The sequence below is a fragment of the uncultured Roseobacter sp. genome, from assembly GCF_947496515.1.
GTDB lineage: Bacteria > Pseudomonadota > Alphaproteobacteria > Rhodobacterales > Rhodobacteraceae > Roseobacter.
Genome location: NZ_CANMDB010000004.1, coordinates 284613 through 342283, shown reverse-complemented (window position 1 = coordinate 342283; position 57671 = coordinate 284613). Strand labels below are relative to the sequence as shown.

Here is a 57671-nt window from a genome sequence, read left to right as displayed (position 1 = left end):
GTGAATGACGATGAGAATTTCAGGACAGAACCACTATGTTGAGTTGAACGAACGTGGGTTTTTTAGGTTCTCTTTCCCTGACATCACAGATGGCAGGAGCTTGATGGCTCAAATCTCTCGGGAATTCCAATGCGACGTCTTCTCGAAGTGGCACTCATTATCGCCTCTAAAGGAAGACTCGGCCTCTCCCGTTTCCTACAGTGGCATCTACGGTCTTTCAGATTTCCCAATGCATACCGACATGGCGAATTGGAAGTTGCCCCCTCGTTATTTGGCGCTTTGGGCCGAGACTGGGTCACCAGATGTATCAACGCCAATTCTTGACTGTCGCGAAATTTTTGACGTTTCTGAACGCAAGGTTTTGGCGCGCGCGCTAGTCAAGCCACGTCGGCCTGTTAAAGGGCGCTTACCAATAATGAGGCTAATCGAGAATTCTGGCGAGACAGACTACTTCTTTCGATGGGACGCCGTTTTTCTCAAACCTGCTAGTCCTGCAGGGGAGGATGGGGTGAATCTTATATCGTCAAAACTTGAACGCACACGGCCCAATGACCTATGCCTCTCACGGCCTGGTGATGGTGTAATTATTGATAATTGGCGAATGCTTCACGGTAGATCATCCGTCAGGGAGAAAGATATGAAGAGAAGGCTTCGAAGAGCATATTTCGGGAGTGCACAATGACAGAATCTAAAACAGATTCTTGGGACTCCGACGCGCTTCTCGCGAAGGCCCAGCAATATGCCGAAGTAATGAACGGATTTTCGAAAGATGACTGGCAATATGGATTATGGTCAAGCTTATGTCTTGAGCTCCTGGCACGTGCAGCTCTAGCAAAGGTTAGTCCTACGCTCCTGGCTGATCTTGGAAACTGGCACAATATCTACTATTCGCTAGGGAAGATACCAAACGCAAAAAAATTTGTGCCCAAATCAGTGGGAATATCAGAGGTCATCAGACGGCAAAGCGAAATAGACTCACACTTTGATACAGAACTTAAGGATTTCTGTTTACTTCATGTCGAGCGTAGGAATGCAGAATTGCATTCTAGTGAACCTGCTTTTGATGGACTAAAGCCATCAGCATGGCTTCCAACATTCTTTAGAGCATGTAATGTACTGTTGGATTCACTTTCGGTTTTGCCGGAGGAATTCTGGGGAGCAGATGAGGCAAAGCTCGCCCAAGAAATGATAGACGCCGCGAAAGATGAAACAGCAAAGGCGGTCCTCAAACTTGTAGCAGCACACAACACTACTTGGAATGGGAAAGACGAGACTGAGCAAAAGACGTTGCTCGCTCAGGCAGAAGTCTGGGCTACTCGCCAAGCGGGCCATCGAGTGGCTTGCCCCGCATGCGGGACTACGGCACTAGTCAATGGCGACCCTGTATCTGCGCCTCAGCAATCTATGGGTGAAGATTTGATAGTTGAAAAGCAGGACTATCTTCCATCGAAATTTGAGTGCATAGCATGTGGCCTAAAGATTGCGGGGTTGTCGCATCTCAGTGCAGCTGGCGTCGGTGACATATATGTTCAGACTTCTCACTACACGCCGTCAGAGTTTTATGAATTGGAAGATCCCATGGATTATTGGGAAGATGACAATAATGAACCCATATAGTGTTGCTTAAGGGCAAAAAGTGCGGCTGGCCGATTGGCCAGCCGCTAAGCGCCTACGGCGCTAGAGAGCGCTTGGAAAGCTCGTTCTCGACAACTCGCATCGTTGCGAGAGCAGCTCGCAAAGCTCGCTGGTTATGCTTTTGCGAAGCGATAACATCGAAAGCCTCTCGACGCGTGCGGTGCAATTGAGCACTGCTGAGAGCAGCCGCTTCAAAGCGTGAAATGAGTTTCATCTTATCCTCCTAAGTTTTTAGGAGGCCCCGAACCGCTCAGGGCCTTTCGGCCCCGTCCACATCATTATTGGCCATTGATGGCCCTGAGGTGGTTCCGGCGGATTTCTGGAAACTGTGGGTAAGATGACGTGTCACGATGCTTAAGGCGGCTGCTTAGCAGGTCGGCGCAGGCTCAAAGATCGAGATTTCGGCGATGGCGGCGGCTTCTCCGCTTGCGCATTTGTTCGTCGCGGTCACGTTTGTGCTGATCGCGCTCCTGTTCGAATATCTGATAGTTGGCAACATCTTTGCGCAAGTCCATGAGGTCTTGGCTGGCATGGTCTCGCTGTTGTTTGATGTCCTGTTGTAGGGCATGGCGTTCATCGAGTTGAGCCCATGCCAGCGCATCGCGCTCTTCGCGATCACGCTGCCACGCGAGAAGGGTTTCACGTTCGTTAAGCGCTTTGATTTTCTTGAAGTCACCTGTCAAACGATGCCAGATGCCGGATAGGCCACGCGGCAATCGCGCAGCTCTTTCCTTACTTTCAGCGTCCCAACGTGCGTCCTGTCGTGCCTTCAGGGTCTCTCGCTCAGTTCTGTGTTGAGTGACCATCTCGGCCCGCCGCTTTTCGACCATCTCAAGACGGCGGGCAGCGTCCCGCTCTGCATCCTGGATAAAGGCTTCGAGTTTCGGCGTGATCGCATTTGCGATCTGAGTGCGAACTTCAGCTACGAGAGAAAGCGCGTCGCGATTACCCAGCCGTCCTTCAAGCTCCTTGCTCTTCACGCCCCCATAGCGGGAGAGGGAATAAACCTCGCCGCGATAATCGAGTGCGACGACACCGCGCCGATCTCCCTTCGCCAGCCAGAAGCCACGTTCTTTCAACGCCTGTTCAAACGACGCGCGATTATCGGATGCCTGCCAGCATTGCTGAAGTGCTGATTTGATCTCGCGCGGATCAACACCGACACGCTTCGATTGTTGCCACTCTTCGCGGGTGAAGGAGAGCGGATTACGAAAGCGTTTGTCTTGTAGGCCCCGTGGCATCTCCCAATCATGCTCAAGGAAGAGCTCTCGGGATACATCCCGCAGCTTGGTCTTGTAGTGGGGCATATTGATTGCCCGCATGCGTTCGATATCGATGCGCGACCAGACAACATGTGCATGCCGTCTGCCATCTTTTTCGTGAAAGACGATGGCGCGGGGTTGTTGCTCCAAGCCAAGTTTCTTTGCGATCCGCTCAGCGGCTTTCTCGAAATCTTCGATTGAGACCTTGGCCCCGTCAGGCGGGTTGAGGCTCATCGAGAAGAGATGGTTTTTGCAGCGCGTTCCTCGGGCGATGGCATCGGCCTCATGAAACGCTTCGAGCAGGTCATCACTGGCGAAGCCAGAAACCTCGTGCAGAGCCACATGATCGTTGTCGCGCATCGACAAAAGATATCGAGCCAGTTGGGGCGCATCGCCGCGTTCTTTCGCTTTCAAGATCATGGATGCGGCTCCGACATCTTCCCCAAGGCGCGCATCAGATCGGAGCGAAGGGCCTTTACTTCCGCACATGCTTCTTGCAGTTCTTCTTCTGTCTCCGGTGTCACGGGCAGCGTGCCCAGATGCACGGCCTTCGCCAGTTGGTTCAGGTTCGAGGAGAGACGAGAGGCTCCCAAAGCGCCAAGAACGCGCGCCAAAGCTTCCGCATGCACAATGGGGCTGTTTCCTGGCTTCTTGCGCGGTGCAGCATCCTCGCCAAATAAGCGTTCTCTAATGTACGCAGCCAAAGATTGACGACCACGCAGCGCATCAAGGTGGGCGCGTTCTTCAAAAGTGAAGCGGATCGAGAATGGCGGCGGGTATTTTGAGCCTTGATCCTTGCTCTCAACTCGCCTTTCGGCTATCTTATTGAAATTAAGGTCTAAAGTGTTCATCAAAACACCTCAGACTTTCGCTATCGAGTGCAGAAAACTGGCGTTCCCAAGCTTCTAATTCTTCAAAGAGGGAGTTCCAACTTTCTCTCTCCAGCAGCACCATATTGTTTCTCACCCCTGCAAATGCCTAAATAGTTGAATGAGAACGGGGAAACCGAAGTTCCACGAACCGGGGTCGGGCGCACCCAATCAGCGCTCGACATGCGACCATCGCAAGCTTGTCAAAACATCCGTAAATAGTTCTGCAACAGTGCAGAACCGTCGTCCCGTCAGGAGCGGCTTTCGTTGTTGTGGCTCATAACAACATCTTGAGTGGTTCATATTTGGTTCCCACATGATATAGTAGAATATAGCGTAGCTGGGAAAGAAGCATGCAAGGATTTTACGCGGTTTAATACACTGGTCTAGCAAGCTTCGGCCATGCCGTTCTGGCAATCAATGACGGTATAGTAACCGGTGCAGATGCAACTGTTGGCGTCTATGGCGGAAGCTATACGCTCGGAGACAAAGATGAAGTTGAGATTTACGTCACTCTAACAGTTCCGGCTAGCGCGACGCTCGTAACAGGACAATCGCTCTCTGAGGACTTTAGTCAAACAATTCCAGCAAAGCTTTGTTCTGGATTTGCCGACGGTCAACCCATCCCTGTTCAAACTCCAATGGGACCAGTCAATGCCATCTTCAAGAAGCTGCGGGGCATACCATGACTGATGGAGTAACTATCTTAGGTGTCGCGACTGCTGGCGCGGCAGTCATTGGCCCTGCCGTTGCGGTTTGGATCACAAGAATGTCCCATGATCGGAAGGAAGTTCGCGCCCGGCGAATGGATATCTTCCGAACTTTGATGCGAACAAGAAAAATGCCCATTCACTTCGATCATGTTGGTGCATTAAATTTGATTGAAATTGAGTTTGTGAATGATCACGAGGTTATTTCTACCTGGAAGAATTACCTGAGAAACCTTGGCGAAAGGTTGCCGCCCGATGCGGACAAAGATGATGAAATCACATTCTCCAAAACCAGAGAGAATTTGCTCACGAAGTTGACCTACGAAATCTCGAAGGTGTTGAAGTTCAAAGTAGAACAGCTTGATATTCTTGAAGGTAATTACATTCCTCAAGGTTGGAATGATGACGATTGGGAGCAGAAGTTGGTCCGCAAGGCGTTAATTGACGTGTTGAGCGGCCGTCGTCCAATACTTTTCCAGCCATTGAATCCAAGCGTTAACAATGGCCCTTATCCGCCCGCCCCTAGAAGGCCCAGGTCAAATGACTAAGCTTGGGCATCACCATCGGTGCTAATATATCGAAGCAACCGCAAGACATCTGTTTGTAGGTCAGTAGCAGAAGATCAAAGCCCGGTATTTTCTCAATAAAATGAAGGCTAAGTGGCGGGGCGCAAGGGACATAGTTCAAACCTTGGGCGCTCTCGTTGCATCTGCGAAGCAACTGCCGCTCAGGTCTTCGATCTGAAGGGAACTAGCGTTTCTGTTCCAGAAAAGCCTGTGGCGGAGAGACAGGGATTCGAACCCTGGGTGGGCTTGCACCCACAACGGTTTTCGAGACCGCCCCGTTCGACCACTCCGGCACCTCTCCTGCGTGGGCGGTCTAAGGCTTTCGCGTTGGCATCGCAAGCGAATTTCTCGACCTCCGGTACATCTGACGCACCCTGCCTTCGCCGGCACCTCAGGGCGTGATGGCCATCCCGTCGTGGGCGATCTCCCAGCCCGCTGTCTGGACCGCCGCGCGTTCGGGGCTATCCGGCTGGAGAACGGGGTTGGTATTGTTGATATGGACCAGCACCTTGCGTGCGGGCAAATCCGCAAATCCCGCCAGCGACCCGCCAGCGCCATTCAGCGCCACATGCCCCATACGCGCCCCGGTTTTCTGACCCGTCCCGCTGCGGGGCATGTCGTCGTTTTCCCAGACCGTTCCGTCAAAAAGCAACAGATCAATGCCTTCCAGCCGCTTGCGCAGCCAGTCCGGGATGGCGGCACAGCCCGGCACATAGGCAACCCGCTTGCCACCGGCCTCCAGCATCAGGCCCACAGTCTGCTCGCCCACAGCCTCCAGATCCAGCGCGTCGGCATCCTCCAAAAATAGCGCCACCTTGCCCGGTACCGCGAAAGGGGTCACGGTCAATCCGCTCACCGGCTCAAACCCCTGATCCAGATGCACCGTCTGCCGCGCGACCAAAGCGGGGTCGAGCACGTTGAAGACACTGTTGGTCTCGACGATCTCGCCACCTGCCGATGTGGTGTAGAGCGTAAACGCGGTCTTTTCGCGCAGTGTCAGCAGCCCCGCAATATGGTCGATATCCCCGTTGGTCAGAACCACCGCGGCAATCGGCGTATCGCGCAGGCTGCGAGGATGCAGCTGGGGCGTGCGCTGAAGTTGGACGCCGATATCGGGGGAGGCATTCAGGACGACCCAGGACACCCCATCCACGGACACCGCCAACGAAGACTGGGTCATGACCGGCAACCGACCGACCCTCGCATCGGCGCAATTCCGGCATCCGCAATTCCATTGGGGCAGCCCCCCACCGGCGGCTGCCCCAAGAACAATAATCTGCATTGTGTCGTCGCGCTGAGCGCTTAGATGACGTCGCGCTCGGCGCCGCGCTCGTCGTCCTCACCGGGACCGTACATGTTGATTTCCATGCCGCATTCGATCTCGCGGATGATGGGTTTCGTCCAAGCCATGTGTCTTCCTCCTCTTTCGGTACGTCTTGGTAGCACGGACGGCCATGCTCCCAAAGCACGACTTTTGGCGTAGGGCCGCTGACCCCCGACGCGGCGCGACCTAAGTCCCATGGCGAGCAACAATCCGCATCCGTAGACTGCCACCATGATGAGGGTACGATCCGCGTTTCTCGCGGCCATGTTGGCGTCAATCCTGTGGGTTTTCTGTGCCGCGGCCGCGGTCGCGGAACCCTTGCTGCGCGAGGATATCGCACCGCACATCGTACCGCCTATGTCACTGGGCGACCGCATCAGCGATACGGGCGTCTGGCAGCTGTTGAACTCCGGCGGAGCGGAGGCGGGTTTCGTGTTCGAGACGGAGCCAATGGCCCCCCTGCCCGGTTTTTCCGGCGCGCCGATCAACCTGCTGGTGGTGCTGGATCTCGACGGTCGCTTCATCGACGTCAAGCTGCTGTCCCACAATGAGCCCATCTTTGTCTCGGGCCTGGGTCAGGCGGCGTTCCACAAGTTCTTTGAGCAGTACCGCGGCCATTCCATCACCGACAGCCTGGTGGTTGGCACCCCTTATGGCAGCGGCACGGATGGCTCTGCGCTGGTCTACCTGGACGGGGTGACCAAGGCCACGGCGAGCGTACGCATCGCCCACGAGAGCGTGCTGGCAGCAACACTCCAGGTGGCGCGCGAAAAGATGAACGGGATCGCCACCGGCCCACCAGCCTACCCCGATCCCGCACATGACGAAGCACTCGGCTGGCAGGATCTGGTGGATCAGGGCATCGCGCGCCGGCTGACAGTCACCAACGCCGAGGTCGATGCGGCCTTTGCCGGAACGCTCTGGGAAGACGATGACCCCGACGCGCGCGACTACCCCGACGAGACATACCTTGACCTCTGGGTGGTCGATCTGGGCCCGCCCGCGGTCGGCCGGGCGGTCCTCTCGGACGACAGCCTGGCCGAGCTCAGGCAGTTCATGTCGATCTCCGCCATGGACGAGCCGGTGCTGGTGATCGAGACCGCCCGCCACGGGCTGATCACCGAGGATTTCGTGCGCAATACCGCGCCCGACCTGATCAGCGCCGAACAAGGTGGCTTTCCCGTGGCCTTCCGCGATGCGGATCTGAGCATCGAATTGCACGCCGATGTCCCAGAAGAGATCCGCGACGGGACCGCCCTCATCCTGCGCACCGACAGGCGGCTTGGCTTTGATCCCACCGCGGACTGGATCCTTCAGATCAAGGCGTTACGCGAACACGGGATGTTTCAGCCACAGATCGGCGCCGCCACGTTTGAGCTGCCCTACAGCGCGCCGGAGCGATTCTTTGCCCGGGCAGAGGTCGTCAAACCGTCGCCGCCCTGGGTGGACGCCTTGCGGAACCGGGTCACGGATCTGGCGGTGCTCGGCGTCTTTCTGGCGGGGCTGACGGTCCTGCTTGTGCGGGCGCAGACGTCTCTTGCCAGTCACCCGCAGTTCACACCCATCCGGCTGGGGATCCTCGCCTTCATGACTGTCTTCGTGGGGTGGTGGGGACAGGGACAGCTGTCAATCGCCACGGTCTTGGCCGTCCTGCGTACCGGAGTCGATGGCGGCAGTTTCGCCTTCCTGCTCTACGATCCCTTTTCGCTGATGGTCTGGGCGGCAGCCATACTGGGCTTCGTCCTCTGGGGGCGAGGGTTTTTCTGCGGCTGGCTTTGCCCCTTCGGCGCGCTGCAAGAGTTCGCCAACCATCTGGGCCGTTTGCTGCGCGTCCCGCAGATCACCCCGTCGCCCGTCTGGGACGCACGATTGAAGTGGCTGAAATACGCGGTGCTCGCCGGGTTGGTAGTGGTTGCCTTCACCGCCCCCGCGCGGCTCGACAAGGCGATCGAGGTCGAACCCTTCAAGACCGCCATCACCACCTTCTTTATCCGCGAATGGTATTACGTCGCCTATGCCGCAGGGCTTTTGCTGCTCTCCATGGTGCTGTTCAAGGGCTTCTGCCGATACCTCTGCCCCCTCGGTGCGGTGATGGCGATCGGCGGCCAGATCAGGGGCCGCGACTGGATCGCCCGGCGCGCGGCCTGCGGGTCGCCCTGCCAGCTCTGCCGGGTCAAATGCAGCTACGGTGCCATTGCCAAGACCGGAGAGATCCAGTATTCCGAATGCTTCCAATGCCTTGACTGCGTCTCCATTCACGAGGACAAGGCGCGCTGCGTGCCATTGGTCCTGGCAGCCCGCGGTCGCGGCATCCACAAGGTGGCTGCGGAATGAGACTGTCGCGCCGCCGTTTCATCGCCATCTCGGCGGGCTTTGCCTGCGTTCCTGCTACAGCCCAGGCCAGTACGTGGCGCGGACGCGCATTCGGCGCAGACGTCGCCATCACGCTAAATGGGCCCCGTGCGCAGACCGAAGCCGCATTAACCGACGCCCGGCGCGCGCTGCGCGAGATCGAAGCACTCTTCAGCCTCTATGACCCTGGCTCGGCCCTGTCCCAGCTCAACCGGACGGGACAGCTTCACCAGCCCGACCCGCGATTTTTCGCGCTGATGCAGGCGTCAGACACAGCGTATCACCTGACGGACGGCCTCTTTGATCCCACCGTTCAACCCCTCTGGCAGGCATCGGCAACCGGTGGCAATGCAAATGCAGCGCGCGCGCGGGTCGGCTGGGAACGGGTGACCTTCACCCCGGAAGCGGTCACGCTGGAGCGGGGCCAAGCCATCACCTTCAACGGGATCGCACAAGGCTTCGCCACCGATGCGGTGGCCTCGGGACTGCAGCGCCGCGGTTTCCGCGAGGCCCTCATCAACATCGGCGAATTCCGCGCCTTGGCCGGGCCTTGGCGGTTGGGCCTCAGCGATCCCCGATGGGGTCATCTGGGCAACCGCACCCTGCAGGACCATGCCATCGCCACCTCCAGCCCCGGCGCCCTGCACCTGGGCCATGAGGCCCATATCCTGCACCCTGCCGCCCGCCCCCACTGGTCGAGCGTCTCGGTCGAAGCCGCCACCGCCACGCTCGCCGACAGCCTCTCGACAGCGCTGGTGCTGACGCCGCTCGCGCAGATCAGATCAATCAAGGACGCACGCCCGGGTCTGGGCCGCATCACGCTCGTCTCACCGGATGGAGACCTTAGCACAGTCTGAGCGCCGAAAGACGACAAAAAGGCCCGCGTGATGCGGGCCTCCCGATCCTCAGAGCGACCAGAGGCACGGCATCACCCGCGCCCCTCCTGTGTGTCACGCGGCGTTGGCCACTGCGCGTTTGGTCATCACGCCAACCAGATGCGCCCGATAGGCCGCGGAGCCATGAAGATCGGAAATCATCCCGTCCGCAGGTACGCTCAACCCATCCACAGCGTTCTCGGAGAAAGCCTGAGACAACGCAGCCTCAGCCTCAGCCCAGCGGAACACACCGTCCTCGGAGGCGCCCGTCACAGCAACCCGCACACCTTCGCTGAACCGGGCGACAAATACCCCGACGAGCGCAAAGCGCGAAGCCGGCTGCACGAACTTTTCGTAGCGCGACACCTCCGGTACAGGAAAGCGCACCTCCGTGATGATCTCGCCCTCTTCCAGCGCCGTGTCGAACATTCCCTGAAAATAGTCATCCGCCGCGATCTCGCGGGAATTGGTGACAATTGTCGCACCACAGCCCAGGGCCGCCGCGGGATAGCAGGCCGACGGATCATTGTTGGCCAGCGACCCGCCGATCGTGCCGCGCGCCCGGACAGCCGGATCGCCGATGCGCGATGCCAGCCCCGCGAGCCCGGCAAACCCGTCCTTCGCCACAGCCGCATGCACCGTCGCACCGCCAATACAAAGCGCGCCGTCCTCGCCGGTGCAAACACCCTTCATCTCGGAAATCTTGCTCAGGCTCACCAGAACCGACGGGCTCGCCAACCGTTGCTTGAGCGTGGGGATCAACGTCTGCCCCCCGCCAAGCGCCTGCGCTTCCTCCCGCCCCATGGCACTGACCGCATCCGCGACTGAGCCCGGCATCTCAACATCGAAATTATACATATCCTGTCTCCTCTCCCGGCAAGCCGCAGCCCCGCAAGGCTCTCTCATCTTGCCAGATAAACTCCGGGGGGTGAGGCCGGCCCGCGCCAGCGGCAAACTGTCCAAAGGACCGTTTGAGGCCGAACGGGGCAGAGCCCCTGACACCGGCCGGCATCACTCCCCAATCTCTCACCCGTGGATCGCCGACCAGACGCGGCTTGGCGTCGCCGGCATGTCGATGTGATCAACCTTGTGACCACCCGATTGCAGCGCGTCAATGATCGCATTGATCACTGTCGGCGGCGACCCGATTGCCCCGGCCTCCCCACAGCCCTTTACACCCAACGGATTGTGCGTGCAGGGCGTCTGACAAGAGTGATCCACCACATAGTGATCCATCGGCGGCAGGTTGTCCGCCCGCGGCATGGTGTAGTCCATGTAGGATGCAGACAGCAGCTGCCCGTTCTCGTCGTAGGCACAGTTCTCCAGCAGCGCCTGACCGATACCCTGGGCAATCCCGCCATGCACCTGACCTTCGACGATCATCGGGTTGATCACATTGCCAAAGTCATCAGCACTCGCGAACCGCTCGATGGTCACCTCACCCGTGGCCGGGTCGACTTCCACTTCGCAGCTGTACGCCCCCGCCGGATAGGTGAAGTTCGACGGATCATAGAACGCCGTCTCCTCCAGCCCCGGCTCGATGTCCTCCAGCGGATAGTTATGAGGCACATAAGCCGCCAGTGTCACATCACCCCATGCCACGGATTTATCCGTGCCCGCGACGCTGAACGCACCGTCCTTCAGCTCGATGTCACCCTCGGAGGCCTCCAGCAGGTGGCTTGCGATCTTCTTGGCCTTGGCGATGATCTTTTCCGTCGCCCGCACCATGGCCGACCCACCCACGGCGATGGAGCGCGACCCGTAGGTTCCCATGCCCATCGGTGCCGTGGCCGTATCGCCATGGACGACCTCGATCATGCTCTCATCGATGCCGATCATCTCGGCCACCACCTGGGGAAAGGCCGTCTCATGCCCCTGCCCGTGGCTGTGAGAGCCTGTCATGACAACCAGACCGCCCGTTGCGTTCACCCGTACCGTGGCGCTCTCATAAAGCCCCGCACGCGCGCCGAGCTGACCCACAAGGTTCGACGGCGCGATGCCGCAGGCCTCGATGAAGCAGTTGATGCCGAACCCGCGCAGCTTGCCCTTGGCCTCGCTCTCCGCCCGCCGCGCGGCAAACCCCTCGCGGTCGGAAATTTCCAGCACCTTGTCCATGGTGGCGTCATAGTCGCCCGTGTCGTACTCCACCGCCACGGGCGTGGCATAGGGAAACTCCCGGATGAAATTCTGTCGCCGCAACTCCACCGGATCCACATTGAGCTCCCGCGCGGCCTTGTCGATGACCCGCTCCAGCTGGAACGTCGCCTCTGGCCGACCCGCACCGCGGTAGGCATCCACGGGCACCGTGTTGGTAAACACCGCCTTGACGTTCACATAGACCAGCGGTGTCTTGTAATTCCCCGCCATCAGGGTCCCATGCAGCCACGTTGGCACGGAGGGCGCAAAGGTGCTGAGATAGGCGCCCATATTGGCAAAGGTCTCGGTGCGCACCGCGGTGAAGTTATTCTGTGCATCCAGTGCCAGCTCGATCTTGGTGACGTGATCACGACCGTGGGCATCCGACATGAAGGCCTCGGACCGCGATGAAGTCCACTTCACCGGCCGGTTGCACGCTTTCGCCGCGAAGGTCACGAAAGCCTCTTCCTGGTAGTGGAAGATCTTGGTGCCGAAACCGCCGCCCACGTCGGGTGCCACAACCCGCAGTTTATGCTCCGGGATCCCCAGCACAAAGGCACCCATCAAAAGCCGGATCACATGCGGGTTCTGGCTGGTGGTGTAGAGCGTGTGATCATCGGTCCCGCGGGCATAGTCGCCCACGGCCACGCGCGGCTCCATCGGGTTGGCCACCAGCCGGTTGTTCACCAGCTCCAGCGTCGTCACATGCGCCGCCTTCTCGAACGCGGCATCGGTTGCCGCCTTGTTCTCCTCCACGAAGCCCCAGTCATAACAAAGGTTCGAGGTCAGATCATCGTGCACCTTGACGTCGTCACTAGCCACGGCAGCCTTCATATCGACAACCGCGGGCAACTCGTCGATGTCCACGGAAATCGCCTCGGCTGCGTCGCGCGCCTGCTCCAAGGTCTCCGCGACAACCGCGGCGATCGGCTCGCCCACGTGCCGTACCTTTTCGTGCGCCAGGATCGGATGGCGGGGCTCCTGCATGGGTTGTCCATGTTTGTCGGTCACCTGCCAGCCACAGGGCATCCCGCCCACGGCCTCGAAATCCGCCCCCGTAAAGATCCGGATCACCCCGGGCATCCCCGCCGCATCGGATGTATCCACCCCCTTCAGCGCCCCATGCGCCACATCCGAGCGCAGAAAGAACACATGCGCCTGCCCCCGGATATTGATGTCGTCCGTGTAATTTCCCTCGCCGGTCAAAAACCGGACGTCCTCGCGACGCTTTGAACTTGCGCCAATGCCGCCATCTTTTGGCATGTCATTCCTCCCTGTGGAACGGGGGCCCAGGGCCCACTCAATTTATCGGTGCCATGCCTCGGACCCGAAACGCCGGGCCATCCGCATGACAGGATCTCTTTCACTTTGCCCGAAAAACTCCGGGTGAGCGCGGTCCGCAAGGACCGCGCGAGGGCAGAGCCCTGACTGGCTATTCAGCGGCAACCGGAACCACATCCTGACCGGAGGCCGCCATGATCGCCTTGACGATGTTATGATAGCCCGTGCAGCGGCAGATATTGCCTTCGAGGTAATCCCGCACTTCCGCCTCCGACGGCTTGGGATTCTCCTTCAGCAAGGCGGCCGCCGACATCACCATGCCCGGCGTGCAGAACCCGCACTGCAACCCGTGGTGGTCCTGAAACGCCTGCTGGATCACGTTGAGCGATCCGTCCGCATTGGCCATGCCCTCGATCGTGGTGATCTCGGAGCCTGCCGCCTCAGCTGCCAGCATGGTGCAGGACTTGACCGCCTGCCCGTCCACATGGACGACGCAGGCGCCGCACTGTGAGGTATCGCAGCCCACATGACACCCGGTCAGCGCCAGCTGATCCCGCAGAAACGACGACAGGACAGTGCGCCCTTCGACCTCGCCCCCGGCCTCCTTGCCGTTCACAACCATATCTATACGCATAAATCTCTTCCCCTGTTAGACCTTCGGCCCTTCAAGCACCCGCAAGGCGCTTGAACCACCCTTTCTTCTTTTCACCCGGTGCAGCAGCCTCGGCTTCGGCATCACCGGCCTCCGGCACACCGACCGCATCCTGAAAGTTCGTGAAAAACTGATCCGCCATCTTCTTGGCAAACCCGTCGATGATCCGGCTGCCCAGTTGTGCCAGCTTGCCACCCACCTTGGCCTCCACATCATACTCCAGCACCGTCTGCGCGCCCTCGGCACGCAACCGCACATCCGCCCCGCCCTTGGCAAAGCCCGCAGCGCCACCCTTGCCCTCGCCACTGATGGTCAGGCTCTCGTGCTCAACCATATCCGTGAGGCTGACGGCCCCCTTGAACGTCGCCTTCACCGGGCCGACCTTCTGGACGACCGTCGCCTCGAAGCCCTCCTCGGGCGAGCCGCTCATCTCCTGGCAGCCTGGCACGCATTCCTTGAGCACATCCGGGCTGAGCAATGCCGCCCAGACAGTGGCCACATCAGCATTGATCACTCTGCCGTCACTTAGCTGCATGTTCTCTCCTCTCGGGATGTATGACCACCCCAGTCAAACCATGTTACCCGTCCTTGGCAATCACCGGAGTAGGACAAAGGTCGCAATTACCACTCCGGCGGCTGGTAGCTCAGACCGTAGGCGGCGTAGATGGCCGGAATGCGCCCATCCTGGATCCCGTAGCGAATGGCATCATCCACTGCATAGGAAAGCGGCCGGTAGCGAAAGTTCACCGCCACCCCCAGCGTCCAGCGGCCAACGGCAAAACCGGGCAGCGGCGGCTGATGAACCTCCAGCCCCTCCGACAGCCCGTGTTCAAGCTCCGCCAGCGGACCCATCGCCGCTTTTGTCTCGCCCGCACGCAGGGCTGCCATCGCCTCCTGCATGGTAGAAAACCGGCGGATCTGGCCGCTCAGCTGCCCGCCCGCCAGAGCCGACAGATAGAAATCCGAGATCGAATCGTTCTCCACTGCCACTGTATCGAAGCGAAAGTAGGCAGGAAGCGGCTTTTCATCCGGGTAGCTCGCGGCATCATAGGCAATCGCGATGCTCTCCGTGGCGTACTGGCCGGTGAAGACCACCTGCTCGACCCGGCATTTGAACGCCGAATCGTACGGAACACGCATCATCACATTGGCAACACGCCCCCCGACGATGGGACCGCGCCAGATGTTGTTGCGCAGATCTGCGTCAAGGTTCTCGCCGGCCGCCACGAAGTTGAACCGCGCCTCGACCCCCAGATCCTCGGCAATCAGCCGGGCGATCTCCACATCGACGCCGTGCGGCTTGCCACCCTTTTCCCAACTGTAGGGCGGATAGTCCTCATAGACCGCAAAGAGCATGTGCCCCTGCTCCTGCAGAACGTCCATTTCCTGCCCCACAATATCACGGCTGGCGTTCTGGGGCCGGGGCTGCGGCACGTGATCCGCACAGGGATCCGCTGCCCAGCCGGCAGCACCGGGCAAGGACAGGCCAGCGGCCAGTAGCAGCGAAGTCAGTGTGACGCGCATGGCTACTGCGCGGCGGACAAGCCGATGGTGAGGGTTTCGGCGGCAGCGCGGTAGCGCTCCGGCGTGCCGTCGATCAGCTTGGCAGCACGGAAGGCCACGGAATCCGCCACAGGCGCGCCCGACAACGTCTCGATGCTACCCGCAATCTCATTGAGCCGCGCCTTCAGCGCATCCGGATCGGCGCCCGACTGATCGCTGGCATAGCCTGCCAGCGTGTCGCGCAAACCTTTCAGCTCGCCTGCGTATTCCTCCATCGCATCGCCGTCCGGGCGGGTCTCGATATAGGTTCGAATGGCCCAGGCAGCGTCCTGTCCCAGAAGCTCGCCGAAGGCAGGCATCTTGGTGGTACCGTTCTGGGTGTAGCCGGTGCGAAACCGCTCAACGTACCATTCATCGCCGTATTCCTCGGCCTCAAGGAACCGCAGATCGGGCGCCAGCCCACCGGAGACAACCTCCAGCCCGTGGCAGCGGGCACAGTTCTGATTATACCCCGAGGCGCCGATCTCGATTGCCGTCAGCCAGACCTCGTCGCCCACCTTGTCGGCGCGGTAGGGGTTCTCGATCAGCCATTCGTCACCTGTCTTGGGCAGACCGGCCGTATCCACCGCCTGCGGCGAGACATCGCCATGACCAAAGGCAAGTGTCGCAGCCCCCATCAGGCCCAGTGCCGCCGCGCAAAGCGTTCTCGTTTGACGTGCCATATCTCTCCTCCCGGATGGATTGTTGCGTTTGGTGTGCTTCTACGCAGCCTCCGGCGACGGGGATATGGGACTTTGGTTGGGTGCGCCGCGCTCTGCGACGGTTTTATTGTTTTAGTACAATAAGTTACACGCCAGCAAAGCACCTCTCCCCGACTAAAGTCGAATTCAAAGGCCCTGCGCCAACCCGATACTTAGGTATTGGGAGGATACCATCATGTACCGCTTTCTTGCCGTGATCGGCGTACTCTGCTGCGCACAGCCCGCGCTGTCGGATGTCACATTGGAGGCTACCTATCTGCATGTGGAGGTGCCGCTGCCGCCGACGCTGTCGAACCTCGATCCCATCCCCCACGACATCGGCCTGGCTGGTGTGAGGACTGGTCTTGCGGACAACGAGACGACCGGCAAGTTTCTGGGCCAGACCCATATCCTGACCGAGGTCATGGTGTCCGAAGGTGACGATGCGCTCGCCGCGGCGCGCACGGCACTGGCCCGGAGCCCCTATCTGATCCTGCATGCACCGGCTGATGTGCAAACGGCCATTGCCGATCTGCCCGCGGCGCAGGATGCGCTGATCTTCAATGTCTCCGAGGGCGATATCAGCCTGCGCGATGCGGACTGCCGCGCAAACCTCTTTCACACGCTGCCGTCGGACGCGATGCGCACCGACGCACTGGCGCAGTTCTTCGTGACGAAACGCTGGTCCGATCTGGTGATGATTGCCGGGACCCACCCGCAGGATCTGGCCTACGCCCGCGCCATGCGCCGCTCGCTTGAGAAGTTCGGGCTGAGCCTCTCGGCAGAGAAGACCTGGGAATTCGACGCTGACATGCGTCGCAACGCAAGCCAGGAGGTGCCCCTCTTCACCCAGGATTTCGGCGATTACGACGCGATGATCCTCGCCGATGAGCTGCATGATTTCGGCCGCTACGTGCTCTATAACACCTGGGAGGCGCGGCCCGTGACCGGCTCCGAAGGGTTGTCGGCGCTGACCTGGTCGCCGGTGATCGAGCAATGGGGTGCGGCGCAACTGCAGTCGCGCTTCTCGGAGGCACACAGCCGCGCCATGCAGTCGCCGGACTATGCCGCCTGGGCCGCCATTCGCACCTTGGGCGAGGCCGTCACCCGCACTGGCAGCGCGGAGGCCACCGATGTGCGCGCCTATATGCTGTCAACGGATTTCACGCTGGCGGGTTTCAAGGGCCGTCCCCTGACCTTCCGCCCCTGGAACGGACAGCTGCGCCAACCCATCGCGCTGGCACATCCCCGCGCGCTTGTCGCACAGGCGCCGCTGGAGGGGTTCCTGCACCACGTCAATGAACTGGACAGTCTCGGGCTCGACCAGCCCGAAAGCACATGTGAGGCCTTTCAATGATCCGTACCACGCTTGCCACCGCCCTTTTGCTCAGCACCACCGCCCATGCGGGTGAAATCTGGGTCACCAATGAGAAGGACGACACCGTCTCGGTGATCTCAACCGACACGCTGGAGGTGATCGCCACCTACGAGACCGGCGAACGCCCCCGCGGCATCATCTTTTCAAAGGATTTCTCCAAGGTCTACATCTGCGCCTCCGACAGCAATACCGTGCAGGTGATGGACCCGACCACGGGCAAGATCCTGCACGACCTGCCGTCGGGCGAGGATCCCGAGCAATTCGTGCTGCATCCCAATGACAAGCACCTCTATATCGCCAATGAGGACGATGCGATCACCACGGTAGTCGATGTGGAAAGCCGGACGGTCATCGCCCAGATCAGCGTCGGCGTAGAGCCCGAGGGCATGGCCGTCTCGCCCGATGGCAAGATCGCCATCACCACCTCCGAGACGACCAACATGGCCCATTGGATCGACACCGAAACCCAGGAACTTTTCGCCAACACGCTGGTGGACAGTCGCCCGCGTCATGCGGAGTTTGCCAAGGAGGGGACCGAAATGTGGGTCAGCTCCGAGATCGGCGGAACGCTGACGGTATTCGATACCGGCAATCAGGCGGAAAAGGCCAAGATCACCTTTGAGGTGCAGGGCGTACACCCCGACAAGGTGCAGCCCGTCGGGTTCGAATTCACTACGGGCGATACCCATGCCTTTGTCGCCCTCGGTCCCTCGAACCACGTGGCGGTTGTCAACGCGGAGACCTTTGAGGTGGAGGACTATATCCTCGTCGGTCGCCGCGTCTGGCACATGGACTTCAACGAAGATCGCTCAAAGCTCTTTACCACCAATGGTGTGTCAGGGGATGTGACGGTGATCGACGTGGCCAGCCGCGAGGCGGTCAAATCGATCAAGGTGGGCCGCTTTCCCTGGGGGGCTGCCTTCCGGCCCACCCAGTAAGTCGTGCCGGGCGACCCGCGACGAAGGCCTCTCGCGAAAAGGGCTACGCCTGACCTGAGGGGGGCGAGAAGCGACCGCCCTGCAGGCGGGTCGAGCGCTGCCCGGCGGTGCCCGCCGGGCGACCGGTTGATGCCGGCTGACCAAAACTTTCAATCGATCCGCTGCCTGTCCCCGACACCCCTACGACCATTGGCCAATAGCCCCAGCAGCGCATCGGCGGAATACTCCCCATTGACCGATCCCGCGGCCCGGCCGTTCGGATCTGTTGTCGTAAATCCATAGGGAGGAGCCCAATGAAAAGGTTCGCAATCGCTGTCACAGCGGCACTTCTGAGCACCACGGCGCTGCACGCCGAGGTGACCGAAGAGATGCTGCTCAATGACGCCGCATCCACGCAGGATGTTCTGACAAATGGCATGGGGCGGCACCTGCAGCGCTACTCCCCGCTGGACACCCTGAACAAGGAAAACGTGGAAAACCTCGTGCCCGCCTGGGCGTTCTCGCTGGGTGGTGAAAAGCAGCGCGGTCAGGAAACGCAGCCGATCGTGCACGATGGTGTGATGTATATCACCGGCTCCTACAGCCGCATGTACGCCATCGACATCAAGACCGGCAAAGAGATCTGGCAGTACGACGCGCGTTTGCCCGAGGGGATTCTGCCCTGCTGTGACGTGGTCAACCGCGGTGCGGCGATCTACGGCGACAATGTCTATTTCGGCACGCTCGATGCGCGGATCGTCGCATTGAACAAAGACACCGGCGATGTGGTCTGGAACAAGAAGATCGCTGACTACAAGGCGGGCTATAGCTACACGGCAGCACCCCTGATCGTCAAAGGGCTGGTGATCACCGGCAATTCAGGCGGTGAATTCGGGATCGTCGGCGAGATACAGGCGCGGGATGCGGAGTCCGGCGATCTGGTCTGGACCCGCCCCGTGATCGAAGGCCACATGGGCACGCTCAACGGCGAAGAAAGCACCATGACAGGCACGCTCAACGCCACGTGGCCGGGCGATATGTGGAAGACCGGCGGCGGGGCGACCTGGCTCGGCGGTTCCTATGACGCGGACACCGACACGCTGGTCTTCGGGACGGGCAACCCCGCGCCCTGGAACAGCCACCTGCGCAATGCTGGTACCCCCACGGACGGCAATTCGGGCGACAATCTTTACGCCGCCTCGCGTCTGGGCATCGATCCGTCCAACGGTGAGATCAAATGGCACTATCAGACCACACCCCGCGAAGGCTGGGACTATGACGGCGTCAACGAGGTGGTGGCCTATACCGACCGTGACGGCAACGACCGCTTTGCCACGGCGGACAGGAACGGGTTCTTCTACGTGTTGAACCGCGAAGACGGCAAATTCGTCTCTGCCGTGCCCTTCGTCAAGGACATCTCCTGGGCGAGCGGCATCGACGAGAACGGGCGTCCGATCTTCATCGAGGAGAACCGCCCCGGTGATCCGGCCAGTTCTGCCGATGGCAAGAAGGGCGATGTGGTCTTTTCTTCCCCCGGGTTCCTGGGTGGCAAGAACTGGATGCCGATGGCGTTCTCCGCCAATACCGGCAATTTCTATGTGCCCTCCAACGAATGGGGCATGGATATCTGGAACGAGCCCATCACCTACAAGAAGGGTGCGGCCTACCTCGGCTCGGGCTTTACCATCAAGCCCAACTACGAAGACCATATCGGCAGCCTGAAGGCCATCGACCCCGACACCGGTGAGGTGAAATGGGAGTACAAGGACGAGGCGCCGCTCTGGGGTGGTGTCATGGCCACCGCGGGCGGTCTGGTGTTCACCGGCACGCCATCGGGCGAGTTCATCGCCTTTGATGATGAGACAGGGGACAAGTTGTGGTCTTTCCAGACAGGCTCCGGCATCGTCGGTCAGCCCATCACATGGGAGCAGGACGGCGAGCAATACGTCACGGTGATCTCCGGCTGGGGCGGTGCTGTCCCGCTGTGGGGGGGTGAAGTGGCCAAGAAGGTCAGCTACCTCAATCAGGGCGGCATGCTCTGGACCTTCCGCCTGCCGCGGCAGTACGCCAGCAAGTAAGGCGCCGGGCCGAGAGGCCCTGTAACACCGGGCGCACCCTGCAAATGGGGTGCGTCCTTCACTATAAGACTCTTTGCTGCATGGATTTGACCGCTTTGCGACGTTAGGATGACGCCATGATGACGCAAGAAATCGCCTCGAACGACCACAAGACACCCCACGCAGGCTGGGCGCTCGTGGTGGATGATCACCCGCTATTTTGCGATGCGCTGGAACTGACCCTCAGATCGGTTGCGGCATTTTCGCACGTCCATACCGCCGATTGCATGGCACAGGCGCTGGAAAGGATCGAAGGGGCGACCCCGCCCGACCTCATCCTGCTCGATCTCAACCTGCCGGATGTCAGCGGGCTCGATGGGCTGATCCGGCTGAAACGGGCGGCAAGCAGTGCGTCCGTGATCGTCGTTTCCTCCATGACCGACAACGCCATCATCGGCGGCGCCATCGAGGCGGGTGCCTCGGGCTTTGTGCCCAAACACAGCCACCGCTCGGTCTTTCGGGAGGCTTTGGACCATATTGCAGCGGGCGGAACCTTCACACCCGCGGGCTTTGTCGAAGGCAGCGGACAGGAGAGGGGCGCCAAGACACTGTCACGGCTGTCCTCGCTCACCAACCAGCAGGCGCGCATCCTGGAGCTGATCTGCGAGGGCAAGCTGAACAAGCAGATCGCCTTTGATCTTTCCATTGCGGAGACGACCGTCAAGGCGCATGTGACAGCGATCATGCGCAAACTCGGCGTGCAAAGCCGCACCCAGGCGGTGCTGGTGGCGCAGGACGCCAAGTTTTCAAATGTCTTGCCAAGCTCATCCTAGCCATTTTATGCTCCCTGTCAGGGAGAAAATTCGAAATGAACGCCAATACTGGGTTCCGGGACCTCGCCAGTCCGGACAGCTCAGATGCATCTAGTGTTTTGCGTACAGCGCAGGTGTGCGGGTCCGATCCCGCGCCTCTCGATGTGCTGTGCAGTCAGCTGGGGCCGGGTCCGTTCAGCCTTGTCAGTCTGCTTGTCACGCCCCGCGCAGATTTCGCGTCCGTCATGGCCGATGCCGCACGCCGCTTTCCCGGCACGGATGTGGTGGGCTGCACCACGGCGGGCGAGATTACCAGCACGGGCTACGCTGACGGAACGATCGTCGCCATCGGCTTTCCTGAGGATACCTTTACCACCTCTTCCCTGATGATCGACACCATCGACCGGATGGACACCCAAACAGTCGTAGATCGCATCACCCTGGCAAGGATGGGGTTGCAACAGCGCACGCCGAAAATGACCGGCGGGTTCGGGTTCCTCGTGGTCGACGGCCTGTCGCTCAGTGAAGATACGCTCACCGCCACGATTGCCCCGGCCCTCGGCGATATGCCGGTTTTCGGCGGCTCGGCAGGCGATGGCACGGCCTTTCGCCGGACATTTGTCTCACTGGATGGACAGGTCGCCGAAAACGCAGCGGTGCTGACACTGGTGCGCACGAAACTGCGCACGCATGTCTTCAGCCTCGATCATCTGGTACCCACGGCCAACCAGATGGTCGTCACCGAAGCGGATCCCGCCAAGCGCATCGTCAAGGCCATCAACGCTGAACCCGCTGCGCGCGAGTATGCCCGGATCGTCGGCAAGGATCCCGATCAGCTGGACCAGTTCACATTTGCCGCGCACCCGGTCGTGGTACGCATCGGGGACAGCCACCACGTGCGCGCGATCCAGCAGGTCAACGCGGCGGGCGATCTGGTCTTTTTCTCCGCCATCGACGAGGGCATGGTGCTGACGGTTGCCAGACCGCAGAACATGGTGACCCACCTGAGCGACGAGTTGGACGCGCTCGGACAGGACGGCAAACCCAGCGACATCATCGGCTGTGATTGCATCCTGCGGCGGATCGAGGCCGAACAGACCCAGCAGTCCCGCGCGATTTCGGACGTGCTGGCGCAGCACAGGGTCGTGGGCTTTTCGACCTATGGCGAACAGAACGGCCCCCTGCACGTCAATCATACCATGAGCGGTGTGGCCTTTTATCCACCGGATCCGGAGGGGGACGGTGGATGTCGCTGATCAACCCCAACGACAGCCTGGAACGGCAGAACGAAAAGCTGCTGGTGATCACGCAATCGCTCATGCGCCGGGTGGAGCAGAAGAATGCGCAGGCGGGGCTGGCCTACCGTCAGTTCGAACGCGCCGCCCTGCTGGAGAACCAGGTGCGCGAACGTACCCGCGATCTGGAGCGCACGCTGGATCTGTTGCAGGATTCCAACGCACGGCTCGAAGTGGCGCGGGCGGAGACGGAGACCGCGCGTTCCGATCTGGCAGAGGCGATTGAGACCATCGAGGAAGGGTTCGCCCTGTTTGACACCAACGACACGCTGGTGCTCTTTAACAGCCGGTTTTGCAAAGACCTGCCGGATGTGATGCCGCAGCTCGCATCGGGGCTGACATTTGACCGCTACGTCACGCTGATCTCGCAAAGTGACACGCTGTCCCTGCCCAAGGATCAGACGCCCGCCGACTGGGCCAGGCGGCGCATGGCGCGGCACCTTGATCGGCATGTGGTCTTTAACGTCAGCCTGGCCGAGGATCGCTGGCTTCAGGTCAGCGAGCACCGCACCTCCGGCGGCGGTACGGTCATTCTGCAGACCGACATTTCGGACATTATCCAGCTGGAACGACAGGAACGCGCGCGGCTGCGCGACGAACAGGCGCGGATGCTGCAGGCGACGCTGGATCACCTCAATCAGGGGGTGTGCATCTTTGACAGCGACCGCACGCTGGTGGGCTGGAACAGCAAGATGGACGGTCTGCTGGCGCTACCCAAACCGCGCGTGACGCTGGGCATCCGCTTTGCCGATCTGATCGACCGGCTGCGCGACCAGCTGGTCTTCAATGACGGCTACGATGCAGAAAGCCTGCGCAACTGGGCCAACCGCAGCTCCGGCCGCTCCCCCATCGCCTTTGAGATCTGCCGCGAGGATGGCCGCACCTACAGCGTCTTTGCGCAGGAGATGCCGGATCATGGGTTCGTCATCAGCTTTACCGATGTGACCGCCGAGCGTGAAGCCGCCCGCGCGCTCTTTGAAATGAACGAAAAGCTCGAACGCCGCGTGCGCGATCGCACCCATGAGCTGGGCCTCGCGCTTGCCGAAGCGGAGCGGGCCAATGCGTCCAAATCCCGGTTCGTTGCGGCCGCCAGCCACGATCTGCTGCAACCGCTGTCGGCGGCAAAGCTCTTTGTCTCCTCGCTCAGCGACAAGGTGATACCCGGCGAAGCACAGGCGGTCATCGGCAAGACCGAAAAGGCGCTGATGGGCGCGCAGCAGATCATCGAAGCGCTGCTGGACATCTCGCGCCTTGATGCGGGCAAGGCGATCTTCAACGTTCAGGCAGTGCGTCTGTCGGACATCGTCGCCCCCTTGCGCGATGAGTTGGCGGCGAGTGCCGCGGCAAAAGGCGTTGAGCTGCACATCCTCGACAGCACCCTCAGCGTGCGCAGTGACCCGGCCTATCTGCGGCGCATTCTGCAGAACCTGCTGTCAAACGCGCTGCGCTATACCGATGCCGGGCGCGTGCTGCTGGGAGTGCGGCGCAGCGGCGGGACCGCACGTATCGAGGTGTGGGATACGGGCTGCGGCATCGCACAACAGGATCAAAAGCAGATTTTTCAGGAGTTCAGCCGCCTCGCGCCGCAAGCATCGGACGGTGGCCTTGGGCTTGGTCTCGCAATCGTCGAGCGGGCCTGCAAAGGGCTGGGCCACGACCTTGGCCTGTGGTCCGAACCGGGCAAAGGCAGCTGCTTTACCCTTGCGGTGCCCATCGACGCCGCCGCCCTGCCCCGTGATATCAATCAATCCGCCCCGGCCCGCCCGGCGCAGCACGACCTGAGCGGCCTTCTGGTGATGCTGGTGGAGAACGATCCGGCCTTTGCCGCCGCCCTCAGCCTTGTGGTGGAGGACATGGGCGGTGACGTGATCCTCGCGCAATCGGCGGAGGAAGCGCTGGAGTTGATGCACGAGATCCAGTTGATGCCCGATGCCTTCCTGATCGACTACCAACTGGGCGGCGACTGGACCGGGATCGACCTTTATCATCGGTTGACAGAGATCTACGGTCAGGTGCCCGCCGCGATCCTCTCGGCGGACCGGACCCGCGAGCTGCGTCAGCGCTGCAAGGATCTTGGCATCCCGCTCATCTCCAAACCGGTGGACCGGGACCGGCTCTGGGCGCATCTGTCGGGTCGTGGCCAGCACCTGAGTGCAGCGGAATAGCTCCGCCTTGCGCGCACCAACGACTTTCGCGCGCCCTTTCCGTGACCTATGGTGATGCTGCGGCAGGGAGGGCACATCATGACGGATCGCTACACCGCGGGAACCAGGCGGCGCAGAGAAGTTCTGGGCGATGCGCATGTGAACCGGGCGGCAGCGGCGCAAACCGAACTTGATGCCGATTTTCAACAGCTGATCACCGAAGCGGCCTGGGGCACGGTCTGGTCCTCGGATGCCATCAGCCTGCGCGAGCGCTCCATGCTGACGCTGGCACTGCTGGCTGCCTTGGGCAACTTCGACGAAATTCCCATGCACATCCGCGCCACGCTCAACACCGGGGCGAGCCAGCGCGATGTGATCGAAACCTTTCAACATGTGGCCATTTATGCCGGTGTGCCGCGCGCCAACACCGCGCTGAGGCTGGCCAAGGAAACCTTTGCCGAGATGGACCGCGACCCGTGACCGGATCGCCCGGGCCCCTGCTGCCGCGCGACTGGACACGCCAGCCGCCCGCGCTGACGCCCGACTACCGCAGCACCCGTCTGCGGGCGCCGCAGCACGCCCGTATCACCCTGCCATCCACGCCAAGCGAAGAGAGCGGACCGGTCTTTGGTCACGACCTGCTTGGTCCGCTCGACAGCGATCTGACCCGAAACTTCGCCGCCGCGGGACAACGTGCTGTCGGCCCGCAGATCATCGTGCACGGTCAGTTGAGGGATCAGAACGGTCGCGGATTGCCAGGCGCGCTCATCGAGGTATGGCAAGCCAATGCAGGCGGCCGCTACCGTCACCGCGCCGAAGGCTACCTTGCCCCGCTTGATCCGAACTTCGGCGGCTGCGGACGGGTCATCACCGACGCACACGGCCGCTACCGCCTGCGCACGGTCCAGCCGGCACCCTACCCCTGGCCCAACGATGAGAACGCCTGGAGACCCGCGCATATCCACTTTTCCGTCTTCGGAACGAGCTTTGCGCAACGGCTGATCACTCAGATGTATTTCGAAGGCGATCCGCTCATCCAGCGCTGCCCCATCGTGGCGGCGATCCCCGATCCAACGGCGATCGCGGGTCTGATCGCCCCGCTCGACATGGAGGCGAGCTTGCCCGGGGACGCGCTCGCCTACCGCTTTGACATCGTGCTGCGGGGACGGCGGGCCAGCTATTTCGAGAACCGGCCGGAGGGGATGTGAGCAAACCGTTACCCGAGACCGCATCCCAGACCGCAGGACCCTACCTGCATATCGGCTGCATGCCGAATGCTGCCGGGATCGCTGGCGTATTCCCGCAAGACCTCGGCGCGCAGATGCTGACCGACGCCATACCCGGCCCACGGATTGAGATCAGCGGCAAGATCTTCGACGGCGCGGGCGCACCCCTGCGCGACGCGATGATCGAGCTGTGGCAGGCGGATGCGTCGGGCCGCTACGGATCGCCCGGGTTCACCGGGTGGGCACGAAAGGCCACGGATGTGGAAACCGGCATCTGGCGGCTCAAAACCATTCGCCCGGGTACGGTGCGGATCGGCCAGGATACGGTGATGGCGCCCCATATCACGCTCTGGATTGTGGCACGCGGCATCAACACCGGCCTCCATACGCGCATGTATTTTCCGGAGGACGCGCGGGTGCACACGTCCGATCCCGCACTGGCGCAGGTCAGCCCGGCAGATCGGGTCCGCACGCTGATCGCATGGGCTGACGGACTGGGCAGCTATCATTTCGATATTCACTTGCAAGGACCCGATGAGACGGTTTTCTTCGATGTCTGAGCCCTGCATCCTCTGCGTTGCCATCACCGGCAGTGTGCCCACAAAGGCAGACAACCTCGCAGTCCCCATCACGGTGAGCGAGCAGATCGAAAGCACCCAGGAAGCCTTTGAGGCCGGGGCTGCCATCTGCCACGCCCATGTGCGCAACGACGACCAGACCCCCTCCTCGGACCCCGAGCGCTTTGCCGCGTTGAAAGAGGGGGTGGGGAAACACTGCCCCGGGATGATCTTTCAGGTCTCCACTGGCGGACGGTCGGGGGCTGGCCGGGCGCGTGGGGGAATGCTGTCCTTGCGGCCCGATATGGCGTCACTGTCCGTAGGCTCGAACAACTTTCCCACGCGGGTCTACGAAAACCCGCCTGACCTTGTCGAGTGGCTGGCGGGCGAGATGCGGCGCTACGAGATCACGCCGGAAGTCGAGGCGTTTGATCTGTCACATATCCTGCAGGCGATCCGGTTGCAGGAGACCGGCATGATCCCCGGCAGGCTATACGTGCAGTTCGTGATGGGCGTGAAAAACGCCATGCCCGCCGACAGGCGTGTCTTTGATTTCTACGTGGAGACGATGCGGACCCGGGCGCCCAGGGCGCAGTGGTGTGCGGCGGGCATCGGGGCGGCGCAGGTGAAGGTCAACGAATGGGCCATTGCCGCCGGTGGCCACACGCGCGCGGGGCTGGAGGACAACGTGCGGCTGGACCGCCAGACACTGGCGCCCTCCAACGCGGCGCTGATCAAGCGGGCGGTGGATCTATGCGCAAAATACGATCGCCCCGTGGCGACGACTGCGCAGGCGCGCAAAATCCTCGGACTGCGCCCTGTCGCACCGTGATCCGGCGGACGCGGGCAGCGCGCTGCCCGCGACATGATGCTTTGTCTGGCGCACCGCGGCTCCGGCAGGTCAGTCTTCGCCGCAGGTTCCCGAGCGGCGCTTGGCACGCCAAACTTGATTTGGCGTCTACCCGAGCGCGTAGCCCGCGCCGCGCACCGTGCGCAGCGGGTCAGAGCCACCGTGCTGCGTGAGCGCCTTGCGCAGCCGTCCGATATGCACGTCCACCGTTCGGGTATCGACGTAGATGTCGCGCCCCCAGACCCGGTCGAGCAATTGCTCGCGTGAGAACACACGACCCGGTTTTTCCATGAAAGTGGAGAGCAGGCGAAACTCGGTCGGGCCAAGCTTGAGCTCACTCTCGCCGCGGTTGACCCGGTGGCTGGTGGCATCCAGCACGATATCCTCATACTCCAGCCGCTCGCCCGAGGCGGCAGGGCGCACCCGGCGCAACTGGCTGCGCACCCGCGCCATCAGTTCGATCACCGAATAGGGCTTGATCACGTAGTCATCGGCGCCTGTCTCGAGCCCGCGCACGCGGTCGACCTCCTCGGACCGCGCAGAGAGCATGATGATCGGGATCGCGCGCGTCTCGGTCTTGATCTTGAGACGACGGCAGACCTCGATGCCCGACAGGTTTGGCATCATCCAGTCCAGCACGATCACGTCCGGTGCCGTCTCATCCACCAGCATCAGCGCCTCTTCACCGTTCTCGGCGCGGCTGACGGCAAAGCCTTCGGCCTCCAGATTGTAGGCCAGAACCTCGCGCTGTGCGGGCTCATCCTCGACCACCAGAACGCGGGGTTGATCGGCTGACATCACTTTGATCCTTCTGCAACCAACGATGTGCGGTCCGCCTTGGGCCGCGCGTCTTCGGGGTGCTCGCCGGTGACGAGATAGACGACCTGTTCAGCGATGGAGGTCACATGATCGCCCATCCGCTCCACATTCTTGGCGATGAAGTGCAGATGCATGCAGGCGGTGATGTTCCGTGGATCTTCCATCATGAAGGTCAGGAACTCCCGGAAAAGCGCGTTGTACATCTGATCGACCTCACGGTCGCGGTTGATCACCTCCAGCGCCCATTCCGCGTCGCGCTGGATATAGGCATCGAGCGCGTCTTTCAGCATCCGCTCCACCTCGATCGCCATGCGGCGCAGGGCACCGGTGCTGTCATCGACGGGGGCCATCTGAGACAGCACGCCGGTGCGCTTGGCCATGTTCTTGGCGTAATCACCGATCCGTTCGAGGTTGGCGCTGATCTTGATCACGCTGAGAATGAGCCGCAGATCCCGCGCGGTGGGCGCACGCAGAGCGATGACGCGGGCAGCCTCCTCGTTGATCATCTCTTCGAGCCCGTCGATGGTGCGGTCGGCGCGGCGCACCGCCTCTGCCAGCTCCTCGTCCCGGGTGTCGAGCGATCGCGCACTGTCACGGATCGCCGCCTCGACCAGCCCGCCCATCTTCATGATTTGCGCCTGAATCGCTTCGAGATCGCGGTCGAAGGCCGAGGCGATGTGTTGGTCCTGCATCTGCTTATCCAATCCGACCTGTAATGTAGCTTTCGGTGCGGCTGTCTTCGGGGTTGGTGAAAATCGTGCCGGTCTCGCCGTATTCCACGAGGTTGCCGAGGTGGAAGAACGCGGTCTTTTGACTGACCCGCGCGGCCTGCTGCATGGAGTGGGTGACGATCACCACCGAATAATTCTGCCGCAGCTCGTCGATCAGCTCTTCGACCTGCGCCGTCGCGATGGGGTCGAGCGCCGAACAGGGCTCGTCCATCAACAATACTTCTGGCTCCGTGGCGACCGCCCGTGCGATGCACAGGCGCTGCTGTTGCCCGCCAGAGAGCCCCGTGCCCGGCGCGCTCAGCCGGTCCTTGACCTCGTCCCAGATCGCCGCGCGACGCAGCGCGCTTTCCACGATGTCATCCAAGGCTGCCTTGTTCTTGGCCAGCCCGTGGATGCGCGGCCCGTAGGCCACGTTGTCATAGATCGACTTGGGGAAGGGATTGGGTTTCTGAAACACCATGCCTACCTTGGCGCGCAGCTGCACCGGATCGACGCGGCGATCATAGATGTCCTCGCCGTCGATATGGATGTTTCCCTCGACGCGGCAGATGTCGATGGTGTCGTTCATCCGGTTGAGACAGCGCAGGAAAGTGGATTTACCGCATCCCGACGGGCCGATAAAGGCGGTCACGGTCTTGTCCTGAATGTCTACATCCACATCCTTGATGGCGTGGTTGTCCCCGTAGAAAACCTGGACGCCACGCGCGGCGATCTTGATAGCGTCGGTGTCCACGTCTCTCTCCAGTACTCTCATGTCGTTCATGGCGTCTCTCCCTTACCAGCGGCGCTCAAAGCGGCGGCGCAGGATCACGGCGATGGTGTTCATCGTGATCAGAAACATCAAAAGGATGATGATACCACCCCAGGCGCGTTCGTAGAATGCCGGGTCTGACCGGCGGGCCCATTCGTAGATCTGCGCGGGCATGGCAGAGTTGGGATCAAGCAGGCCGCTGGCAATGCTGTCAGGCGCGTTGGAGGCGATGAAGCCGACCATACCGATGAGCAGGAGGGGTGCGGTTTCACCAAGCGCCTGCGCGAGACCGATGATGGTGCCGGTCAGGATGCCCGGCGCGGCCAGCGGCAGCACGTGGTGAAAGACCGACTGCATCTTGGAGGCACCAACCCCAAGGGCGGCATCGCGGATCGAGGGTGGCACCGCCTTGAGCGAGGCGCGGGTGGAGATGATGATCGTCGGCAGCGTCATCAACGTCAGCACCAGCCCGCCCACCAGCGGCGCGGAGGTCGGCAGGTGCATGTAGTTGATAAAGACCGCCAGCCCGAGGATCCCGAAAACGATGGAAGGCACGGCAGCGAGGTTGGAGATATTCACCTCGATGATGTCAGTGATCCAGTTCTTGGGCGCGAATTCCTCCAGATAGATCGAGGCTGCCACCCCGATGGGCAGCGACAACACGAGCACCACCAGCATCATGAAGAGCGAGCCCAGCATCGACACGCCCATCCCGGCGGATTCGGGCCGCGCGTCCGAGCTGTCAGCACCCGTGATAAAGGCCAGATTAAAGCGCTTTTCAACCGTGCCGCCGTCGATCAGCTGGTCCACCAGATCAAGCTGTTCGACGCTGATGTTCTTGTCGTTGGCGATGCTGTCCCGGCTGACCCGGTCCTTGAGATAGCCATCCACGCGGCCCGAGGCGAGGAACTCAAAACTGACCGTGTTGCCGATCTGATCAGGATTGGCGAGCACGAAGTCACGCATCTGGGCACGGGCACCGGCCGACAGGATATCGGCCATGTCCTTGCCATCAAGGTCGGTCTCGACCCCAAGCTCCGCAACCTTCGCCTCGAACGCGTCCCGCAACAGCGGCGCGTAGCCAAAGGTGGAGACCTTGGCCAGATCGGCAGGATCGCGGTTGCCGTTCTTGTCCAGTTTCTCCTCCAGCAGCTCGACCTCCAGCGTCACGAATGTCTGCTGAAAAGCACCCACCCCGCGGGTTATGATGTTGAACACCAGAATGAGCAGCATCAGCATACCGATGCCGATGGCGATCATCCCGTAGGCCTTGAAGCGTGCCTCCGCCGCGTTGCGCTTGCGGGTGCGCGCGTCCTGCGCCATCAGCGAGCCTTTGCCAGACACCGGCGTGATGGCGGGCATGGGGGAGGAAGTGGCGTCGGTCATTCGTATTGCTCCCGGTATTTGCGCACGATGTAGAGCGCCAGCACATTCAGCCCGAGCGTCAGGACAAAGAGTGTCAGCCCGAGCGCGAAGGCCACCAGCGTCTCGGGACTGGCGAAATCGGTATCACCCGTGAGCTGACTGACGATGCGGGTGGTGATGGTCGTCATCGCTTCCAGCGGGTTGAGCGAGAACTTGGCGATGGCCCCTGCCCCCAGAACCACGATCATGGTCTCTCCGATGGCGCGGGAGGCAGCGAGTAGTACCGCGCCCACGATCCCCGGCAGGGCCGCGGGCAGCACCACCTGGCGGATCGTCTCAGAGTGGGTGGCACCAAGGCCAAAGGAGCCGTCGCGCATCGCCTGCGGTACCGCATTGATAATGTCGTCGCTCAGCGACGAGACGAAGGGAATGAGCATGATGCCCATCACCAGCCCAGCGGTCAGCACCGCTGTGGCACCACTCATCCACTCGACGCCCAGCAGACCTTCCTCGCCGCGCCCGAAGACGCTCACCAAGGCCGGGCCAACCGTCAGCAAGGCGAAAAGCCCGTAGACGATGGTGGGGATGCCCGCGAGGATCTCCAGCAGCGGTTTGGCGGCGGAGCGGACCTTGGGCCCGGCGTATTCGCTGAGGTAGATCGCGGCGAAAAGCCCGATGGGCACAGCCACCAGCAGCGCGATGATCGAGATGTAGAGCGTGCCCCAGAGCAGTGGCAGGATCGACAGATCGCTGTTGCCGCGGAAATTCGGCGCCCAGCTGCCGCCGAAAAAGAAATCCGTCCAGGGGTGCATGCGGAAGAAGTTGAAGGTCTCAAACAGCATCGACAGCACGATGCCCACCGTTGTCAGGATGGCCAGTGACGCCGCCAGGATCAGCAGCACCAAGGCGCCCCGCTCCACGGTGTTGCGGGCGCGGAAATCAGCATTTGTCACAAACAGCGACGCCGCCGCGCCGATCAGCGCCAGCCCCAGCACGACGATGGTCATGCCAAAGGTGCCGCTTGCGGACCGGCTGCGATACTCCTGCGCAGCGTAGAGCACTTCGGCTTCCACGTTGGATCCGAGCGCAACCCCCACATCGCCGAGGATCTCGCGCACATCGCGGAATTCCGTCCGAATGCTGTTTGCCTCCTCCGCCGTCAGGGCACCGCGTTCTACCGCGATGTCCAGCCCTTCGGCGACGCGGCGCACATCGCTCATCACCAGCCCGCGGGAAGAGCCTTCGCTCACCATCTGTTCCGGGATCAGCTTGAAAACGCTGTTTTCGATCATCAGCGGTTGCGCCAGCATCCAGATCGCGAACACGCCGAGCGCGGGCACCGCCGTAAACATGGCGGCATTGTAGCCGTAGTAATTCGGCAAGGAATGCAGCAGCCGGATGTCGCCACCAGCGGAGACATTCGCTCGGCCACGGGCCATGAAAAACGCGGTCACTGTCAAAAGCAGCACCGCAACAATCACATATCCGGTCAGTCCAAGCGCCATCTGCGTCATCCTTGCGTCACGACGTCCGCTGTCGTGTCAGCCTGTTCAAAAGAAGCCGGAGGCGGACGGACCGCCTCCGGTTGCGTTAACCCCTGAGGGTTCAGGAATTGCCGCCCAGTACGGTCTCGTCGGAGACAGCCGTTTGGGTCTCTTCCAGCTTAGGGTCGGCCACCAGACCGTATTCGGCCAGCGGACCATCGGGGCCAGCGATCTCATCCGCCACGAAGAATTCGGCGAACTCCTTCAGGCCGGGGATCACGCCGATGTGCGCTTTCTTGACGTAGAAGAAGAGCGGACGCGACACGGGGTATTCACCGGTGGAAATGGTCTCAGTCGATGGCTCGACGCCGCCCATTGTCGCCACTTTCAGCTTGTCGGTGTTGTTCTCGTAGAACGCCAGACCAAAGACGCCGATACCATTGGTGTTGCTGTCGATGCGCGCCAGCGTCTCGGTGTAGTCGCCGTCGATGTCCACGGATTTGCCGTCTGTGCGCACCGCCATGCAGGCGCTTTCCGCGGCGTCCTCATCGAGCCCCATGTCCATCATGGCCTGCATCGCGCCAGTGTCCTCGCAGCCCTGCAGCAGGACCTTCTCTTCGAAGACTTCGCGGGTGCCGTGCTTGGTGCCGGGGATGAAGGCGGCGATGTCGACGTCAGGCAGATCCGCGTTCACGTCGGCCCAGGTGGCGTTGGGGTTGGCCACTATCGCACCGTCTACCGGGATTTCAGCCGCCAGAGCGGTGTACCAGTCGGATGGTTCGAATTCATTGAAGGCAGGACCGTCCTGCTGGCTGGCAAAGACGATGCCGTCATAGCCGATACGGACTTCGATAATGTCGGTGACGCCATTCTCGGCGCACGCGGCAACTTCGCGGTCACGGATCTGGCGCGAGGCATTGGCGATATCGACGGTGTTCTCACCGACGCCTTCGCAGAACCGCTTGAGACCCGCGGAGGAGCCGCCGGATTCCACGACCGGTGTCGGGAACTCGAAGTTTTCACCAAAGGCTTCGGCCACGATCGACGCGTAGGGCAGCACGGTCGACGACCCGGCGACCTGAACCTGATCGCGGGCAACGGCAGTCGTTGCGGACATGGCCGCGACGGCCAATACGGAGGTGGAGAGCTTTACGAACGACATGAAATCTCCTGTCATTGTCTAATTTCGAATCTGATCGACCTCGTGCCGATCTCGCCGCTGTTGCTAAAGACGACCGGCAATGCTTTTGTGACGGTTTGGTAACAGTTTTATGACAGCCGCCGCTAAGCGCTGGCAAAATCATTTAATTCAATGATTTTGAACCGTTCCGGGCGGGAAACACTCCGTTTCCGGGCGCTTACGGCCCGTTTCATACCGCCGATTGCGAGGGCGATGGCACAGCACTCAGCGGGAGTATGACAGTAAAACAGGTGCCTGCGCCAAGTTCGCTGTCCACCCGCAGCCGCCCGCGGTGCCGATTGATGATATGTTTGACGATGGCCAGCCCCAGCCCCGTGCCGCCGAGCGCGCGGCTGCGGTGGCTGTCGGCGCGGTAGAAGCGCTCGGTCAACCGCGGCAGGTGGACGGCATCAACGCCGGGGCCGTAGTCGATCACCCGCACGCGCACGCCCGCCGCCCGCAGCGAGGGCTCGCGCGCGACCGTCTCCGTCTCCAGACGCACCCGCTTACCAGAGGCCGCGTATTTGATGGCGTTCTCCACCAGATTGGTGAAGACCTGCATCAGTTGGTCCGCATCGCCCATCATCTTGATTGGCGCCTCGCCAAAACCCGCCTCCAGCACCACATCGGCGTCCGCCGCCAGTGGTTTGAGCGTCCGCAGCACAGAAGACAGAATCTCCGTCAGATCGACCTCATCGCGCGGACGTACGCGCTCGTCCCCCTCCACCCGGCTGAGCGAGAGCAGATCGCCCACCAGCCGGTTCATGCGGCCTGCCTCCCCTTCCATGATGTCAAGGAACCGGTCCCGGGCGGCGGCATCCTCGCGCGCGGGACCGCGCAGGGTTTCGATAAATCCCATCAGGGCCGTCAGCGGTGTCCGCAACTCGTGGCTGACGTTGGCCACGAAATCGCGGCGCATCTGGCCGGCCTGTTCCAGATGCGTCACATCCAGAAAGCACAACAGGATGACGTTCTCCGCCGCAATCACCCGCGCGCTCACCTGAAACGTGGTATCCTGCACACCGTCGTTGGCCAGATAGGCAGCTGTGCGCGGTCGGCTGTCGCTGAGCACGGCCTCGATGGCGTCGATCAGTCCTGGCTGGCGCAGCATGGTGACGAAGTTGCGCCCGATGATCCCTCGCCCGATGAGTGCGGTCGCCTCATCATTGGCGGCAACGATCCTTTCGCTGCCGTCGATCATCAATGCGGGCAAAGGCAGCGCCGCGAGGTATTCGGAGAAACTGCGGCGCATGCTTCCGCTCTTTCAGCTTTGGGAGGCGGCGGCGACCGCCTCGGCGAAAATCGCGCAAAGCGCCCCGGGGTCTTCGAGCCCGACGGACACCCGGAAGAACCCCTCCGACATGCCCAGGGCTTCGCGCTGCCGGGCGGTCAGCGCCCGGTGCGAGGACGACGCGGGATGCGACAGGGTCGTGCCCACATCGCCCAGCGTCGGCGCAAAGCTGAGACCCGCTGCCGCGCGGGTAAAGGCATTGGCCGCCGCCCGCCCGCCTGCCAGCTCAAAACTGACCATATTGCAGAACTGCCCGCCGAGCAGATGCGCCGCGCGGGTGTGATCGGGGTGATCGTTGCGCCCGGGATAGATCACGCGCCTGACCCCGGGCAGACCGCCCAAATGCGCCGCCAGATGAACGGCGGTCGCCTGTGCGCGGTCAAAGCGCAGATCGAAGGACAGCATGCCCCGTTCGGCCAGCCAGCAGTCAAAGGGGCTTGGGTTCATACCTGCGGTGACGGTGAAGACGCGCAGCCGGTCGTTCAGCGCGCGGTCGCGCGCGGCCACATAGCCCAGCATCACATCGGAATGGCCCGCCAGCAGTTTGGTCAGGGAATGAATGACCACATCCGCTCCCCAGTCAAAGGGCCGGAAGGCGCGCGGTGTGGTAAAGGTATTGTCCACCACCAGCAGGATCCCGGCCTCTTTGCACAGGCTGGCGAGCCCTTCCACATCCGCGACCTGAAGCGTAGGATTGGACACGGCCTCGATCAGCACCATCCGCGTGTCGAGCCGGATCGCGGCGCGCATGGCGGCCACGTCTCCGGGATCCACCATGGAGGTGGCGATGCCGAGCCGCGGCAGATCCTCCTGCATCATCCTCAGCGAGCGGCCATAAAGCTGGTTGCCGCCGATCACGTGATCCCCGCTCTGCGTCAGCCCCAGCAGCACCGCAGCGACCGCCGCCATGCCGGAGGCCGTCATCACACCGGGGTTCGGCGCATTCTCCAGCCGGTCTATCCGCCGCGCCACGACGTCGGCATTCGGGTGCCCCTCGCGGGCGTAGGTATAGCCGTGCAGATGGCCTTCGTATTGCTGGTCGAGCATATCCGGCGTGTCCGAGGCATAAACCACCGAGGGGCTCAGCGGTGTGACAACGGGCCGGCTGGCGCTTTCGGGCAGCGCGTCTGGACGGATGAGAGATCCTTTTTCGTTGCGCATCTCAGTCCTCGACCACACGCAATTCCGCGCGAAAGCGGCGCATGTTATCCTGGTAGTGCTGCGCGCTCGCTCGGAGACCCTCGATTGCTCGCGCATCGAGGGTGCGGACCACCTTGCCCGGCATGCCCATCACCAGGGATCCATCGGGGATCACCTTGTTCTCGGTGATCAGCGCCCCCGCGCCAATCAGGCAATTCTTGCCAATCTTGGCACCATTCAGCACCGTGGCCCCCATGCCGATCAGGGAATTGTCACCGATGGTGCAGCCGTGCAGCATGACCTTGTGCCCGATGGTGCAATCGCGCCCGATCGTCAGCGGGAAACCTGCATCAATGTGAAAGACGCAGTTTTCCTGCACGTTGGAGCCTGCACCCACGCGGATCTCTTCGTGATCGGCGCGGATGGTCGTGCCGAACCACACGGACGCGCCCGCCTCCAGCACGACCTGACCCACCAGGTTGGCATCGGGGGCAACCCAGGTATCTTCGTGGCACTGCGGCGCGTGCTGGCCCAGTGTATATAGTGTCATGACAGCTCCTCGAATTCCGTCTGCAACCCGCGCACATGATCGGTCAGCCCCGGCTGCTGGCTCCGGCGCAGGCGGGTGGCGGAGATGATCGTCTTCAACTGTGCCTCGGTCTCGTCCAGATCATCGTTCACCAGCACGAAGTCATAGGCGCCCCAGTGGCTGATCTCGTCCCAGCTCTTCTCCATCCGCCGCGCGATGGTGGCGGCATCATCCTGACCGCGGCTTTCCAGCCGGTCGCGCAGCGCGCAGATCGACGGCGGCAGCAGGAAAATCGACATGGTATGCGCCCCGAGCGAGGAATTGGTGATCTGCTGCGCCCCCTGCCAGTCGATGTCAAAGAGCACATCGCGCCCCTGATCGATGGCCGCGGCCACGGGTGCCTTGGGCGAGCCGTAGAAATTGCCGAAGACATGGGCGTGCTCCAGCATGCCGTCCTGACTGACCTGCGCCTTGAATGCCGCCTCGCTGAGGAAATGATACTCCCGCCCGTCTTCCTCCCCGGGCCGCGGCGACCGCGTGGTGGCGGAGACGGAAAAGGCGATCTCCGGATCCCAGGCGCGCAGGCGCCGCGCGAGGGTGGATTTGCCCGCCCCCGAGGGCGAGCTGAGGATGATCAAGAGGCCACGTCGCGTCGAGGTCATGGTCTACTCCACATTCTGGACCTGCTCGCGCATCTGGTCCACCAGCGCCTTGAGGTCAAGCCCGCAGGCCGTGAGTTCGGTGCTTTGAGCCTTGGCGCAGAGCGTATTGGCCTCGCGGTTGAATTCCTGGGTCAGGAAATCGAGCTTGCGCCCCACGGGGCCACCCTGCTCCAACAACACGCGCGCGGTGCTCACATGGGCGCCCAGCCTGTCGATCTCTTCGGTGACATCGGATTTGACGGCCAGCAGCGCAAGCTCCTGCGCGACCCGGTCGGGGTCCGCGCCGTCCGCCCCCTCCATCACCCGTGCGAGATTGCGGCGCAACGCCTCGGCCTGTGCCGTTCCGCGCGCAGCAGCCAGTTCCGCCGCCTGCCGGGTCAGCACCGCAATGGCATCCAGCTGACCCGAGATCACCGCCTGCAACGCCGCCCCTTCCTGCAGGCGCATGTCGTTGAAATCGGCGATCAGCGCATCAGCCTCCGCCCGGAGCGCCTCTGCCAGCGAGGCGGTCTCCGCCTCCTCCGTGGTACTCTGCTGCTCCATCACACCGCGCAACGAGATAATCTCGGCGGGGCTGACCGGGCCCAGGGTCACGCCCGCAGCCGCCGCTTTTTCGGTGATCACCGCGATGGCGCGTAGCGTGGCGTCAAGCTGACCGGGGTTGATCTCGACCGTGCCCGCCTCGTCGGACCTGCTCAGCCGCAGCGATAGGGTGACATTGCCCCGCGCGATCCGCTCCGACAGGGTTTTGCGCAGCGCAGCCTCCAGCCCCGATATCCAGTCCGGCGCCCGCACGCGCAGATCAAGCCCCTTGCCGTTGACCGCGCGCAGCTCCCACGCCCAGCTGTACGCCTCCAGCGCGCCTGTGGCAGACGCAAATCCCGTCATGGAGCGGATCATGCCGCGTATCCTCCCAACCGCTTGATTTCAGCAGCATTAGGGCAGTTGCACGCAGCGAGGCAACCCCCGCGCGGGTTCCCGCCGATCCCGGCTATCCCCGGTCCGGAGTTAACCAATCCTTAAGTTCTCGCGTCATTTGTAGAAAATTGATGATATTAAGTATCCAGTAACCAATAGCGAAACGTGCTAGCGTGAGAACGCGATGCGACTGAGACCGACATCAGGTCAGGCCGGGCACACAGGATTTGAAGAGGGTTGGGTGATGGACAACGGCGGTCAAAACACGCACAATGTACTTAGCATGACGCAACATATTTCTCAGAACGGTTTTGCCCCGCTGGCCCAGCTTGAGGCCTACTGGGAAGCCCTGCGCGGAACCCGGCTGATGCCCAACCGGGCCGAGATCGACCCCCGCGGGATCGAGCAGGCGCTGGAGTTTTCCTTTATCGTGGAACGGATCGCGCCCGGCATTGCACGTTTGCGGATCGCTGGCAGCCACCTCAGTGATCTGATGGGGATGGAAGTGCGGGGGATGCCGCTCACATCGTTCATCACCCCCGGGTCGCGTCGGCAGTTGAGCGATATTCTTGAGGAAGTGTTCGAGACGCCCGCGACCTGCACGTTGAAACTGCGGTCGGACCAGGGCGCGGGTCAGCCACCGCTGGAAGCACGGATGGTGCTCATGCCGCTCAAGAGCGATCTGGGCGATGTCAGCCGCATTCTGGGGGCGCTGGTCTCGATCGGCGACAAGGGCCGCAGCCCGCGCCGGTTCGATGTGCTGCACTCGCAACTGCGGCCTATCGTGACAGACGCCAGCCTGCCACCTGCTGTGACTTCCAAAAAACAACCCGTCGCGGACAAGACACCGGCACCAAAGCCGGTCTCCCGCCCGGTGGACAGCCACTTCCGGACGGAAACGCCGCGTCGCGACGCACCCTATTTGCGGCTGGTAAAGTCGGACGACTGATCGTCCGCGCAACAGCCCCACGAGCCATCAGACCGTCAGACAAGCGTTGTTTTACCGCGCCGGTCCGACGTCTGGCTGGATTTTCAATACCAAATTCCTTTGATCAGGATGGCCGCTCCTACAGAATGTAGGGGCGGTTTTTTATGCGCCGAGACGCAACAAAAAGCCCCGCAACCATCTGGTGCGGGGCTTTTTTCGGTGGATCTGGCAGCCATTGCGAAACCGATATCGCGCTACAGGAGCAGCGCGAGCAGATCCTGTGTCAGGGCTGGCTCAGACAGCCGCCTGGGCGCGGTGGGCCGCGCGCCGGTCCGACAGCTCATCGGCAATCAGAAACGCCAGTTCCAGCGACTGGCTGGCGTTCAGACGCGGATCACAAGCGGTGTGGTAGCGATCCGAAAGATCCTCGTCGCTGACCGCCCGCACGCCGCCGGTGCACTCGGTCACATCCTGACCCGTCATCTCGAAATGCACCCCACCCGGCACCGTGCCCTCGGCAGCATGCACCGCAAAGAACTCGCGCACCTCGCGCAGCACCGCATCAAAGGGCCGTGTCTTGTAGCCGGAGGAGGACTTGATCGTGTTGCCGTGCATTGCATCGCAGACCCAAGTGACCTTGGCCCCTTCCTCGCGCACGGTCTTGATCAGCCGCGGCAGATGCTCGCCCACGGAGCCTGCGCCAAAACGGGCGATCAGCGTCAGACGGCCCTCTTCGTTCTCGGGGTTGAGCGTCGCCATCAGTTGCTTGAGATCATCCGATGTCATGCTGGGCCCTGCCTTGAGACCGATGGGGTTCTGGACACCGCGGGCAAACTCCACATGGGCGCCATCGGGCTGACGTGTGCGGTCGCCGATCCAGATCATGTGACCGGAACCGGCGAGCCATTTGCCCGTGGTGCTGTCCACACGGGTCAGCGCCTCTTCGTACTCCAGCAACAGCGACTCGTGGCTGGTGTAGAACTCGACCGACTGCAACGTGTGGGCCGTGTCCGGCGTCACACCGGCGGCGGTCATGAAATCCAGCGTGTCGGAAATGCGGTTGGCAATCTCGCGGTAGCGCTCGACCTTCTCGCCTTCGGTAAAGCCCAGCGTCCAGGCGTGAACCTGATTGATGTCCGCATAGCCACCGGTCGAGAAGGCGCGAATGAGGTTCAGCGTCGCCGCTGCCTGCGTGTAGGCGCGCAGCATCTTTTCGGGATCCGGAATGCGAGACTTGGCGGTGAAGTCCAGCTCGTTGATGATGTCACCGCGGTAGCTGGGCAGCTCCACACCATCGACGGTTTCCGTGGGGGCGGAGCGTGGCTTGGCGAACTGCCCGGCCATGCGGCCCACCTTGATCACCGGGACCTTGGCGCCGTGTGTCAGCACCGTCGCCATCTGCAGCATCACCTTGAAGGTATCGCGGATCGCGTCAGAGCTGAACTGGTCAAAGCTCTCGGCGCAATCGCCCCCCTGCAGCAGGAAGGCCTCACCCCGACCCGCAGCAGCCAGGTGCTTTTTCAGACGCCGCGCTTCACCGGCGAATACCAGCAGCGGAAACCGGGCCAGTTGCGCCTCAACGGCCTCCAGCGCTGCCGCATCGGGATAGTCGGGCATCTGGATCCGGGGCTTGGCTCTCCAGCTCGACTTTGTCCATTCACTCATCATTTCAACTCCGGGTTATGCCCACGGCGGGGCAGGCGCACATATCTGGAACGCATCTATACAAAAGCCTGTGCAGGGAGGCCATATCACAAATACATGCTCTTGACGCCGCAATCGCGTCATGACCTTCTGAAATCAGTCAAGGCGGACGCAGCACGCAGCGCTTTGCGACACCACAAGATCACGAGGCTGCCATGGCACAGATGCACCCGGCCACACGGAGGGACCCGCCTGCGGAGAAGCCGAGGCGGTTCGTTTTCGTCCTCCTGCCGGATTTCACCCTGCTGTGTTTTGCCGCCGCGGTCGAGGCATTGCGGATCGCGAACCGGATGGGCGGCAGGGAGCTTTACCGCTGGCGGATTGTCGGCGAAGGCGGGGACATCGTGCAAAGCTCGGCGGGCAGCGGGTTCAAGCTTGACGGTGATCTGGAAGAGCTCGACCGCGACGACACGGTCATGATCTGCGGCGGGATCAACGTGCAGGCAGGTACCTCCAAGCGGATGCTGGGCTGGCTGCGACGCGAGGCGCGCAAGGGGTTGCTGATGGGCGGGCTCTGTACCGCGGCACATACGCTGGCGCGCGCGGGGCTGCTGGATGGCAAACGCGCGACCATCCACTGGGAAAACCAGGACAGCTTTCTGGAGGATTTCCCGGAAGTCGATCTGACCAAATCGGTGTTCGTCGTCGACGGCAACCGCATGACCACCGCCGGAGGGACCTCCTCCATTGACCTGATGCTCAAGCTGATCGCGGATCACCAGGGAGAGGAACTGGCCAATCTGGTGGCGGATCAGCTGATCTATGCCTCGATCCGCACCGATCAGGACACCCAGCGGCTGTCGGTCCCCACCCGGATCGGCGTGCGTCACCCGAAACTGAGCCAGGTCATCCAGATGATGGAAAGCAATATCGAAGAGCCCATCAGCCCGTCGATGCTGGCCAAGATCGTGGGCATGAGCACCCGCCAGCTGGAACGGCTATTTCGGCGCTACCTCAACCGCTCACCCAAGCGCTATTACATGGAGCTGCGGCTACAGAAGGCGCGCAACCTGCTGATGCAGACGGACATGAGCGTGATCAACGTCGCACTGGCCTGCGGATTTGCCTCGCCGTCGCATTTCTCCAAATGCTACCGGGCGCATTATGACACGACCCCCTACCGCGAACGCGGCACCCACGCGACCCGGGTTCCGGTCTGAGCTGGGGTGTGGCGCAAGATTAGGCTCTCCGCACGTCGTCTGAGACATCCGACAGCGCCGCTGAAGCGCCGTTCCGAGGGGTGGCGCAATCGCCCCGCCCGTTTTGCCAGAGGCAAACCTTCGGTTTGACGGGGGCGGAACGGCGCGGCGCAACAGTGCCTGTTGCGCGCGCGCTTTGAACGAGGCGGCGTGTCCCGCGATCACGCACCCGGTCGGGCGATGCGGTACACCGCCCCTTCGCCGACGGAGATGAACCAGATACTGCCATCGGGGGCCTCGATGATGTCGCGCACGCGCGTGGTCTGATCGGTCTCGATCCGCCCGTCTTCACTCACCGAGCCCCCTGAGACATCAATCCGCGCGATGTAGTCGAACTTGAGCGAGCCCACAAAGACGTCGCCGCGCCACTCGGGGAACATATCCCCCTGATAGACCATCAGGCCCGAGGGCGCGATGGACGGGTCCCAGTAGAGCACGGGCTGCTCCATCCCCGGTTTGGATGTTCCCTCGCCGATGCGCCCGCCCGCGTAATGCCGCCCGTGGGAGATCACGGGCCAGCCGAAGTTGGCACCCTTGCGGACGCGATTGAGTTCGTCCCCGCCGCGCGCGCCGTGCTCCGCCGTCCAGAGCTGGCCATTGGCGTCAAAGCCTGCACCCTGCGGATTGCGGTGCCCGTAGGACCAGATCTCGGGCTGCACGCCCTCCTGTCCGACAAAGGGGTTGTCGCCGGGCACCGACCCGTCGCGGTTGATGCGCACGATGGATCCATTGTGCAGACTGCGGTCCTGGGCGGAGGGACGGTCGCCGCGGTCCCCGATGGTGACCAGCAGCGTGCCATCCGCGGCCTCCACCACCCGGCTGCCGAAGTGCCGCCCGCCGGACCCGCCCGGCGCAGACTCGAAGATCACCGCCACATTCTCAAGCCGCGTGCCATCCTCCGACAACCGTCCCCGTGCCAGAGCGGTGCCGGATCCGCGCCCCTGCTGTTTGGAGAAGGTCAGAAAAATCTCGCGCGTGGCGGCGAAATCGCGGGCGATGGTCACATCCAGCAGGCCCCCCTGCCCGCGCGCCACCACGTCCGGGACATTCGCCACCTCGGTGCGACCGGCGGCTGTGACATGCAGCAGCCTGCCATCGCGTTCCGTCACCAGGACAGCACCACCCGGCAGCACCGCGACGGCCCAGGGGGTGTCGAGCCCATCGACCACGGGCGTGATGGCCATGTCGGACTGTGCCTGCGCGCCGGATACGCCAAGGGTCAAAGCCGCCGCGATAACGACCAGTGCGGTGCGGTAAGTGAGCGCGAACATGGGCAAGTCCTCCAGAGCGTCAACGGTGTTGAGATAGGGTTGAAAAGCGCCCGCTCAAGGCGCCCTGAGCGCTTTGTGACACCATGCAAAAGCGCTTTTCTTTCCACAGCCGCCCGCTTAGGCTTCGCGGCAATCAGGATAGACACGGAGGGAGACACAATGAAAAAGATGCTTCTGGCCAGCACGGCCGCAGCACTCGTGGCGGGCGGCGCGCTTGCAGATGGTCATGCCAATGAGGTCAAGCTGGGCGTCCTGCTGGGCTATACCGGCCCGATTGAATCGCTCGCCGGACCCATGGCGTTGGGCGCAGAACTCGCCATGCAGGAGGTGACCGACAGCGGCAAACTGCTGGGTGGTACCACCGTGACACCGCTGCGCGCCGATACCGGCTGTATTGATAACGGTCTGAGCACCTCGAACGGTGAACGGCTGATCGCCGATGGCATCAGCGGCTTGATCGGCGGCGACTGCTCCGGCGTGACGGGGGCAATCCTGCAAAACGTGGCGATCCCCAACGGGATGGTGATGATCTCACCCTCTGCGACCTCGCCGGGTCTGAGCACGGTCGAGGACAATGACCTCTTTTTCCGCACGGCACCATCGGATGCGCGCGAAGGTCAGGTGATGGCCGAGATCCTGCAGGAACGCGGCGTTCAGTCCATTGCCCTGACCTATACCAACAACGACTACGGAAAAGGTCTCGCCGACGCCATTCAGAGCAATTTTGAAGCGGTCGGGGGCGAAGTCACCATCGTGGCCGCGCACGAGGACGGCAAGGCAGATTACTCCGCCGAGATGGGCGCATTGGCGTCGGCGGGAGGCGATCTGCTGGTGGTCGCGGGCTATCTGGATCAGGGCGGATTGGGCATCATCAACGCAGCCCTTGATACCGGCGCCTTTGACACCTTTGGCCTGCCCGGGGGCATGATCGGCGACAGCCTGCCCGCCAACGTGGGCTCGGCGCTCGATGGCTCCTACGGTCAGATCGCAGGCTCCGGCGGGGACGGCATCGAGGCGCTGAAGACGCTTGCGGGCGACGCGTTTGACGCCACCTCGCCCTACACGCCCGAGAGCTACGATGCCGCGGCGTTGTTCCTGCTGGCGATGCAGGCGGCGGGCAGTACGGATCCTGCGGAATACGGTCAGCGGATTCTGGATGTGGCCAACGCACCGGGTGAGAAGATCCTGCCGGGCGAGTTGGACAAGGCGCTGCAGATCCTCAGCGAGGGCGGTGATGTGGACTACGTGGGGGCCTCGGCGGTTGAGCTGATCGGACCCGGTGAATCTGCGGGCACCTACCGGCTGATCGAGGTGCAGGACGGCCAGAACGTCACCATCGGCTTCAAGTAAGCCCGGCGGAGACGTGACAAAGAACGGCCCGGCCGGACCCCGGGCTGTTCCAATAACAAGGCCCGAGGGCCGCGGGGACAGCGCATGATCGTCGTTGAGGATCTTCACAAGCATTTCGGCGGGTTTCATGCGGTGGACGGCGCCTCGCTGGAGATCGAGGGCGGCAAGATCACCGGGTTGATCGGGCCGAATGGTGCGGGAAAAACAACTCTTTTCAATGTGATCGCGGGCGTTCTTGAACCTACCTCGGGTCGGGTGACGCTGGAGGGTCAGGACGTCACCGGGCTGCCGCCGCATGTGCTTTTTCACAAAGGGTTGCTGCGCACGTTTCAGATCGCCCATGAGTTTGCCTCGATGAGCTGCCGCGAGAACCTGATGATGGTGCCCGCCGGTCAATCGGGCGAGAGCCTGTGGAACACATGGGTCGGGCGGCGGCGGATCGCGGATGAAGAGCGGGCCTTGCGGGCCAAGGCCGATGAGGTGCTGGAGTTCCTGACCATCGCGCATCTGGCTGATCAGCGGGCGGGCCAGATCTCGGGCGGGCAGAAGAAGCTGCTGGAGCTGGGGCGCACCATGATGGTGGACGCGCGGATCGTCTTTCTCGATGAGGTGGGCGCGGGGGTGAACCGGACACTGCTGAACACGATCGGCGATGCGATCGGGCGGCTTAACACCGAGCGTGGCTATACATTTGTGGTGATCGAGCATGACATGGATTTCATCGGTCGCCTGTGTGATCCGGTGATCTGCATGGCCGAAGGGAAGGTGCTGGCCCAGGGCACGCTGGCGGAGATCAAGGCCGATGAGCGGGTGATCGAGGCTTACCTGGGCACCGGGCTGAAGAACCGCGACAAGGTGGGCGCATGAGCGTCGGCGGGCTGTCGGTAACGTGTCGGTATCACGTCGGTATCACGTCGGTGTTTAACGTATACGCTGATGGGCCAGGTGGTGGGGGGCGCTGCCCCCGGCGCGATGCGCCTCCCCCGGAGTTTTTCGGGCAAGATGAGGAGAGCCTGCGGGTTTTGGTTGCAGCGTTTCGTTGCGGTTCTGGCCGGGCGTCCGGGCGCGAGGTGGCCGTCGGTGCCGGGAAGGGGTCGGCGTGAGCAGCGCGCCCTATTCGGACCGGGGCAACAAGGATCTGTCGCTGGGCGATGCGGCGGGGATGGGCCGCGCCGAGCCCGTGCGCCCGGGCGAACGCGCCGTTCCTGCCGAAGGTGGACCTTTTTTGATTGGCGAGGCGATGACTGGCGGCTACGGGGCCGGGCCGGATATTCTGCATGACTGCACCATTGCGGTGGATCGCGGTGAGATCGCCGTCATCGTCGGGCCCAATGGTGCGGGCAAATCGACCGGGATGAAGGCGGTTTTCGGCATGCTGAACCTGCGCGCGGGCCACGTCAGGCTGGACGGTGAGGAGATCACCGCGCTCTCGCCCCAGGACAGGGTCGTGAAAGGCATGGGGTTTGTGCCGCAGACCTCGAACATCTTTACCTCGATGACCGTGGAGGAGAACCTGGAGATGGGGGCGTTCATTCGCACCGATGATATCTCGGGCACGATGGCGCAGATCTATGACCTTTTCCCGATCCTGAAGGAAAAGCGGCGGCAGGCGGCGGGCGAGCTGTCAGGCGGGCAGCGCCAGCAGGTGGCGGTCGGGCGCGCGCTGATGACGCAGCCGAAGGTGTTGATGCTGGATGAGCCCACTGCGGGGGTGAGCCCGATTGTCATGGATGAGCTTTTTGACCGGATCATAGAAGTAGCGCGTACGGGCATTCCCATCCTGATGGTGGAGCAGAATGCGCGCCAGGCGCTGGAGATCGCCGACCGCGGCTATGTTCTGGTGCAGGGGCGGAACGCTTATACGGGGACGGGCAAGGAGTTGCTGGCCGATCCTGAAGTGCGCAAGTCGTTTTTGGGGGGGTGAGGATGCGCAAGAGAGCCTTTGGGATATGCCTCTTTGGTGTCGGTCTGGTGCTGGCTGCTTGTGCGCCACCCAGCCAGCAAAGCAACAACGTCACAACGCAGGAGGTTCACCGCTGCACCCTTGCGAACAGGATCGTCGCGACCGGAGGCCAGCCGCAAACGGCTGTGGATTTTGATCGTATCTCACCCTTTGTCTTGTTGAGAATGTCAGCCCCCGGGGAGCCAAACCGCTTTGGGTACGCCGTCGGAGGCGGCAACGCGATCGGTATCGGTAAGCGGCAATCTGACACCAGATGGGTGATCACCTCATGGGCGCCTGACCCAAAGCGAGGGGGACCGGATGTGAGCCTGATGACACTTTTTCCCGACAAACGAACACTCGTGTCCTTCTGGACGGGCGGTGGTTCTCATGTGACCTACGAAGGCCGATGTGAGTTGGCCGGTTGATGGATCTGCTCAACGCCATCATCGCCCTTGCCAACTTCGTCATCATCCCGGCGACGGCTTATGGCGCGCAGCTGGCGCTTGGGGCGCTTGGGGTGACGCTGGTTTACGGGATCCTGCGGTTTTCCAATTTTGCCCACGGCGACACCATGGCCTTCGGTGCGATGGTGACTGTACTCGTGACATGGTTGTTTCAGGGGTGGGGTCTGTCGCTGGGGGTTTTGCCGACAGCGCTGCTCGCCCTGCCCTTTGGCATTCTGGGCTGCATGGGGCTGCTGCTGCTGACCGACTGCACGGTCTATCGCTTTTACCGCACGCAGAAGGCCAAGCCGGTGATCTTTGTGATCGTCAGCCTTGGGGTGACCTTCATTCTCAACGGGATCGTGCGCTTCATCATCGGTCCGGATGATCAGCGGTTTCTGGATGGCGAGCGCTTTATCGTCTCGGCGCGGAGTTTCCGCGAGATGACGGGCCTGCGCGAGGGGCTGGCGATCAAGACAACCCAGGGCATCACCGTGCTGGTGGCGGTGATCTGCGTGATCGCCCTGTTCTGGTTTCTGAACCGCACGCGCACGGGCAAGTCGATGCGGGCCTATTCGGACAATGAGGATCTGGCGTTGCTGTCGGGGATCGACCCCGAGCGGGTGGTAAGAGTGACATGGCTGATCGTGGCCGCGCTCGCGACCATTGCCGGAGTGCTTTACGGGCTCGACAAGTCCTTCAAGCCGTTCACCTATTTCCAGCTGCTGCTGCCGATCTTTGCCGCCGCCATCGTCGGCGGGCTTGGCAATCCGCTGGGGGCCATTGCGGGCGGGTTCGTCATCGCCTTCTCGGAGGTCACGGTCACCTACGCGTGGAAGAAGGTGCTGGGGTATCTGCTGCCGGACGACCTTGCGCCGAGCAGTCTGGTGCAGCTTTTGTCCACCGATTACAAATTTGCGGTGAGTTTCCTGATTTTGCTGATCGTGCTGCTGTTCAAGCCCACGGGGCTGTTCAAGGGGAAATCCGTATGAGCGTCGCGCTGCGCAATACCGCACTCTTCGCCGTCGTGGCGGGGCTGATCGTGCTGGTGGGGGTCCAGCAAGGCTGGAATTCGGCGCTGGTGATCGTGAACATGGGGCTGATCTCGGCGATCATGGCCTTGGGCGTGAACCTGCAGTGGGGGTTTGCGGGGCTCTTCAACGTGGGCGTCATGGGGTTTGTCGCTCTCGGTGGTCTGGCGGCGGTGATCGTGGGCATGCCCGCCACGCCCGGGGCGTGGTCTGCCGGTGGCTGGAACATCATGGGGGCCTTTGGCTTTGCCGTGGGTCTGATCGCCGGCGTGGTGCTGTTGCGCGCGCGGATGCGACCGGGGCGGCTGCGTGCGCTTGTGGTGGTAGGAGCGCTGGTTGCGGGATTTTTCATCTACCGCGCGATGTTTGATCCGGGGGTGGACGCGGTGGAGGCGATTGATCCGGCGCTGACGGGGTATCTGGGCGGTCTGGGGATCAACCAGGGGCTTTGGGTGGCGCTGGCCTGGCCGGTGGGCGGGCTCTTTGCCGCCGCAGCCGCTTGGGTGATTGGCAAGACGGCTTTGGGATTGCGGTCGGATTATCTGGCGATTGCGACGCTGGGGATTGCGGAGATCATCATCGCGGTGCTGAAGAACGAGGATTGGCTGGCGCGCGGGGTCAAGAACGTGGTGGGGCTGCCGCGGCCCACACCCTTTGAGATCGAGCTGCAGAATGATCCGGCCTTCGTGCAGCGCGCCTCTGAGATGGGATTTACCGCGGTAGAGGCCTCGACGCTCTATGTGAAGCTCGCCTACGCGGGGCTGTTCCTCGTCGTGCTCCTGGTGCTTTTGTGGATGGCGCAGCGGGCGCTTCACAGCCCGTGGGGGCGGATGATGCGGGCCATCAGGGACAATGAGGTGGCGGCCTCGGCCATGGGCAAGGACGTGACCGCGCGGCATTTGCAGATTTTTGTGCTGGGCTCCGCCATCTGCGGCGTGGCGGGCGCGATGATGACGACGCTGGACGGGCAGTTGACCCCCGGGACCTACCAGCCGCTGCGGTTCACGTTTCTGGTCTGGGTCATGGTGATCGTCGGCGGGTCGGGCAACAACTTCGGTGCGGTGCTGGGCGGGTTCCTCATCTGGTTTCTCTGGGTGCAGGTGGAGCCGATGGGGCTGTGGCTGATGGAGCTGATCACCTCCGGTCTGGCCGATGGCTCACCGCTGAAGGCGCATCTGATCGAGAGTGCGGCGCATATGCGGTTGTTCACCATGGGGATCGTGCTGCTTGTGGTGCTGCGGTTCAGCCCGCGGGGATTGATTCCGGAGCGGTAGGACGCGCGCGTTCAGGGCAGCGATCCGAGCCTCTGCGATCGACTTGACCTACACGTGGGTTCGTCGGCATTCTCCCCGCGCCACGCTACGCTGCCGGAGCGGCTTTCTTGCCAACCGCCTCGTCGCGCTCTCGTACAAGGCGATGGGCCGCCGAGCCCGGCTCATGGCCAAGACCGGCGAGGTACCGATAAAAGATCGGTATCAGGAACAGCGTGAACAAAGTGGCAAAGCCCAGACCACCGATGATCACCCAGCCCACGGCGATCCGCGCTTCGGCGCCTGCACCGGAGGTCAGCAAGAGGGGAAGCCCGCCAAAGACGGTGGACACCATCGTCATCATCACGGGGCGGATGCGAAGCCGCAGCGCATCGCGGATGGCGCTATCGATGTCCTGACCATCTGCGCGCAGCTGGTTGGCAAACTCAACGATCAAAATGCCGTTCTTGGACATCACCCCGATCAGCATCACCAACCCGATCTGACTGTAGTAGTTGAGCGACCCGCCGGTCAGCGAAATCGCCAGCACCGCCGCCGCGAGCCCGAATGGCACCGTGAGCAGGATGACAATGGCGCTGACGAAGCTCTCAAACTGCGCGGACAGGACCAGAAACACCACCAGAAGGGCGGCAGCGAGAATAACGTAGATGGCTGACTGACCACCGACCAGCGTCGCGGCCTCGCCGGTGAAAACGACTGAGACGCCGTCGGGCAGTATCTCGGTGGCGATCAGGTCGAGCGCTGTCATCGAACTGCCCAGATCGACGCCGTCCGCCAGGTTGGCCTGAACCGACACGGCCAGCGCCCCCGCCTGGCGTTCAATCTCGGAGGGGCTGACGATGTGGTTCAGCGTGGCAAGTGCCGACAGCGGTACATATTGACCGTCATCCATGCGCATGAAGAGCGATTCAAGATCGGAGGGGTCGTCGATCGGCGGTCCTCCGGGGTAGAGTGTCACATCGGTTTCAATGTCGTTCTGGAAGACGCTGACAGCGACCTCTCCTTGGACGAAGGCGCTGATCGTCTCGGCGATTTCGGAGGTTGTGAGCCCGAAGAGGCCCGCCATCTCGTCATCGACCCGCAGTTCGAGCTGAGCCTGAACCGAGGTGTTGCTGAGTTGCGGATTGATAAAGCTGGCATCCTGTTCCATGGCCGCAATCAACTGGTCCGCGACCGATGTGACGTCATCCAGATTTCTGCCTGTCACGGCGAATGTCAGACCCCGTCCGGCGCCGCGAATGTTCAGGCTGTTGGGCGACCGGGTGGATATCTGAACGCCCGGCACCGCGGCAAGATCTGCGTTGACCTCGGCTGCGATGTCCTGCTGCGTGCGATCGCGGTCCGCCCAGTCGGGAAGGCGGGCCACGATAAAGGCGTTGGTCCCGCCTCCGACGCCCACGATGCTGAGAACACTGGTGATATCGCCCCTTTCGCGCAGAGGGGCCAGAATGGCCTCGATCTGGGTCACCTGTGTCTCCAGGTAGTCCGTCGTCGTATCGCTGGCACCGCGCGCCTGGATCAGGAAAACACCCCGATCCTCATCGGGCGTGATCTCGGAGGTCAATGTGCGGGCCCCGCCGACAGCGATGATGGCAAAGCAAACGGCGGTCGCCAGCACAATGACCGGGTTTCGGAGCGACCAGTCCATCACCGCATCAAAGGCACGCGCCAGCCATCCCGGCCCGGACAGCGGGGTCGTCCTGCCCGCGTCGGGGGTCCTTGGTTTGCCGGGGTCCAGCATCGACGCCAGCACCGGTGTCAGCGTCAATGCCGTGATCGAGGAGAGCGTCACGCAGAAGGCCAGCACGAACCCGAACTCGGAAAATACACCGCCTGCCTGACCCGGCAGGAACGATATCGGGATAAACACCGCTGCCAGCGTTGCGGTGGTCGAAATGACGGCAAAGAAGACCTCGTTGGTGCCCGCGGCGGCGGCCGCCGCCTTGCCCATCCCGGAGGTGCGTTTGCGTGCGATGTTCTCGACCACCACGATGGCGTCATCGACCACCATGCCGGTCGCCAGAACAAAGGCGAGCAGCGTAATCGTGTTGACGGAAAAGCCCACCATCCAGATCGCCGCCACTGACCCGACCAGTGCGACCGGGATCGTGACCGCCGGGATCAGCGTGGCCCGCGGCGAGCGCAGAAAACCCAGGATCACCACAATCACGATCAGCGTGGCCAACAGGATCGATTTGGTCACCTCGGTCATCGACCCCTCGATAAAAACCCCGTCATCGGTGGTTATGAAAAGTGCGACACCCTCCGGCAGGGCTGATTGCAACTCTTGGACAGCAGCGCGCACCTCGCGCGAGATGGTCAGCGTATTGCCTTCGGACTGTCGGGTGATTTCAAGGCCGACGCCGGTTTGTCCGTTCACCCGGACAAAGACCTCGCTGTCCTCGGCGGCCTTTTGCACGTAGGCCACATCCGAAACGCGGGCGGTCTCATTGATCGGGATACTGCCGATTGTCTTAACCGTTACCTCCGGGTGGCCGACCCGAAGTGCCAGGGTCTGGTTCTCCGATTCCAATGATCCCAGCGGCGTGTCATCGCGCAAATTGCCCAGGGCGTCGGCAACATCGAAGATGGTCAGGCCGCGGCTCAGCAAGGAGGGGACATTGAGCGTGATCCGGAATTCATCGGCCCGGTCGCCTCGTGTCGTTACCTCGGCGATGCCATCAATCAAGGAGAGGCGATCGTAGATCGGTCCCTCCGCAAGCTGGGTCAGCTCATCCAGCGTGGCATCACCCTGCAGGGCAAGCCGGATAATGGCGTCCGATCCCGTATCGCTCTTGGATACGACCGGATCCTCGATGTCCTCGGGAAGCTGACGCGCGGTATCGGAGACAATTTCGCGCGCCTCGCTGGCGGCGATGTCGATATTGGTGCCTTCGGACAGATCCAGTGTGATGCGGCTTTCGCCGGTCGACGAGCGCGATTCGATATAGGCCACGCCATCAAGTGCACTCAGCGCGTCTTCGAGCACCTGTGTCACCTCGGTGTCCACGGTCGAGGGCACAGCACCCTCGAATTCGGTGCGGACAGACAGGACAGGCCGGTTCACGTCCGGCATCTCGCGCACATCGACGTTGAGCAGCGCCGCCAGTCCGGCGATCAGGATCAGAAGGTTCAGGACAATCCCCAGAATGGGACGGGAGACAATCAGATCCGCGAGGCCCGAGCGGCCCATGCGGTGGAGCCTGCTGTCGTTCATGCCGGGTCCTCGCTGGCGGGCTGCGGGCTGCCTGTTCCAGTCTGCGGTCCTGCGGCTGCGGCAGGCTGGCGTGACGGATCGGTTGAGGGATTTTCAGATACCACCGCGGGCGCAGGCTCTGGCCTCTCTCCTCGCCCCGGATCCTCGGGACGCGTCCCGAGGCTGCGGACCGTTGCACCTTGGCGCAGTTTCTGTGCGCCCTCGGTCACGATGTCGACCTTTGCGGCAAGGTCGGCGTCAAGCCAGATGCGATCACCCTGCCGGTAAAGTATCGTGACCGGTACGCGTGAGGCCGTTCCCTTGTCCACAATCCACACCCCGGCCCCCTCCCGCGTCCAGGTGACGGCGGTCGCGGGGACGACGGGCCGCGGATCGGTCTGATCCTCTAGCCGCACGGAAAACGTCATGCCTGACCAAAGCCTGCGATCGCTGTTGTCGATCAACGCCTGAACCGTGACGCTGCGCGTGACACTGTCGAGACGGCTGTCATAGGCGACGACGCGGCCCGCAAAGACCTCGCCCACATAAACGGGGGTGCTGGCGCGGATACTGCGGCCCAGGTCGAGCAAACCGATGGCGCGTTCTGGCAGCTCGAATTCGACCAGCAGGTCGTCGAGCGCATCGATGGTGATCAACATGTCGCCTGTGTCGATCCGGTCCCCGATGTCGAGCGTGCTGAGCCCGACCTGCCCGGCGATGGGCGCACGCACTGCACGTTCCTCCAGCGCCACTTGCGCAAGCCCATGATTTGCCTCTGCCAGACGTTGAGCAATCTCCGCGTCCGCAAGGTTCACCGCCGACACGGCCGAGCTGCTCGCCAGGCTGCGATACCGTTGCAGCGCCTGGGACGCCTGATCAAGTTCCGCCTGCGCCATTTCGACGTTCAACCGTTCTGTTCTGTCATCGAGCTGGAACAGGATATCACCCACCTTGACCCGGTCGTTGGGGCTGATCCGCATATCGGTGATCATGCCCGACACATCCGCTGTGACATCTACGCTGCGCGCGGCGACCCCACTGCCGATCGCGCGTAAAACACGCTTGTGAGGCGCCAGTTCAAGTGTTTGGGTTACCACGAGGGTGGCCGTGCCGTTCTGCCGTCCCCCCCTGCCGGGCCGCTGGCGGAGGGACGGTTGTGCGTGCTGTCCCGGCGCGTCGGTGTCCGCGGGCTCTGCCGATTGCTCCTGTGGCAGCAAGGACAGGACCGTGCCGGGTGCCCCGAAGGTCACCGCGTAGGTCCCCGCGACGAGGATGACAGCAAGAATGATGGTGACCGGCGTTTTCATAGCGACTTCCCCAGCGTCTGGACCCGTGGTCGTTGCACGATGCGCCGCCTGATTTCCGTCGAAAATTTCTGAACTATTTTCGCGGGGTCAGGTTCGGCGTCGGTTATCCACATCGGCTTTATGCGGTTTGCCTGCTTTCAGAGCTTTGGCCGGTGGCCGTCCACCCAAGGCGTCACGCAAGCCGAAAGCCAGCGACGCCAGTTGCCCCGCATTCTCCGCCCCGATTGCGTTTTCAATGATCCTGTCCACGTTCCGCCAGGCCTTGCGCACGTCAGACAGGAGAGCGCGGCCTTTTTCGGTCAATTCCAGCGTATTGGTTCGACGCTCATCAGGATCCACGGTGCGCAGGACATAGCCGCCCTGCACCAGCCGCTGCGTCATCGTGCTCATGCTGGCTGGCGACACATCGAATGCCCGCGCGAGATCGACCTGGCTGCTTGTGCCTGCGTGATCGAGCGCGTCGAGAAGGCGGGCTTGCCGAGGCCGCAGCCCCAGCGGTTCAAGTTCGATCCGCAGGTGCTGTTCGATCAAATCAGCGGAATGCAACAGGGCGTGGAGTTTAAGAGATTTACGCAACATACTAACAGTTAGTATACTAACTACGAATCGAGATCAACTTGCGGTCTGAGGTGAGGTTTCGTGATAGTGCGCATGGCAAAAAGCATGCAGCGTGGTTGTCTGGTGGTGGAACCGCCAGCGCACGCGCGCAACCGGCTTCAAAAAGTCGAGACGTTTCTGACGGGCGCGCAGATCATGTCGCCTCCGGCGGGGATTGGGCGCGCTGTGACAGACGGCATGAAGACACCCGGTTTCAGCGTGACGGTGAAAGCGGAGCCTCGGATCCGTGTGACCGGTCCCAGGTATCCTCAACCGACGCAAGACACCGCGGAAAGAGGCGGCATTGGGTTTGATGAGGGGATGAGGCCGGTGAATGCCATCCTCAAGGCTTACACCATGGCGCCTTTCGATGAGTGCGGCAGACATGGAAACCCGCATGTCGGGGATCACTGCCGTGCGGTGACCGATCGCCTGTTCAGGACCGCCAGGAAGATCGACACGGGGGAAGGCGCTGAGGTTGGGATCTGGATGGATGAGTATCCGATCCCGGAGCAGCGACTGCCCGATGGCGCCACACCTGTCGGGTTGGATGACTGCTGTGGGCACGCCGATGCCTGCGGGGTGTATCATGGTCACGCAAACGACGCTGGCCCAAACGCGATGTTGCCCGGTCCGGGGGCGCAGTCGGGTTGCGGGGTGACAGACCCGAAAGAGGGGTGTGACGCCAGCGCACCGCCCCGTTGGCGCGCATAGAAGGGATCCTGAAAGTGCCAGAGACAAAAGAGTACAGTTCTGTTTCGCGTTTCAATCACTGGATCGTCGCCATCGCCATGATCGGTATGCTCGGATTCGGTCTATACCTCGAATTCGGGGGGCTTGAGCGCGAAGCCAAGCGACCGCTCGTTGGTATCCATCGATCAATCGGCGTGCTCGTGTTGACCTTTGGTATTTGGCGGGTCGGATGGCGTTTGGGTCAGGGGTTTCCTGCCCCCGTTGCCGCCATGCCTGACTGGCAGCTACGGGGTGCAAAGGCCGTCCATTGGTCGCTGCTCGCCGGGATTGTGATCATGCCAGCGTCCGGCATCGTCTTTACAGTCTTTCGGGGCAATCCGGTTTCGGTTTTCGGCTGGTTCGAGATTCCGGCGCAATCCGAGATTTCGTGGATCGTGTCTGTCGCATCGGCGTTACACACCTATGTCGGGTATCTTCTGGTCGCGGTGGTGGTGCTGCACGTCGGGGCGGCCCTCAAGCACCATTTCATTGATCGTGACACGACGCTGCGCCGGATGATGTCCGGCAATTGACGCACCTATGCAAGCGTCGCCGGGATCGTCTCGCGGACCGGGGGTCACGTTCTTGATCGGGCTCCGAGGGATCTCCGCAACGTAGGGAGAATGAAAGGGATGATCACGCTGGCTGATGCGTCCCGCGTCGGTCTGTCGCGGCGCGGAAGATGACGGCTATCCAGCGTTTTTCGGGGAGATCTGAAGCAACGGCAATGGCGCAGCGGTCGGGGCAGTTCGGGTTCGTTGCCGCCGGTCGCCGGACAACCGCCCGTTCACCGCCCCTTGAACAACCCGCCCAGGATGCCGCGGACGAGGCGGCGGCCGGTGGTGCCGGAAAGCTCCTTGATCACGGCACCGGCCAGCGCGCCGCCCAGGGTTTTGCTCTGACGACGCGAACTGCGGGCCGACGAGCGGGGGACGCGGCTGCCGGAGTAGCGGCGGGCGGCGTTGAACTCGCGGGCCTGGGCGGAGGTTTCCTCGGCCTGCTCTTCGGCTTTTTCGGCCTCCGCCGCGGCCTGCTGGCTGCGCTGTTGCAGGATCTCGTAGGCGGACTGGCGGTCCACTGGCGTGTCGTATTTGCCGCCCATGTCGGAGGCCGCGAGCACCGCCGCGCGTTCGGCCTTGGTGATCGGCCCCAGTTGCGAGGACGGGGGCCGAATGAGTGTGCGTTCGACCACGCCCGGCACGCCCTTGCGCTGCAGCATCGAGGTCACCGCTTCGCCCACACCGACGGCGCGAATGGCCTCTTCGGTGTCGAAGGCGGGGTTCTCTCGGTAGGTTTCGGCGGCCAGACGCAGCTCCTTGCGGTCCTTGGCAGTGAAGGCGCGCAGCGCGTGCTGGATGCGGTTGCCGAGCTGGCCGAGGATGTCTTCGGGCACATCCGCCGGGTTCTGGGTGATGAAGTAGACGCCAACGCCCTTGGAGCGGATCAGGCGCGCGACCTGCTCGACCTTGTCCACCAGCGCCTTGGGGGCGTCGTCAAAGAGCAGGTGTGCTTCGTCGAAGAAGAAGACCAGCTTGGGTTTGTCGGGATCGCCCACCTCGGGCAGCTCCTCGAAAAGCTCCGACAGCAGCCAGAGCAGAAAGGTGGCGTAGAGCCCGGGCGCGCCCATCAGCTTGTCGGCGGCCAGGATGTTGATGCGGCCGCGGCCATCAGCATCCACGCGCATGAGATCGCTGAGCGCCAGCGCGGGCTCACCAAAGAGCCCTGCCCCGCCCTGGTTCTCCAGCACCAGCAACCGGCGCTGGATGGCGCCGATGGAGGCTGAGGAGACATTGCCGTAGCGCAGGGACAGATCGCGCGCATTCTCGCCGATCCAGACCAGCAGGGATTGCAGATCCTTCAGATCGAGCAGCGGCAGCGCATCCTCGTCGGCGACGCGAAAGGCGATGTTGAGGATCCCCTCCTGCGCCTCTGTCAGCTCCAGCAGACGGGCGAGCAGGAGCGGCCCCATCTCGGAGACCGTGGTGCGCACGGGATGGCCCTGATCCCCGAAGAGATCCCAGAAGGTGACCGGAAAGGCGGCGTAGGCGAAGTCGGAAAACCCGATGGTGCCTGCACGCTCGGTAAAGGGGCCGTGGAGCTTGTGCCCGGCACTGCCGGATTTGGCGAGGCCCGAGAGATCCCCTTTGACATCGGAGAGGAACACCGGGACACCTGCGGCGGAAAAACCCTCGGCCAGGATCTGCAGGGTCACGGTCTTGCCGGTGCCGGTGGCTCCCGCGATCAGACCGTGGCGGTTGGCGTAGCCCAGATCGAGAAACTGCTGGGTGCCGTAACCCGCGCCCCCGCCGCCGATGAAGATGCCCGATGTCATGCGCCTGCTCCCTTTTTGGTCCAATCTCCTGCGCCGACCATAGGATGTTAACCTTTAAGCGCCATAGTGAAGTTGTTCGGACCAGATTTCATGTCCTTTCCGGTTCGGACATCCTCCCTGTTTGACTGGCCGTGCCGTTCGTCGGTACGGCCTTTTTTCCTTGCCCACTCAACCCTTGCGGGATGTGTTTACCGTAGTACGCGAAGGACGAGTTTGCTGTTGACGCGGCGCATGCCGTTTCGTAGCGTACGTCGCAATAAGTCGGCCAGTCCGACGGGGAGAAAAAAATACCGGAAGGGGATGCCTTGTGCATCCCTTTCTTATGTCAGGGCCTTGGATGCGGTCGACGGGTGG

General features: G+C 62.3%; 51 protein-coding genes and 1 tRNA gene. 23 read left to right on the top strand and 29 right to left on the bottom strand.

Translation table 11 applies throughout. The features are described from left to right. The first annotated feature begins 678 nt into the window (after positions 1 to 678). On the top strand, positions 679 to 1617 hold the full coding sequence (locus tag Q1A53_RS10465) for a hypothetical protein (protein WP_299966023.1): 939 nt from the start codon (positions 679 to 681) through the stop codon (positions 1615 to 1617). A 52-nt stretch (positions 1618 to 1669) separates the two neighbouring features. Here the strand turns inward: Q1A53_RS10465 and Q1A53_RS10460 are convergent, their stop codons facing one another. The 3 genes from Q1A53_RS10460 to Q1A53_RS10450 form a co-directional block, all read right to left on the bottom strand. Next, positions 1670 to 1849 (bottom strand): hypothetical protein, encoded by a 180-nt coding sequence (locus tag Q1A53_RS10460; protein WP_299966022.1) that lies wholly within the window; start codon positions 1847 to 1849, stop codon positions 1670 to 1672. Positions 1850 to 2021: 172 nt separating this feature from the next. Then, complete coding sequence (locus Q1A53_RS10455; RefSeq protein ID WP_299966020.1) at positions 2022 to 3317, bottom strand: relaxase/mobilization nuclease domain-containing protein; 1296 nt, start codon at positions 3315 to 3317, stop codon at positions 2022 to 2024. Then, positions 3314 to 3748, bottom strand: a complete 435-nt coding sequence (locus tag Q1A53_RS10450; protein WP_299966018.1) for a hypothetical protein — start codon at positions 3746 to 3748, stop codon at positions 3314 to 3316. The genes Q1A53_RS10455 and Q1A53_RS10450 overlap by 4 nt, the downstream gene beginning before the upstream one ends. A gap of 703 nt (positions 3749 to 4451) precedes the next feature. On the opposite strand from Q1A53_RS10450, the gene Q1A53_RS10445 reads away from it, so the two are divergent. Continuing rightward, a complete protein-coding gene (locus Q1A53_RS10445) occupies positions 4452 to 5024 on the top strand; it encodes a DUF6680 family protein (RefSeq protein WP_299966016.1) in 573 nt (190 codons plus the stop codon). 229 nt (positions 5025 to 5253) lie between these two features. Here Q1A53_RS10445 and Q1A53_RS10440 read toward each other — a convergent pair. The 3 genes from Q1A53_RS10440 to pqqA form a co-directional block, all read right to left on the bottom strand. Continuing rightward, positions 5254 to 5343, bottom strand: a tRNA-Ser gene (locus tag Q1A53_RS10440). A 90-nt stretch (positions 5344 to 5433) separates the two neighbouring features. Next, on the bottom strand, positions 5434 to 6324 hold the full coding sequence (gene pqqB, locus Q1A53_RS10435; protein WP_299966014.1) for a pyrroloquinoline quinone biosynthesis protein PqqB: 891 nt from the start codon (positions 6322 to 6324) through the stop codon (positions 5434 to 5436). Between the two features lie 20 nt (positions 6325 to 6344). After that, complete coding sequence (gene pqqA / locus Q1A53_RS10430; RefSeq protein WP_299966012.1) at positions 6345 to 6452, bottom strand: pyrroloquinoline quinone precursor peptide PqqA; 108 nt, start codon at positions 6450 to 6452, stop codon at positions 6345 to 6347. A 148-nt stretch (positions 6453 to 6600) separates the two neighbouring features. On the opposite strand from pqqA, the gene Q1A53_RS10425 reads away from it, so the two are divergent. Both Q1A53_RS10425 and Q1A53_RS10420 read left to right on the top strand, forming a co-directional pair. Continuing rightward, on the top strand, positions 6601 to 8700 hold the full coding sequence (locus tag Q1A53_RS10425; protein ID WP_299966087.1) for a 4Fe-4S binding protein: 2100 nt from the start codon (positions 6601 to 6603) through the stop codon (positions 8698 to 8700). Beyond that, positions 8697 to 9575, top strand: coding sequence for an FAD:protein FMN transferase (locus tag Q1A53_RS10420; RefSeq protein ID WP_299966010.1), 879 nt, complete (start codon positions 8697 to 8699; stop codon positions 9573 to 9575). Before Q1A53_RS10425 ends, Q1A53_RS10420 begins: the two co-directional genes overlap by 4 nt. Positions 9576 to 9668: 93 nt before the next feature. Here the strand turns inward: Q1A53_RS10420 and Q1A53_RS10415 are convergent, their stop codons facing one another. From Q1A53_RS10415 to pedF, 6 genes are all read right to left on the bottom strand, one after another. Further along, positions 9669 to 10451 (bottom strand): xanthine dehydrogenase family protein subunit M, encoded by a 783-nt coding sequence (locus Q1A53_RS10415; protein ID WP_299966008.1) that lies wholly within the window; start codon positions 10449 to 10451, stop codon positions 9669 to 9671. 168 nt (positions 10452 to 10619) lie between these two features. Then, positions 10620 to 12992, bottom strand: a complete 2373-nt coding sequence (locus Q1A53_RS10410) for a xanthine dehydrogenase family protein molybdopterin-binding subunit (RefSeq protein WP_299966006.1) — start codon at positions 12990 to 12992, stop codon at positions 10620 to 10622. Positions 12993 to 13161: 169 nt separating this feature from the next. Beyond that, positions 13162 to 13644, bottom strand: coding sequence for a (2Fe-2S)-binding protein (locus tag Q1A53_RS10405; protein WP_299966004.1), 483 nt, complete (start codon positions 13642 to 13644; stop codon positions 13162 to 13164). Between the two features lie 31 nt (positions 13645 to 13675). Further along, entirely contained in the window at positions 13676 to 14197 is a 522-nt protein-coding gene (locus Q1A53_RS10400; RefSeq protein WP_299966002.1) for a CoxG family protein, read from the bottom strand. 86 nt (positions 14198 to 14283) lie between these two features. Next, positions 14284 to 15186: a transporter substrate-binding domain-containing protein gene (locus tag Q1A53_RS10395; protein WP_299966000.1), complete on the bottom strand. Its 903-nt coding sequence runs from the start codon at positions 15184 to 15186 to the stop codon at positions 14284 to 14286. Between the two features lie 2 nt (positions 15187 to 15188). After that, entirely contained in the window at positions 15189 to 15887 is a 699-nt protein-coding gene (gene pedF, locus Q1A53_RS10390; protein ID WP_299965997.1) for a cytochrome c-550 PedF, read from the bottom strand. 214 nt (positions 15888 to 16101) lie between these two features. Here pedF and Q1A53_RS10385 point away from each other — a divergent pair, with 214 nt between their 5' ends. The 10 genes from Q1A53_RS10385 to Q1A53_RS10340 all read left to right on the top strand — a co-directional run bounded on the left by Q1A53_RS10385 (position 16102) and on the right by Q1A53_RS10340 (position 27123). After that, positions 16102 to 17262 (top strand): ABC transporter substrate-binding protein, encoded by a 1161-nt coding sequence (locus tag Q1A53_RS10385; RefSeq protein WP_299965994.1) that lies wholly within the window; start codon positions 16102 to 16104, stop codon positions 17260 to 17262. Then, a complete protein-coding gene (locus Q1A53_RS10380; RefSeq protein WP_299965991.1) occupies positions 17259 to 18221 on the top strand; it encodes a YVTN family beta-propeller repeat protein in 963 nt (320 codons plus the stop codon). Before Q1A53_RS10385 ends, Q1A53_RS10380 begins: the two co-directional genes overlap by 4 nt. A gap of 293 nt (positions 18222 to 18514) precedes the next feature. Then, positions 18515 to 20278 (top strand): PQQ-dependent methanol/ethanol family dehydrogenase, encoded by a 1764-nt coding sequence (locus Q1A53_RS10375; protein WP_299965988.1) that lies wholly within the window; start codon positions 18515 to 18517, stop codon positions 20276 to 20278. A 116-nt stretch (positions 20279 to 20394) separates the two neighbouring features. After that, entirely contained in the window at positions 20395 to 21090 is a 696-nt protein-coding gene (locus Q1A53_RS10370) for a response regulator transcription factor (RefSeq protein WP_299965985.1), read from the top strand. Positions 21091 to 21125: 35 nt separating this feature from the next. After that, complete coding sequence (locus Q1A53_RS10365; RefSeq protein ID WP_299965982.1) at positions 21126 to 22325, top strand: FIST N-terminal domain-containing protein; 1200 nt, start codon at positions 21126 to 21128, stop codon at positions 22323 to 22325. After that, entirely contained in the window at positions 22316 to 24529 is a 2214-nt protein-coding gene (locus Q1A53_RS10360) for a PAS-domain containing protein (RefSeq protein WP_299965979.1), read from the top strand. The genes Q1A53_RS10365 and Q1A53_RS10360 overlap by 10 nt, the downstream gene beginning before the upstream one ends. A gap of 78 nt (positions 24530 to 24607) precedes the next feature. Further along, positions 24608 to 24988, top strand: a complete 381-nt coding sequence (gene pcaC / locus Q1A53_RS10355) for a 4-carboxymuconolactone decarboxylase (RefSeq protein WP_299965976.1) — start codon at positions 24608 to 24610, stop codon at positions 24986 to 24988. After that, positions 24985 to 25716 carry a protocatechuate 3,4-dioxygenase subunit beta gene (gene pcaH, locus Q1A53_RS10350; protein WP_299965974.1) on the top strand — a complete coding sequence of 244 codons (732 nt, stop codon included), beginning with the start codon at positions 24985 to 24987 and terminating at the stop codon, positions 25714 to 25716. Before pcaC ends, pcaH begins: the two co-directional genes overlap by 4 nt. Beyond that, the gene (gene pcaG / locus Q1A53_RS10345; protein WP_299965972.1) at positions 25713 to 26294 is read left to right on the top strand and encodes a protocatechuate 3,4-dioxygenase subunit alpha; all 582 of its coding nucleotides are present in this window, start codon (positions 25713 to 25715) and stop codon (positions 26292 to 26294) included. The genes pcaH and pcaG overlap by 4 nt, the downstream gene beginning before the upstream one ends. Next, the gene (locus tag Q1A53_RS10340) at positions 26287 to 27123 is read left to right on the top strand and encodes a 3-keto-5-aminohexanoate cleavage protein (RefSeq protein ID WP_299965969.1); all 837 of its coding nucleotides are present in this window, start codon (positions 26287 to 26289) and stop codon (positions 27121 to 27123) included. The genes pcaG and Q1A53_RS10340 overlap by 8 nt, the downstream gene beginning before the upstream one ends. 126 nt (positions 27124 to 27249) lie before the next feature. Here the strand turns inward: Q1A53_RS10340 and phoB are convergent, their stop codons facing one another. The 11 genes from phoB to Q1A53_RS10285 all read right to left on the bottom strand — a co-directional run bounded on the left by phoB (position 27250) and on the right by Q1A53_RS10285 (position 37993). Continuing rightward, positions 27250 to 27939 carry a phosphate regulon transcriptional regulator PhoB gene (gene phoB / locus Q1A53_RS10335; protein WP_299965966.1) on the bottom strand — a complete coding sequence of 230 codons (690 nt, stop codon included), beginning with the start codon at positions 27937 to 27939 and terminating at the stop codon, positions 27250 to 27252. Then, the gene (gene phoU / locus Q1A53_RS10330; protein ID WP_299965964.1) at positions 27939 to 28652 is read right to left on the bottom strand and encodes a phosphate signaling complex protein PhoU; all 714 of its coding nucleotides are present in this window, start codon (positions 28650 to 28652) and stop codon (positions 27939 to 27941) included. Before phoU ends, phoB begins: the two co-directional genes overlap by 1 nt. 4 nt (positions 28653 to 28656) lie before the next feature. Beyond that, positions 28657 to 29454, bottom strand: a complete 798-nt coding sequence (gene pstB, locus Q1A53_RS10325; RefSeq protein ID WP_299965962.1) for a phosphate ABC transporter ATP-binding protein PstB — start codon at positions 29452 to 29454, stop codon at positions 28657 to 28659. 12 nt (positions 29455 to 29466) lie between these two features. After that, a complete protein-coding gene (gene pstA, locus Q1A53_RS10320) occupies positions 29467 to 30828 on the bottom strand; it encodes a phosphate ABC transporter permease PstA (protein ID WP_299965958.1) in 1362 nt (453 codons plus the stop codon). Next, the gene (gene pstC / locus Q1A53_RS10315) at positions 30825 to 32312 is read right to left on the bottom strand and encodes a phosphate ABC transporter permease subunit PstC (protein WP_299965955.1); all 1488 of its coding nucleotides are present in this window, start codon (positions 32310 to 32312) and stop codon (positions 30825 to 30827) included. Before pstC ends, pstA begins: the two co-directional genes overlap by 4 nt. 100 nt (positions 32313 to 32412) lie before the next feature. Then, positions 32413 to 33453 (bottom strand): substrate-binding domain-containing protein, encoded by a 1041-nt coding sequence (locus tag Q1A53_RS10310; RefSeq protein ID WP_299965953.1) that lies wholly within the window; start codon positions 33451 to 33453, stop codon positions 32413 to 32415. A 208-nt stretch (positions 33454 to 33661) separates the two neighbouring features. Beyond that, positions 33662 to 34723: an ATP-binding protein gene (locus Q1A53_RS10305; RefSeq protein ID WP_299965950.1), complete on the bottom strand. Its 1062-nt coding sequence runs from the start codon at positions 34721 to 34723 to the stop codon at positions 33662 to 33664. Positions 34724 to 34735: 12 nt separating this feature from the next. Then, positions 34736 to 35923, bottom strand: a complete 1188-nt coding sequence (locus Q1A53_RS10300) for an aminotransferase class I/II-fold pyridoxal phosphate-dependent enzyme (RefSeq protein ID WP_299965947.1) — start codon at positions 35921 to 35923, stop codon at positions 34736 to 34738. A 1-nt stretch (position 35924) separates the two neighbouring features. Then, positions 35925 to 36452, bottom strand: coding sequence for a gamma carbonic anhydrase family protein (locus Q1A53_RS10295; protein WP_299965944.1), 528 nt, complete (start codon positions 36450 to 36452; stop codon positions 35925 to 35927). Beyond that, positions 36449 to 37093, bottom strand: a complete 645-nt coding sequence (gene gmk / locus Q1A53_RS10290) for a guanylate kinase (protein ID WP_299965941.1) — start codon at positions 37091 to 37093, stop codon at positions 36449 to 36451. The genes Q1A53_RS10295 and gmk overlap by 4 nt, the downstream gene beginning before the upstream one ends. Positions 37094 to 37096: 3 nt before the next feature. Continuing rightward, positions 37097 to 37993, bottom strand: coding sequence for a YicC/YloC family endoribonuclease (locus Q1A53_RS10285; protein ID WP_299965939.1), 897 nt, complete (start codon positions 37991 to 37993; stop codon positions 37097 to 37099). A 301-nt stretch (positions 37994 to 38294) separates the two neighbouring features. Here Q1A53_RS10285 and Q1A53_RS10280 point away from each other — a divergent pair, with 301 nt between their 5' ends. Beyond that, entirely contained in the window at positions 38295 to 38960 is a 666-nt protein-coding gene (locus Q1A53_RS10280; protein WP_299965936.1) for a PAS domain-containing protein, read from the top strand. Between the two features lie 273 nt (positions 38961 to 39233). Here Q1A53_RS10280 and Q1A53_RS10275 read toward each other — a convergent pair whose 3' ends face one another. Beyond that, positions 39234 to 40604 (bottom strand): class II 3-deoxy-7-phosphoheptulonate synthase, encoded by a 1371-nt coding sequence (locus tag Q1A53_RS10275; RefSeq protein WP_299965934.1) that lies wholly within the window; start codon positions 40602 to 40604, stop codon positions 39234 to 39236. 194 nt (positions 40605 to 40798) lie between these two features. On the opposite strand from Q1A53_RS10275, the gene Q1A53_RS10270 reads away from it, so the two are divergent. After that, entirely contained in the window at positions 40799 to 41803 is a 1005-nt protein-coding gene (locus Q1A53_RS10270) for a GlxA family transcriptional regulator (RefSeq protein WP_299965932.1), read from the top strand. Positions 41804 to 42003: 200 nt separating this feature from the next. Here Q1A53_RS10270 and Q1A53_RS10265 read toward each other — a convergent pair whose 3' ends face one another. Next, complete coding sequence (locus tag Q1A53_RS10265; protein ID WP_299965930.1) at positions 42004 to 43113, bottom strand: PQQ-dependent sugar dehydrogenase; 1110 nt, start codon at positions 43111 to 43113, stop codon at positions 42004 to 42006. A gap of 159 nt (positions 43114 to 43272) precedes the next feature. Between Q1A53_RS10265 and Q1A53_RS10260 the strand changes: the two genes are divergently transcribed. The 5 genes from Q1A53_RS10260 to Q1A53_RS10240 all read left to right on the top strand — a co-directional run bounded on the left by Q1A53_RS10260 (position 43273) and on the right by Q1A53_RS10240 (position 49156). Beyond that, entirely contained in the window at positions 43273 to 44463 is a 1191-nt protein-coding gene (locus Q1A53_RS10260; protein WP_299965928.1) for an ABC transporter substrate-binding protein, read from the top strand. An 84-nt stretch (positions 44464 to 44547) separates the two neighbouring features. Then, positions 44548 to 45330 (top strand): ABC transporter ATP-binding protein, encoded by a 783-nt coding sequence (locus tag Q1A53_RS10255; protein WP_299965925.1) that lies wholly within the window; start codon positions 44548 to 44550, stop codon positions 45328 to 45330. Between the two features lie 232 nt (positions 45331 to 45562). Beyond that, positions 45563 to 46387 carry an ABC transporter ATP-binding protein gene (locus tag Q1A53_RS10250; RefSeq protein ID WP_299965923.1) on the top strand — a complete coding sequence of 275 codons (825 nt, stop codon included), beginning with the start codon at positions 45563 to 45565 and terminating at the stop codon, positions 46385 to 46387. Positions 46388 to 46832: 445 nt separating this feature from the next. Beyond that, a complete protein-coding gene (locus Q1A53_RS10245) occupies positions 46833 to 47843 on the top strand; it encodes a branched-chain amino acid ABC transporter permease (protein WP_299965920.1) in 1011 nt (336 codons plus the stop codon). Continuing rightward, positions 47840 to 49156, top strand: coding sequence for a branched-chain amino acid ABC transporter permease (locus tag Q1A53_RS10240; protein ID WP_299965917.1), 1317 nt, complete (start codon positions 47840 to 47842; stop codon positions 49154 to 49156). The genes Q1A53_RS10245 and Q1A53_RS10240 overlap by 4 nt, the downstream gene beginning before the upstream one ends. Positions 49157 to 49241: 85 nt before the next feature. Here Q1A53_RS10240 and Q1A53_RS10235 read toward each other — a convergent pair whose 3' ends face one another. The 3 genes from Q1A53_RS10235 to Q1A53_RS10225 form a co-directional block, all read right to left on the bottom strand. Further along, positions 49242 to 52370: an efflux RND transporter permease subunit gene (locus Q1A53_RS10235; RefSeq protein ID WP_299965914.1), complete on the bottom strand. Its 3129-nt coding sequence runs from the start codon at positions 52368 to 52370 to the stop codon at positions 49242 to 49244. After that, complete coding sequence (locus Q1A53_RS10230) at positions 52367 to 53656, bottom strand: efflux RND transporter periplasmic adaptor subunit (RefSeq protein WP_299965911.1); 1290 nt, start codon at positions 53654 to 53656, stop codon at positions 52367 to 52369. Before Q1A53_RS10230 ends, Q1A53_RS10235 begins: the two co-directional genes overlap by 4 nt. An 87-nt stretch (positions 53657 to 53743) precedes the next feature. Continuing rightward, a complete protein-coding gene (locus tag Q1A53_RS10225; RefSeq protein ID WP_299965908.1) occupies positions 53744 to 54235 on the bottom strand; it encodes a MarR family transcriptional regulator in 492 nt (163 codons plus the stop codon). A gap of 84 nt (positions 54236 to 54319) precedes the next feature. Between Q1A53_RS10225 and Q1A53_RS10220 the strand changes: the two genes are divergently transcribed. Next, complete coding sequence (locus Q1A53_RS10220; protein ID WP_299965905.1) at positions 54320 to 54967, top strand: hypothetical protein; 648 nt, start codon at positions 54320 to 54322, stop codon at positions 54965 to 54967. A gap of 14 nt (positions 54968 to 54981) precedes the next feature. Further along, entirely contained in the window at positions 54982 to 55518 is a 537-nt protein-coding gene (locus Q1A53_RS10215) for a cytochrome b (RefSeq protein WP_299965902.1), read from the top strand. Between the two features lie 254 nt (positions 55519 to 55772). Here the strand turns inward: Q1A53_RS10215 and Q1A53_RS10210 are convergent, their stop codons facing one another. Continuing rightward, positions 55773 to 57317: a helicase HerA-like domain-containing protein gene (locus tag Q1A53_RS10210; protein WP_299965899.1), complete on the bottom strand. Its 1545-nt coding sequence runs from the start codon at positions 57315 to 57317 to the stop codon at positions 55773 to 55775. Between the last annotated feature and the right edge of the window lie 354 nt (positions 57318 to 57671).

Coding starts and splice junctions, on each gene's coding strand:
- Q1A53_RS10465 (WP_299966023.1), top strand. CDS start 679: ATGACAGAATCTAAAACAGATTCTTGGGACTCCGACGCGCTTCTCGCG.
- Q1A53_RS10460 (WP_299966022.1), bottom strand. CDS start 1,849: ATGAAACTCATTTCACGCTTTGAAGCGGCTGCTCTCAGCAGTGCTCAA.
- Q1A53_RS10455 (WP_299966020.1), bottom strand. CDS start 3,317: ATGATCTTGAAAGCGAAAGAACGCGGCGATGCGCCCCAACTGGCTCGA.
- Q1A53_RS10450 (WP_299966018.1), bottom strand. CDS start 3,748: ATGAACACTTTAGACCTTAATTTCAATAAGATAGCCGAAAGGCGAGTT.
- Q1A53_RS10445 (WP_299966016.1), top strand. CDS start 4,452: ATGACTGATGGAGTAACTATCTTAGGTGTCGCGACTGCTGGCGCGGCA.
- pqqB (WP_299966014.1), bottom strand. CDS start 6,324: ATGCAGATTATTGTTCTTGGGGCAGCCGCCGGTGGGGGGCTGCCCCAA.
- pqqA (WP_299966012.1), bottom strand. CDS start 6,452: ATGGCTTGGACGAAACCCATCATCCGCGAGATCGAATGCGGCATGGAA.
- Q1A53_RS10425 (WP_299966087.1), top strand. CDS start 6,601: ATGAGGGTACGATCCGCGTTTCTCGCGGCCATGTTGGCGTCAATCCTG.
- Q1A53_RS10420 (WP_299966010.1), top strand. CDS start 8,697: ATGAGACTGTCGCGCCGCCGTTTCATCGCCATCTCGGCGGGCTTTGCC.
- Q1A53_RS10415 (WP_299966008.1), bottom strand. CDS start 10,451: ATGTATAATTTCGATGTTGAGATGCCGGGCTCAGTCGCGGATGCGGTC.
- Q1A53_RS10410 (WP_299966006.1), bottom strand. CDS start 12,992: ATGCCAAAAGATGGCGGCATTGGCGCAAGTTCAAAGCGTCGCGAGGAC.
- Q1A53_RS10405 (WP_299966004.1), bottom strand. CDS start 13,644: ATGCGTATAGATATGGTTGTGAACGGCAAGGAGGCCGGGGGCGAGGTC.
- Q1A53_RS10400 (WP_299966002.1), bottom strand. CDS start 14,197: ATGCAGCTAAGTGACGGCAGAGTGATCAATGCTGATGTGGCCACTGTC.
- Q1A53_RS10395 (WP_299966000.1), bottom strand. CDS start 15,186: ATGCGCGTCACACTGACTTCGCTGCTACTGGCCGCTGGCCTGTCCTTG.
- pedF (WP_299965997.1), bottom strand. CDS start 15,887: ATGGCACGTCAAACGAGAACGCTTTGCGCGGCGGCACTGGGCCTGATG.
- Q1A53_RS10385 (WP_299965994.1), top strand. CDS start 16,102: ATGTACCGCTTTCTTGCCGTGATCGGCGTACTCTGCTGCGCACAGCCC.
- Q1A53_RS10380 (WP_299965991.1), top strand. CDS start 17,259: ATGATCCGTACCACGCTTGCCACCGCCCTTTTGCTCAGCACCACCGCC.
- Q1A53_RS10375 (WP_299965988.1), top strand. CDS start 18,515: ATGAAAAGGTTCGCAATCGCTGTCACAGCGGCACTTCTGAGCACCACG.
- Q1A53_RS10370 (WP_299965985.1), top strand. CDS start 20,395: ATGATGACGCAAGAAATCGCCTCGAACGACCACAAGACACCCCACGCA.
- Q1A53_RS10365 (WP_299965982.1), top strand. CDS start 21,126: ATGAACGCCAATACTGGGTTCCGGGACCTCGCCAGTCCGGACAGCTCA.
- Q1A53_RS10360 (WP_299965979.1), top strand. CDS start 22,316: ATGTCGCTGATCAACCCCAACGACAGCCTGGAACGGCAGAACGAAAAG.
- pcaC (WP_299965976.1), top strand. CDS start 24,608: ATGACGGATCGCTACACCGCGGGAACCAGGCGGCGCAGAGAAGTTCTG.
- Q1A53_RS10340 (WP_299965969.1), top strand. CDS start 26,287: ATGTCTGAGCCCTGCATCCTCTGCGTTGCCATCACCGGCAGTGTGCCC.
- phoB (WP_299965966.1), bottom strand. CDS start 27,939: ATGTCAGCCGATCAACCCCGCGTTCTGGTGGTCGAGGATGAGCCCGCA.
- phoU (WP_299965964.1), bottom strand. CDS start 28,652: ATGCAGGACCAACACATCGCCTCGGCCTTCGACCGCGATCTCGAAGCG.
- pstB (WP_299965962.1), bottom strand. CDS start 29,454: ATGAACGACATGAGAGTACTGGAGAGAGACGTGGACACCGACGCTATC.
- pstA (WP_299965958.1), bottom strand. CDS start 30,828: ATGACCGACGCCACTTCCTCCCCCATGCCCGCCATCACGCCGGTGTCT.
- pstC (WP_299965955.1), bottom strand. CDS start 32,312: ATGGCGCTTGGACTGACCGGATATGTGATTGTTGCGGTGCTGCTTTTG.
- Q1A53_RS10310 (WP_299965953.1), bottom strand. CDS start 33,453: ATGTCGTTCGTAAAGCTCTCCACCTCCGTATTGGCCGTCGCGGCCATG.
- Q1A53_RS10305 (WP_299965950.1), bottom strand. CDS start 34,723: ATGCGCCGCAGTTTCTCCGAATACCTCGCGGCGCTGCCTTTGCCCGCA.
- Q1A53_RS10300 (WP_299965947.1), bottom strand. CDS start 35,923: ATGCGCAACGAAAAAGGATCTCTCATCCGTCCAGACGCGCTGCCCGAA.
- Q1A53_RS10295 (WP_299965944.1), bottom strand. CDS start 36,452: ATGACACTATATACACTGGGCCAGCACGCGCCGCAGTGCCACGAAGAT.
- gmk (WP_299965941.1), bottom strand. CDS start 37,093: ATGACCTCGACGCGACGTGGCCTCTTGATCATCCTCAGCTCGCCCTCG.
- Q1A53_RS10285 (WP_299965939.1), bottom strand. CDS start 37,993: ATGATCCGCTCCATGACGGGATTTGCGTCTGCCACAGGCGCGCTGGAG.
- Q1A53_RS10280 (WP_299965936.1), top strand. CDS start 38,295: ATGACGCAACATATTTCTCAGAACGGTTTTGCCCCGCTGGCCCAGCTT.
- Q1A53_RS10275 (WP_299965934.1), bottom strand. CDS start 40,604: ATGAGTGAATGGACAAAGTCGAGCTGGAGAGCCAAGCCCCGGATCCAG.
- Q1A53_RS10270 (WP_299965932.1), top strand. CDS start 40,799: ATGGCACAGATGCACCCGGCCACACGGAGGGACCCGCCTGCGGAGAAG.
- Q1A53_RS10265 (WP_299965930.1), bottom strand. CDS start 43,113: ATGTTCGCGCTCACTTACCGCACCGCACTGGTCGTTATCGCGGCGGCT.
- Q1A53_RS10260 (WP_299965928.1), top strand. CDS start 43,273: ATGAAAAAGATGCTTCTGGCCAGCACGGCCGCAGCACTCGTGGCGGGC.
- Q1A53_RS10255 (WP_299965925.1), top strand. CDS start 44,548: ATGATCGTCGTTGAGGATCTTCACAAGCATTTCGGCGGGTTTCATGCG.
- Q1A53_RS10245 (WP_299965920.1), top strand. CDS start 46,833: ATGGATCTGCTCAACGCCATCATCGCCCTTGCCAACTTCGTCATCATC.
- Q1A53_RS10240 (WP_299965917.1), top strand. CDS start 47,840: ATGAGCGTCGCGCTGCGCAATACCGCACTCTTCGCCGTCGTGGCGGGG.
- Q1A53_RS10235 (WP_299965914.1), bottom strand. CDS start 52,370: ATGAACGACAGCAGGCTCCACCGCATGGGCCGCTCGGGCCTCGCGGAT.
- Q1A53_RS10230 (WP_299965911.1), bottom strand. CDS start 53,656: ATGAAAACGCCGGTCACCATCATTCTTGCTGTCATCCTCGTCGCGGGG.
- Q1A53_RS10225 (WP_299965908.1), bottom strand. CDS start 54,235: ATGTTGCGTAAATCTCTTAAACTCCACGCCCTGTTGCATTCCGCTGAT.
- Q1A53_RS10220 (WP_299965905.1), top strand. CDS start 54,320: ATGCAGCGTGGTTGTCTGGTGGTGGAACCGCCAGCGCACGCGCGCAAC.
- Q1A53_RS10210 (WP_299965899.1), bottom strand. CDS start 57,317: ATGACATCGGGCATCTTCATCGGCGGCGGGGGCGCGGGTTACGGCACC.